General features: G+C 55.2%; 57 protein-coding genes (1 of these 57 running past the window's edge). 27 read left to right on the top strand and 30 right to left on the bottom strand.

The window, feature by feature from the left end; genetic code table 11:
• The 20 genes from AB4Y96_RS21365 to AB4Y96_RS21270 all read right to left on the bottom strand — a co-directional run.
• Nucleotides 1–773, bottom strand: partial view of a flagellar hook-length control protein FliK gene (locus tag AB4Y96_RS21365; protein ID WP_441919725.1) — the 5' portion only. 469 nt of this gene lie to the left of the window's left edge; 773 of the gene's 1242 nt are visible here — the first part of the coding sequence; it begins with the start codon at nt 771–773; its stop codon lies off the left edge, out of view.
• Nucleotides 770–1981 carry a chemotaxis protein gene (locus AB4Y96_RS21360; protein ID WP_441919724.1) on the bottom strand — a complete coding sequence of 404 codons (1212 nt, stop codon included), beginning with the start codon at nt 1979–1981 and terminating at the stop codon, nt 770–772. The genes AB4Y96_RS21365 and AB4Y96_RS21360 overlap by 4 nt, the downstream gene beginning before the upstream one ends.
• The gene (locus tag AB4Y96_RS21355) at nt 1978–3237 is read right to left on the bottom strand and encodes a MotB family protein (RefSeq protein WP_441919722.1); all 1260 of its coding nucleotides are present in this window, start codon (nt 3235–3237) and stop codon (nt 1978–1980) included. Before AB4Y96_RS21355 ends, AB4Y96_RS21360 begins: the two co-directional genes overlap by 4 nt.
• Nucleotides 3234–3887 (bottom strand): hypothetical protein, encoded by a 654-nt coding sequence (locus tag AB4Y96_RS21350; protein WP_441919720.1) that lies wholly within the window; start codon nt 3885–3887, stop codon nt 3234–3236. The genes AB4Y96_RS21355 and AB4Y96_RS21350 overlap by 4 nt, the downstream gene beginning before the upstream one ends.
• A 1-nt stretch (nt 3888) precedes the next feature.
• Entirely contained in the window at nt 3889–5535 is a 1647-nt protein-coding gene (gene fliF / locus AB4Y96_RS21345; RefSeq protein ID WP_441919719.1) for a flagellar basal-body MS-ring/collar protein FliF, read from the bottom strand.
• A gap of 125 nt (nt 5536–5660) precedes the next feature.
• The gene (locus tag AB4Y96_RS21340) at nt 5661–6611 is read right to left on the bottom strand and encodes a flagellin N-terminal helical domain-containing protein (RefSeq protein ID WP_091885104.1); all 951 of its coding nucleotides are present in this window, start codon (nt 6609–6611) and stop codon (nt 5661–5663) included.
• A 167-nt stretch (nt 6612–6778) separates the two neighbouring features.
• The gene (fliP, locus tag AB4Y96_RS21335) at nt 6779–7516 is read right to left on the bottom strand and encodes a flagellar type III secretion system pore protein FliP (RefSeq protein WP_441919717.1); all 738 of its coding nucleotides are present in this window, start codon (nt 7514–7516) and stop codon (nt 6779–6781) included.
• Nucleotides 7513–8001: a flagellar basal body-associated FliL family protein gene (locus tag AB4Y96_RS21330; protein WP_441919715.1), complete on the bottom strand. Its 489-nt coding sequence runs from the start codon at nt 7999–8001 to the stop codon at nt 7513–7515. Before AB4Y96_RS21330 ends, fliP begins: the two co-directional genes overlap by 4 nt.
• Nucleotides 8002–8006: 5 nt before the next feature.
• On the bottom strand, nt 8007–8720 hold the full coding sequence (flgH, locus tag AB4Y96_RS21325; protein WP_441919713.1) for a flagellar basal body L-ring protein FlgH: 714 nt from the start codon (nt 8718–8720) through the stop codon (nt 8007–8009).
• Complete coding sequence (locus tag AB4Y96_RS21320) at nt 8717–9220, bottom strand: MotE family protein (RefSeq protein ID WP_441919711.1); 504 nt, start codon at nt 9218–9220, stop codon at nt 8717–8719. The genes flgH and AB4Y96_RS21320 overlap by 4 nt, the downstream gene beginning before the upstream one ends.
• Entirely contained in the window at nt 9217–10437 is a 1221-nt protein-coding gene (locus AB4Y96_RS21315) for a flagellar basal body P-ring protein FlgI (protein ID WP_441919710.1), read from the bottom strand. Before AB4Y96_RS21315 ends, AB4Y96_RS21320 begins: the two co-directional genes overlap by 4 nt.
• The gene (gene flgA / locus AB4Y96_RS21310; RefSeq protein ID WP_091885119.1) at nt 10434–10916 is read right to left on the bottom strand and encodes a flagellar basal body P-ring formation chaperone FlgA; all 483 of its coding nucleotides are present in this window, start codon (nt 10914–10916) and stop codon (nt 10434–10436) included. Before flgA ends, AB4Y96_RS21315 begins: the two co-directional genes overlap by 4 nt.
• An 8-nt stretch (nt 10917–10924) precedes the next feature.
• On the bottom strand, nt 10925–11713 hold the full coding sequence (flgG, locus tag AB4Y96_RS21305; protein ID WP_441919708.1) for a flagellar basal-body rod protein FlgG: 789 nt from the start codon (nt 11711–11713) through the stop codon (nt 10925–10927).
• Between the two features lie 9 nt (nt 11714–11722).
• Complete coding sequence (locus AB4Y96_RS21300; protein WP_091885123.1) at nt 11723–12040, bottom strand: flagellar hook-basal body complex protein FliE; 318 nt, start codon at nt 12038–12040, stop codon at nt 11723–11725.
• Entirely contained in the window at nt 12040–12459 is a 420-nt protein-coding gene (gene flgC, locus AB4Y96_RS21295; RefSeq protein ID WP_441919706.1) for a flagellar basal body rod protein FlgC, read from the bottom strand. Before flgC ends, AB4Y96_RS21300 begins: the two co-directional genes overlap by 1 nt.
• Nucleotides 12460–12464: 5 nt before the next feature.
• Nucleotides 12465–12845, bottom strand: a complete 381-nt coding sequence (flgB, locus tag AB4Y96_RS21290) for a flagellar basal body rod protein FlgB (protein ID WP_441919704.1) — start codon at nt 12843–12845, stop codon at nt 12465–12467.
• 114 nt (nt 12846–12959) lie between these two features.
• Complete coding sequence (locus AB4Y96_RS21285) at nt 12960–13529, bottom strand: hypothetical protein (protein ID WP_091885130.1); 570 nt, start codon at nt 13527–13529, stop codon at nt 12960–12962.
• Nucleotides 13526–14902 carry a flagellar protein export ATPase FliI gene (fliI, locus tag AB4Y96_RS21280; RefSeq protein WP_441919702.1) on the bottom strand — a complete coding sequence of 459 codons (1377 nt, stop codon included), beginning with the start codon at nt 14900–14902 and terminating at the stop codon, nt 13526–13528. The genes AB4Y96_RS21285 and fliI overlap by 4 nt, the downstream gene beginning before the upstream one ends.
• A 22-nt stretch (nt 14903–14924) precedes the next feature.
• Complete coding sequence (gene flgF, locus AB4Y96_RS21275) at nt 14925–15650, bottom strand: flagellar basal-body rod protein FlgF (RefSeq protein WP_091885133.1); 726 nt, start codon at nt 15648–15650, stop codon at nt 14925–14927.
• Nucleotides 15647–16426 carry a DUF1217 domain-containing protein gene (locus AB4Y96_RS21270; RefSeq protein ID WP_091885136.1) on the bottom strand — a complete coding sequence of 260 codons (780 nt, stop codon included), beginning with the start codon at nt 16424–16426 and terminating at the stop codon, nt 15647–15649. Before AB4Y96_RS21270 ends, flgF begins: the two co-directional genes overlap by 4 nt.
• 162 nt (nt 16427–16588) lie before the next feature.
• Here AB4Y96_RS21270 and motA point away from each other — a divergent pair, with 162 nt between their 5' ends.
• The 7 genes from motA to AB4Y96_RS21235 are packed head-to-tail and all read left to right on the top strand — an operon-like array spanning nt 16589 to nt 21875.
• A complete protein-coding gene (motA, locus tag AB4Y96_RS21265; protein WP_091885139.1) occupies nt 16589–17461 on the top strand; it encodes a flagellar motor stator protein MotA in 873 nt (290 codons plus the stop codon).
• Nucleotides 17462–17466: 5 nt separating this feature from the next.
• On the top strand, nt 17467–18405 hold the full coding sequence (locus AB4Y96_RS21260) for a FliM/FliN family flagellar motor switch protein (protein ID WP_441919700.1): 939 nt from the start codon (nt 17467–17469) through the stop codon (nt 18403–18405).
• Complete coding sequence (locus tag AB4Y96_RS21255) at nt 18386–18868, top strand: BAB2_0123 family type IV secretion system effector (protein ID WP_441919699.1); 483 nt, start codon at nt 18386–18388, stop codon at nt 18866–18868. Before AB4Y96_RS21260 ends, AB4Y96_RS21255 begins: the two co-directional genes overlap by 20 nt.
• Before the next feature lie 23 nt (nt 18869–18891).
• Nucleotides 18892–19245: a flagellar motor switch protein FliN gene (gene fliN / locus AB4Y96_RS21250; protein ID WP_091885144.1), complete on the top strand. Its 354-nt coding sequence runs from the start codon at nt 18892–18894 to the stop codon at nt 19243–19245.
• Nucleotides 19246–19293: 48 nt separating this feature from the next.
• Nucleotides 19294–20322 carry a flagellar motor switch protein FliG gene (locus AB4Y96_RS21245; RefSeq protein WP_441919696.1) on the top strand — a complete coding sequence of 343 codons (1029 nt, stop codon included), beginning with the start codon at nt 19294–19296 and terminating at the stop codon, nt 20320–20322.
• A 20-nt stretch (nt 20323–20342) separates the two neighbouring features.
• Complete coding sequence (locus AB4Y96_RS21240; RefSeq protein WP_441919695.1) at nt 20343–21407, top strand: EscU/YscU/HrcU family type III secretion system export apparatus switch protein; 1065 nt, start codon at nt 20343–20345, stop codon at nt 21405–21407.
• 30 nt (nt 21408–21437) lie between these two features.
• Complete coding sequence (locus AB4Y96_RS21235) at nt 21438–21875, top strand: hypothetical protein (protein WP_441919693.1); 438 nt, start codon at nt 21438–21440, stop codon at nt 21873–21875.
• 7 nt (nt 21876–21882) lie between these two features.
• On the opposite strand, the gene AB4Y96_RS21230 is transcribed toward AB4Y96_RS21235, so the two are convergent.
• Nucleotides 21883–22677 (bottom strand): helix-turn-helix transcriptional regulator, encoded by a 795-nt coding sequence (locus AB4Y96_RS21230; RefSeq protein ID WP_441919691.1) that lies wholly within the window; start codon nt 22675–22677, stop codon nt 21883–21885.
• A gap of 456 nt (nt 22678–23133) precedes the next feature.
• Here AB4Y96_RS21230 and AB4Y96_RS21225 point away from each other — a divergent pair, with 456 nt between their 5' ends.
• Complete coding sequence (locus AB4Y96_RS21225) at nt 23134–24288, top strand: DUF3095 domain-containing protein (RefSeq protein WP_441919690.1); 1155 nt, start codon at nt 23134–23136, stop codon at nt 24286–24288.
• A 21-nt stretch (nt 24289–24309) separates the two neighbouring features.
• Here the strand turns inward: AB4Y96_RS21225 and AB4Y96_RS21220 are convergent, their stop codons facing one another.
• A complete protein-coding gene (locus AB4Y96_RS21220) occupies nt 24310–25653 on the bottom strand; it encodes a nucleotide sugar dehydrogenase (RefSeq protein ID WP_441919689.1) in 1344 nt (447 codons plus the stop codon).
• Between the two features lie 469 nt (nt 25654–26122).
• Here AB4Y96_RS21220 and AB4Y96_RS21215 point away from each other — a divergent pair, with 469 nt between their 5' ends.
• The 10 genes from AB4Y96_RS21215 (at nt 26123) to ku (AB4Y96_RS21170) (ending at nt 39089) form a co-directional block, all read left to right on the top strand.
• The gene (locus AB4Y96_RS21215; protein ID WP_441919688.1) at nt 26123–27460 is read left to right on the top strand and encodes an adenylate/guanylate cyclase domain-containing protein; all 1338 of its coding nucleotides are present in this window, start codon (nt 26123–26125) and stop codon (nt 27458–27460) included.
• Nucleotides 27457–28419 (top strand): polysaccharide lyase, encoded by a 963-nt coding sequence (locus tag AB4Y96_RS21210; protein WP_441919687.1) that lies wholly within the window; start codon nt 27457–27459, stop codon nt 28417–28419. Before AB4Y96_RS21215 ends, AB4Y96_RS21210 begins: the two co-directional genes overlap by 4 nt.
• 139 nt (nt 28420–28558) lie before the next feature.
• Nucleotides 28559–30448, top strand: coding sequence for an ABC transporter ATP-binding protein (locus AB4Y96_RS21205; RefSeq protein WP_091885185.1), 1890 nt, complete (start codon nt 28559–28561; stop codon nt 30446–30448).
• The gene (locus tag AB4Y96_RS21200; protein ID WP_441919685.1) at nt 30442–32349 is read left to right on the top strand and encodes an ABC transporter substrate-binding protein; all 1908 of its coding nucleotides are present in this window, start codon (nt 30442–30444) and stop codon (nt 32347–32349) included. The genes AB4Y96_RS21205 and AB4Y96_RS21200 overlap by 7 nt, the downstream gene beginning before the upstream one ends.
• Nucleotides 32350–32351: 2 nt before the next feature.
• Complete coding sequence (locus AB4Y96_RS21195; protein ID WP_441919684.1) at nt 32352–33350, top strand: ABC transporter permease; 999 nt, start codon at nt 32352–32354, stop codon at nt 33348–33350.
• On the top strand, nt 33347–34522 hold the full coding sequence (locus tag AB4Y96_RS21190) for an ABC transporter permease (protein WP_441919682.1): 1176 nt from the start codon (nt 33347–33349) through the stop codon (nt 34520–34522). Before AB4Y96_RS21195 ends, AB4Y96_RS21190 begins: the two co-directional genes overlap by 4 nt.
• 101 nt (nt 34523–34623) lie before the next feature.
• Nucleotides 34624–35832 carry a glycosyltransferase family protein gene (locus tag AB4Y96_RS21185; protein WP_441919681.1) on the top strand — a complete coding sequence of 403 codons (1209 nt, stop codon included), beginning with the start codon at nt 34624–34626 and terminating at the stop codon, nt 35830–35832.
• 10 nt (nt 35833–35842) lie between these two features.
• A complete protein-coding gene (locus AB4Y96_RS21180; RefSeq protein ID WP_441919679.1) occupies nt 35843–37090 on the top strand; it encodes a glycosyltransferase family 4 protein in 1248 nt (415 codons plus the stop codon).
• Nucleotides 37072–38217 carry a glycosyltransferase family protein gene (locus AB4Y96_RS21175; protein ID WP_441919677.1) on the top strand — a complete coding sequence of 382 codons (1146 nt, stop codon included), beginning with the start codon at nt 37072–37074 and terminating at the stop codon, nt 38215–38217. Before AB4Y96_RS21180 ends, AB4Y96_RS21175 begins: the two co-directional genes overlap by 19 nt.
• A 65-nt stretch (nt 38218–38282) precedes the next feature.
• The gene (ku, locus tag AB4Y96_RS21170; protein WP_441919675.1) at nt 38283–39089 is read left to right on the top strand and encodes a non-homologous end joining protein Ku; all 807 of its coding nucleotides are present in this window, start codon (nt 38283–38285) and stop codon (nt 39087–39089) included.
• An 8-nt stretch (nt 39090–39097) separates the two neighbouring features.
• Here ku (AB4Y96_RS21170) and ligD read toward each other — a convergent pair whose 3' ends face one another.
• On the bottom strand, nt 39098–41638 hold the full coding sequence (gene ligD, locus AB4Y96_RS21165; protein ID WP_441919673.1) for a DNA ligase D: 2541 nt from the start codon (nt 41636–41638) through the stop codon (nt 39098–39100).
• Nucleotides 41639–41641: 3 nt separating this feature from the next.
• Nucleotides 41642–42496: a non-homologous end joining protein Ku gene (gene ku / locus AB4Y96_RS21160; protein ID WP_441919735.1), complete on the bottom strand. Its 855-nt coding sequence runs from the start codon at nt 42494–42496 to the stop codon at nt 41642–41644.
• A 230-nt stretch (nt 42497–42726) separates the two neighbouring features.
• On the opposite strand from ku (AB4Y96_RS21160), the gene AB4Y96_RS21155 reads away from it, so the two are divergent.
• Nucleotides 42727–44289 carry an EAL domain-containing protein gene (locus AB4Y96_RS21155; protein ID WP_441919671.1) on the top strand — a complete coding sequence of 521 codons (1563 nt, stop codon included), beginning with the start codon at nt 42727–42729 and terminating at the stop codon, nt 44287–44289.
• Here the strand turns inward: AB4Y96_RS21155 and AB4Y96_RS21150 are convergent.
• Nucleotides 44282–45886: a CYTH and CHAD domain-containing protein gene (locus AB4Y96_RS21150; protein ID WP_441919669.1), complete on the bottom strand. Its 1605-nt coding sequence runs from the start codon at nt 45884–45886 to the stop codon at nt 44282–44284. The two genes, AB4Y96_RS21155 and AB4Y96_RS21150, sit on opposite strands and share 8 nt — an antisense overlap.
• 261 nt (nt 45887–46147) lie before the next feature.
• Here AB4Y96_RS21150 and AB4Y96_RS21145 point away from each other — a divergent pair, with 261 nt between their 5' ends.
• From AB4Y96_RS21145 to AB4Y96_RS21110, 8 genes are all read left to right on the top strand, one after another.
• The gene (locus AB4Y96_RS21145) at nt 46148–47638 is read left to right on the top strand and encodes an esterase-like activity of phytase family protein (RefSeq protein ID WP_441919668.1); all 1491 of its coding nucleotides are present in this window, start codon (nt 46148–46150) and stop codon (nt 47636–47638) included.
• A gap of 108 nt (nt 47639–47746) precedes the next feature.
• Nucleotides 47747–48265: a SixA phosphatase family protein gene (locus tag AB4Y96_RS21140; protein ID WP_441919666.1), complete on the top strand. Its 519-nt coding sequence runs from the start codon at nt 47747–47749 to the stop codon at nt 48263–48265.
• A 153-nt stretch (nt 48266–48418) separates the two neighbouring features.
• On the top strand, nt 48419–48613 hold the full coding sequence (locus tag AB4Y96_RS21135; RefSeq protein ID WP_091885214.1) for a hypothetical protein: 195 nt from the start codon (nt 48419–48421) through the stop codon (nt 48611–48613).
• A gap of 199 nt (nt 48614–48812) precedes the next feature.
• Nucleotides 48813–50333 (top strand): glucose-6-phosphate dehydrogenase, encoded by a 1521-nt coding sequence (gene zwf, locus AB4Y96_RS21130; protein WP_441919665.1) that lies wholly within the window; start codon nt 48813–48815, stop codon nt 50331–50333.
• A gap of 33 nt (nt 50334–50366) precedes the next feature.
• Nucleotides 50367–51530 carry a diphosphate--fructose-6-phosphate 1-phosphotransferase gene (locus AB4Y96_RS21125; protein WP_441919663.1) on the top strand — a complete coding sequence of 388 codons (1164 nt, stop codon included), beginning with the start codon at nt 50367–50369 and terminating at the stop codon, nt 51528–51530.
• Between the two features lie 157 nt (nt 51531–51687).
• Nucleotides 51688–52260: a TetR/AcrR family transcriptional regulator gene (locus tag AB4Y96_RS21120; protein ID WP_441919662.1), complete on the top strand. Its 573-nt coding sequence runs from the start codon at nt 51688–51690 to the stop codon at nt 52258–52260.
• A gap of 63 nt (nt 52261–52323) precedes the next feature.
• Entirely contained in the window at nt 52324–53190 is an 867-nt protein-coding gene (locus AB4Y96_RS21115; protein WP_441919660.1) for an oxidoreductase, read from the top strand.
• 66 nt (nt 53191–53256) lie between these two features.
• Nucleotides 53257–53835 (top strand): class I SAM-dependent methyltransferase, encoded by a 579-nt coding sequence (locus tag AB4Y96_RS21110; RefSeq protein ID WP_441919658.1) that lies wholly within the window; start codon nt 53257–53259, stop codon nt 53833–53835.
• Here AB4Y96_RS21110 and AB4Y96_RS21105 read toward each other — a convergent pair.
• The 5 genes from AB4Y96_RS21105 to AB4Y96_RS21085 all read right to left on the bottom strand — a co-directional run bounded on the left by AB4Y96_RS21105 (nt 53822) and on the right by AB4Y96_RS21085 (nt 57423).
• Nucleotides 53822–54421 (bottom strand): DUF922 domain-containing Zn-dependent protease, encoded by a 600-nt coding sequence (locus AB4Y96_RS21105; protein WP_441919657.1) that lies wholly within the window; start codon nt 54419–54421, stop codon nt 53822–53824. The genes AB4Y96_RS21110 and AB4Y96_RS21105 overlap by 14 nt on opposite strands.
• Nucleotides 54422–54532: 111 nt before the next feature.
• Nucleotides 54533–55048, bottom strand: a complete 516-nt coding sequence (gene msrA / locus AB4Y96_RS21100; RefSeq protein WP_441919655.1) for a peptide-methionine (S)-S-oxide reductase MsrA — start codon at nt 55046–55048, stop codon at nt 54533–54535.
• On the bottom strand, nt 55049–55495 hold the full coding sequence (gene msrB / locus AB4Y96_RS21095) for a peptide-methionine (R)-S-oxide reductase MsrB (protein WP_441919654.1): 447 nt from the start codon (nt 55493–55495) through the stop codon (nt 55049–55051).
• Between the two features lie 209 nt (nt 55496–55704).
• Nucleotides 55705–56649 carry an adenylate/guanylate cyclase domain-containing protein gene (locus AB4Y96_RS21090; RefSeq protein WP_441919652.1) on the bottom strand — a complete coding sequence of 315 codons (945 nt, stop codon included), beginning with the start codon at nt 56647–56649 and terminating at the stop codon, nt 55705–55707.
• 243 nt (nt 56650–56892) lie between these two features.
• Nucleotides 56893–57423 (bottom strand): OmpA family protein, encoded by a 531-nt coding sequence (locus tag AB4Y96_RS21085; protein ID WP_091885238.1) that lies wholly within the window; start codon nt 57421–57423, stop codon nt 56893–56895.
• Between the last annotated feature and the right edge of the window lie 248 nt (nt 57424–57671).

Below are 57671 nucleotides of genomic sequence, written 5' to 3'. Positions count from 1 at the left end.
TGGACATCGGCAATGGGCTGGCGGTTCTGTGATGCTGGTGCAGCAGCGACGGGGGTGGCAGCGCTGGTGCGTGGCTCGGCAGATGGCATAGGTGACGCTGGCGACGGAGTATTATTGGTCACTGTTGGCGCGGCCTGTTCGGGCACCTGCTTCGCACTGGTGCGCGCTTTGGGTGTGATGGCATCAACGGATTGAGTTTCGGTCTCCTGAGGCGGAGGGGCGTCAGACCTGACAGGTTCGGCTTTGGCTTCAGCGCTTACGGCGCCTTTTGCATCAGGTTTTTCGCCGGATTGGATTGAAACTTTCCTGTCGGCCTTTGGCAGAGCCGGGACTATCTCGTCACCAGCAGCCGCGGCCGGTTCCGCAGAGCTGTCTTCAATCAGCTTCGGATCAAAATCCAACACCCGAACAGATTTTGCCTGATGCGGCGCCTGCTCACCGTCTGCCGGTTTCTGTCTGTCCAAAAGCTGTTCAAGGGCGAGAATGGACTGGCCGAACAGTGCCTGTACCGATGGCCCGGCATTTGCCCGTTCCTTGTCCTTATCCTTTTTCGTCTCTGGCTCATCCCTGATTTCAGAAACATCATCATCGGTGATCGCGGCACCAGCCTCCGTTGGCAAGCGCAGCGGTTTTGCCTCCAGCATGGATTTGAAATCAGGCGCATCGTCCTTGCCCTTGGCATTCTTTTTGTCGGGAAGGCGATGCCCTTTGCCGGTATCCCCGATAATGGCGTCCTGCAGCGATCTGAGAGGCATATCAGGTCCAATGGTCATTTCTTGGCCTTCCCTAGAAGCGCGTCTATGGCATCGAGTTTCTTGCGTGTCTCATCGATCATCGGATCAATCGTTGCCTCAGATTTCGGCGTATCGACCTTCACCTTCGTATCCGTCGTCGCAGCGCCCGCTTTCACCACGCTCTTCTGCGGTGTTTCCACCGGTACGACGGAAGGCTGCTCCAAAATTTTGCCACCCATGGCCGTCGCCGCTTCCAGGAGCTTCACATCACGTTCATGCAGCCGGTCTTTCGGCAATTCGGACAGCATCCTCACTGCATCGGTGGTCTTGTCCGTACCGACATTGCTGATGCCGAGATAAAGCCGCGCCTGCGTATCGTCAGCCTTGAGTGACTGTGCGAGGGCCTCGGCTTTTTGCGACATGAAGCGGGCGCGCGGCATATCACCAACAACAATGGCACCGCGGGCGATACGCAGATAAAATGGCAGGCGGGCACCGGTCCATGCCAGCGACGCTATTTCTTCTATTTCGTCGTTACTGATCTTGCCTTTGAGCACCATGACCGCATCGACCAGTTGCCGGAAGAAATCCTCCGAATAGGGCGACAGGGCAAAACGCTGCAGATAATTGCGCGCCAGCAGCTTCACCTTATCCTTGTCGCCAAGATTGGCCGCCATCATCAAGCCGCGCCGGAGCGCCGCTTCCTCAAGCAAAGTGCCCGGCGCGGTGAGCCGGATATAGTCAAGGCGCTTCAGGGCTGTCGGCGCATCAATGGCCGCAAGCTGCGCCGCCGTAACCAGCGAGATCGACGCGACAAGTTCGCTCGGTATATCCGGCGGTAACTCGCCACTGAAGTTATCAACAATGCCAAGAGGATTGCCATCCGCATAAGCAAGTGAACCAGCGACAAGCTTGGGGCTGATACTCTCAAGTTTCGTGGTTGTGAGGATATTGCGAACAACCTGCGGATTACCGCCATTGAGGAGATAGATCAGGATGGCATAAGCATTGGCAGGCTTCTGCCACACATCAGGACTGGCCGCTTCAAGCTGCCCGGCAATATGGCCCAGAACCCGGTTGAGCATGGGAAGGGCTTCGGGCTTTCCCGAGGCAACCTGATCCTGCAGCATGCGCATCGAGCGCACCAGCAGATAGGGTTCCGGCGATGGCATATCGGCATGGGCAATGCCAAGCGGCAAGCCCATAAATCCGATCAGCAGCCATCGCAAACGGAAGCCCTTCATCATCTCTTGGCCGTTTTCAGAAAGATATCGATACGCCGGTTCTGCGCCGCATAGGGATCAGCAGGAACTTTGGGATCGCGGTCCGCATAACCTTCCACACGCAGGATGCGCTTTGCGTCAAGTCCGCCTCGCGTCAGCATGTAATAAGCCATATGCGCGCGCGCCGATGACAGACGCCAATTGTCATAGCTATCGCTCTTGAAAGGACGCGCGTCTGTGTGGCCGCTGATGATGACTTCACCCTTGCGGGTGGCGATGATCTTGCCAATCTGATCAAGCACCTGCACGACGCGCTTGTCAGGCTTTGCCGATCCAATAGCAAACATGCCGTAGTCAACCTTGTCAGTCAGCTGGATCATCACGCCGTCGTCGGTGGGGACCACCGTAATGTCAGGCGTCTTTTCATCAGCCGCAGCACCCGTCTTCTGGGAAATCTCTGCCGCAAGTTCGCGCGCTGATGCAAGCTGCGCCGCATCCGGCTGTTGATCGCCTTTTGCCGGAGTAACGGCGACGGCAGTTTCAACAGGTTTGGTTGACGCGTTTTCAGCCTTCTGCTGTTCCGCCTGCTGCTTGGCATTTGCCGGATCGATTGTCTTTGTATCAGCGGGTCCCGCTTGTGCTTCGGTCTTGGCTTCAATGCCCGCCACACGCTTTTCCAACTGTTCCTGCGAAGGCGGCGGGACAGCGGGACTGTCGGTCAGCGGGAAGAGATCGTCTTCCACATGGGTCGACCAATAGTTTGGATTGAAAGGATCGCGATAGGCATCTCCGCCCTCGGCGCCCGTCGATGGACCCGCAGCATTCGAACCACCCTCGCCCTTCGCCGAGCGGTTCTGCAAGACACCGGAATCCGTGGCTATTTCCGCAAGGACGGCATAGGGGTCTTTGAAAATCTGCCGCTCTTCCGTCTCCGGTTTGGATTGCTGATCCTTTTCGTTGCGGGCGCTCTTCGTTTCCGCATCGGTGGAATTGGGGCGCTCGAAACGTACCTTGCCTTCCTGATTGTCGGTGGCTTCGATGCCCTTGGGCCTTGCCTGCCTGTCCATCAGTTTGACCGGATTGAAATAGCTCGCCACCGCCGCTTTTGTTTCTTCGTTGGCCGCGTTGATGAGCCACATGACCAGAAAGAACGCCATCATCGCGGTCATGAAATCCGCATAGGCAATCTTCCAGACGCCGCCATGGTGGCTGTCTTCACCATCATTGCGGCCACGCCGAACGATAATGATTTCACGACGGGTTTCCGGATCAATATTCATCGGGTTGTGTCCTTCACCGCCTCAATCAGGCGGCCCAGCCGCGTTTCGACAACCACATCATCGAGCTTCATCGATAGTTCCGATTGGTCAGATTGCGTGAAGGTGAACCGCATCAAATCGATATCAGACCGATTGCGCAGGGGATCGATCAGATGTGCCGGGCCTGATATGTCAATCATCACCCCTTCAAGCCCTTTGGTCAGGCGCTCTACTTCGCTTGTGAAACCGGTGATGGCACGTTCTCGCAAATTCTTTTCAACCAATGGTGCAAGTACAGTTGCAAGATTACTGGAAAGTTGTGCCGACACAGCCGCGAGCCCCTCTGCCAGCTGTTCAAACATGCGGTCGCCGATGCGCTGCATGAACCCGGCTTCCGCCGCCGCCAATTGCTCCAGAAAATCGCGTTCCAGCCGCAGCTTCTCAGCCTCAAAGAGCACGGAGGCTTCGGACTGACCCTCGGCGCGGCCAAGTTCAAAGGTTTCCTTGATCTTCAGCTCGATATCGATGAGTTCGACAACATCCTCAGGCGCAGCATCGCTGTCGAACGGTTCGGCGCGTTCGCGCGTGGCGGCCGCAAAGACCGTGATCCGGTCATCCGGTACGTGTTTTGGCGTGAAATCTGTAAGCACGCTGGCGATAGATCGTGCCATATCAAGCTGCCTCGTGAACCCACTGTTTCAGGATCGCCGCTACGCGCTCTTCGTCCATCTCGATCATCTGTTCCAGCCGGTTTTGCGCCGGAACGCGCATGCGCCGCCGAAGCTCGCTCAGATCGTCATAGGGCAAGCTCTGGTCCGAATTGGTTGCCAAGGTCGGCTGCGGACGCGACGTTGCGGTGAAGTCGGGCACGGCGACATCTGTGCCCGCCACCAATTGCAACGCATCCTGGGGCTTGGCCATTTCGCGCATCAGCGGGCGCACACCAAACCACAGGATCAGACCGACAGCGACGATCAGCGCCGCTGCGTTGACGAAGCTGCCCGCCTGCCGGAAAATGGTCTCTGATAGCGGCGTGGCGGTTGGTTGCAACTGCTCGTCGGTTGCTTCCATGAAGTTCAGCGCGGTCACGGTGATGACATCCCCCCGCTTCTGGTCAAGACCGGCGGCGGTTGCCACCAGCTCGGTGATCTTGGCGATCTGCTGTTCGACGAACTTGTCAGGCACGGGTGTGACGCCTGCTGTTGCAAGCAGCCGGGCCTGATCGATAACAACGGCAATCGACAGGCGCTTGATCTGGTAACTGTCGCTGACGGTCGAAATCGTCTTGGAGTTGACCTCGTAATTGGTCAGTTCTTCGCGCTTGTCGGTCTTCTCGGTGGAGTTGTCACCATTCTTGCTCTGGATTTCTTCCTGCGGAATATTCTGTTCGACGCCAGTCGCGTTGTCGCTCTTTGAGTTCTTCGAATCGCCGCTTTCACGCACAACACGCACAGAACGTTCTACGCGTGATTCCGGATCGAAGACGGTCTCATTTGTCTGGCGCTTATCCGTATCAAGCGCCACCTGAACGCTGGTTTGAAAATGACCAATGCCCAGATAGGGCGCAAGCGCTTTGCGGATATTGTCATCGACGGAGGACGATACATTCTGTTCCAGCGTTGCCGACATGACGGCACCGGCATTGGAACCGTCGTCCTTTGATGCAAGCAGGCGACCGTTCGTATCAAGCACAGTAACTTCGGATGGTGTGAGCTGCGGAACGGCAGCGGCGACAAGCTGGCGGATCGACTGTGCCGATTCCATCGAGAACCCGCCTTCTGTACGGATCACCACGGAAGCGGACGGCGCCTGATCGCCACGGCGGAAACTGCCCTTCTCTGGCAAAACGATATGAACACGCGCCGCCTTGATGCCACGGATTGCCTGAATGGTCCGGGAAATCTCGCCTTCCAAGGCACGCACCCGGGTGATTTCCTGCATAAACGAGGTCAAACCGAGCGAGCCCATATTATCGAAAAGCTCGTAGCCGGCATTGTTGCTGGTCGGCAGGCCTTTTTCAGCCAGATACATACGGGCCTGATCCGCCTTGCCAAACGGCACAAGCACTGACGTTCCGTCAGACTTCACATCAAAGGGTATACCTGCTTCGCCCAGCGCCATGCCCATGCGGTTGACGTCATCGCGGCTAAGACCCACATAGAGCGTCTCATATTGTGGGCGATTGAGGTAAATACTGGAAATAAGAATCGCGCTGAACAGCGTAATGCCAATAACGGCGAGCCCGATGAGCCGCCTTGCACCCAGCTTCTTCATGGCGTCCAGAAACTGCCCGAAAGACTGTCTGATATTCTTTTCCATTAATGCCCACCACGCTTGCGTCATCCGACCATAGAGGTCGAAGCTTGCGCGAAGTTAGCCCCAATGAAAAAGGCCACGCACGAGGCGTGGCCCAAGTCAGAACTGATCCCGAAGGATCGTCACCCTTAGCCGCGGAACAGCTGCTGGATGCTCTGGTTGCTTGCATTGGCAATCGACAGCGCCTGAACGCCGAGCTGCTGCTGAACCTGCAGAGCCGACAGACGAGCCGATTCCTTGTTCATGTCAGCATCAACGAGCGAGCCAATACCGCGATCAACGGCGTCGGACAGGGCACTGATGAAGGACTTCTGTGTGTCGATACGGCTCTTGGCGGCACCGAGCTGCGAAGCACCGGAAGCAAGGCCTTTAACAGCAGCTTCAACACCAGTCAGGATATCGTCGAGCGCCTTGTTGTCGATGGTCGCACCGGAAACGTCGATCGTCAGGATCGAAGTCTGAGTGGTGGTTGCACCGGTCGCAGCTGGCGTTACGGCGAATTCCTTATCGAGAATGCCGGTCTTGCCTGTTGCAAGCGTATCGATCAGGCGGGTGTTCTTCAGAGCAACGTCGATCGATCCGGTTGTAACTGCACCGGTAGTTGCATTGCGGTTGTACGAAGCAACAACGCTGAAGTTTGCAGTTGCAGGAACAGCATCATTGGTTGAGTCAGTGCTGAGAAGGTTGGAGCCGGCGTAAGAAGCGCCTGCATTTTCCTTCAGGGCGCTGATCGCAGCATTGATCGCTTCCTGGTTCTTCTTGCGGTCGTCAACGCTGGCGTTCTTGGAAGACAGGACCAGGTTCTTGATCGTGTTGACCGAGTCGATGGCCTTGTTCAAGGCAGCATAGGCGGTATCAACCTTGCCGCTGCCGAGACCGAGAGCGTCCTGAATAACGGAGTTTGCACCATTGTCTGAGCGCATGGTTGTAGCAATCGACCAATAAGCGGCGTTGTCAGAAGCTTCGGAAATCTTCAGGCCCGTAGCAATACGGTTCTGTGTAGTAGCAAGATTCTTGTTGGTAACAGACAGAGTCTGGAGTGCAGTCATTGCTGACGCATTGGTAAGAATGCTGGACATGGAAAGCCCCTATAAAAGATACATGTGATGGGGACATGTCGGATTAAAACCGACTTAACAGAGCGGCATGATGCCTGTAACCGAAGCGGTCACCTGTTATGGACGTTAGGACTACGACGTAAGTGTTACAGTTTCAATAACGTTCAGGATTAATTTTTTCTGCATGGTTACGAAAACGAACGTATCAGGCTGCCAACCAGAATATTCCAGCCATCGATCAGCACAAAAAACAGAATTTTGAACGGCAGGGACAGCACTGTCGGCGGCAACATCATCATACCCATGGACATGGTGAGCGTGGCAACGATCAGATCAATCACCAGAAATGGCAGAAGGATCAGAAAGCCGATTTCGAAGCCGCGGCGCAATTCGGAAATCATGAACGCCGGAACGAGAATACGCATGTCGACGGCCTCATTGGCCTTGGTGCGGAAAGATTCGTCCGCCAGATCCTCGAACAGCCGCAAATCCTTGTCGCGCACCTGCCGCAGCATGAATTCGCGGAACGGCGTGGTGATTTCGCGGATCGCCACATCCTGCGTGATCTGGTTATTGACCAGCGGCTGCACACCATTCTGCCATGCCCGGTCAAACACCGGAGCCATGACATAGAACGTCATGAACAGCGCAAGGCTGATCATGACAAGATTGGCAGGCGTTGTTTGCAGGCCGAGGCCAGCACGCAACATGGAAAAGGCAATGGCAAAGCGGGTGAAGCTAGTCGCCATGATGAGAATGCCGGGCGCAATGGAAAGCACCGTGAGCACCGCCAGCATCTGGATGATCTGACCACTGGTGGAGGCGCTGCCCTGCGGGATCAAGCCATCAAGGAGCGAGGGCGTTTGCGCCATGGCGGTTCCGCCAAGAATAAGCAGCAGCAGCGGTGTGAGAAGACGTCGTTTCATTCCATCACCAATGCCCAGATATAGACTTTCTCGACCTTGCCTTCGGAGCGCATGCGCGCCCTCTCCTGCAGATCCATACGCAGATATTCAAGCCCAGCCGCCCCGCGCAATTGCATGAGGTTTACGGTTCGCAGGAACGCCATGAAATCACCGGCAATCGTTGCTGCAAGTTCGTCGGATATTTTTTCGCCGGGTTTGGCAACAACGCCCGCTTCCAGCCTGATCCAGACATCCTGCGGGATTTTCACATTGGTGAGGATCGGCTTCAGCGCAACGACAGTGCCTGATGGCATATCTGATGACACTGGACGGGACTTGTCACCGGGTACCGCGCTCTGTCCCGCAGGGACATTCAGCCCAAGCTGAGAGCCAAGAAACCAGCCGCCAGCCGCCGCGATCAGGGTCAGCACCACCACCGCAGCAATCAGCGCCACACTGGAAGGTGCTTTTGATTGAGGTGTTGTGTCTTCGGCGAGCGTGCTCATATCATTCAGATCGGCGACACGGTGTCGAGGACCTGCTGGCCCCAGGCGGGTTGTTGTGTTTCACTCTGACGGCCACGACCGCCATAGGAGATGCGCGCTTCGGCGATCTTCTCATAGGAAATAATGTTGTCGCCCGAAATGTCACGCGGGCGCACAACACCAGCGACATTCAGCACACGCAACTCGTAGTTGACGCGGACTTCCTGTGAACCCCGGATGACCAGATTGCCATTCGGCAGAATATTGGTGACAATGGCCGCAACCTTCAGCACGATCTTTTCCGACCGTTCGATCTTGCCTTCGCCCTTGGTGCGGCTGTCTGAATTCAGGTCGAGATTTCCACCGATATTGCCTGCGGTAAACCCACTGCCGCTGACATCGCCCTTACCGCCATAGACCGAAGAGGCAACACGGGAACGGCTGTTCTTATTGTCAAATTTCGCTTCTTCGTTGATCGCGATACTGACCGTCAGCACATCACCCGGATTGGTCGCGCGCGGATCACGGAAGAAGCCAGCTGCACGGTCCTGCCACAGAGAATAGCGCTTTGGCTGCGGCTGAGTCGGATAGTAGGACGGATCGGAGACACTGAACGTCTGACCGACGCCAGCACCCACCGGCGACATTTGCGGTGCGCGGTTCAAATCGCGAAAATTGTCGGCACATCCGGAAAGGATGACGGCACTGGCGATGGCAAGCATGGATGCCGCTTTTTTCATTGCGCGGTTCTTTCTTTATTTGTGACCACGCGCGATCCAACGATCACACGAGCAAGCCGGGAGGATTTCTCCGGCGGCATTTCATTCAGGATAACGCTGGAGACACGAGGATTGAGCTTCAACAACAACGCCGCGGCGGCTTCATCGCCCATCAGCGCCATCTGCGCAGCGGCAGCGTCTGGACGCATCTTCGAAATGATGCCAACAAGCGAATCCTCGGCCTTGTCGATAAATTCATCACGGCGTTTCAGCCAGACCTCATATTCCTTGCGCTTGGCTTCCAGTTCCTGAATGCGACTGTCGATATCCGCCCGAAGCTGCTCAAGCTCCCGCGTCTGCATGGCATAGCGCGCATCCGTGGCCTTGTCGGTGATATTGGTGCAATAGCGGTCAATTTCCTGCCTGGTCTCATCCTTGGGCGCCGCGTCCTGCGCCCAACCGAAGGACGGCGTGGCAAGCATTGCGACGACAAGGAAGCCGATTTTCCTACCTATACTCATTGGACCACCAGTTCCGCGTGCAATGCGCCCGCTGTCTTGATGCCCTGGAGGATGGCAATGATACCCTGCGGCTTCACGCCGATCTGGTTGAGGCCCTTGACGAGACTTTCGAGATCCGTACCGCCAAGAACACCAAGTTTGGAAGTCTGCTGAACCTGAATATTCGTGTTCGGTTCAACGGCAGTCACGCCGTCGCTGAAAGGCTCTGGTTGAATGACTGTCGGTGTCTCGGTTACGCGAACAGACAGGCTGCCATGACTGATGGCGACACGCGATATCCGGACTTTCTCGCCAATGACAACCGTTCCGGTGCGCTCGTCAACAACGACGCGGGCAACTTCATCGGTTGGTACAGGCAGACCTTCAATTTCAGCCAGAAAGCGGGCCGCTGTCATGTTCTTCGGCTTGCGCAGACGGATGGACTTTGCGTCGCGCTCCTTTGCTACCGGCTGATTGTAGCGCCGTTTGGCAAAGGCGTTGATTGTATCGGTGATGCGAACAACGGTTGTAAAGTCGGGTTGACGCAACTCGACGACAAGCTCGCCCTCCTGACCAAAATTACCGGCAACTTCTTTTTCAACCAGAGCACCATTGGGAATACGGCCACTGGTGGGAACGCCCTGCGTGACTTTTGCCGCATCGCCCGAAGCGGTAAAGCCTGAAACAATCATATTGCCCTGCGCCGCCGCATAGACCTGCCCATCAGCACCTGCCAATGGCGTCATGACGAGTGTGCCACCCGACAGCGATGTCGCATCGCCAAGCGAGGAAACCGTCACGTCGATACGCGATCCGCGCCCGGCAAAGGGCGGCAGATTGGCGGTGACGATAACGGCTGCAATATTCTTGGCGCGCGAAGTACCAGCGGGTGGGCTGATGCCGAGATTATCCAGCATGGCGCGCATTGATTGTTCCGTGAACGGGGCATTGCGCAGACTGTCGCCTGAGCCATTCAGCCCGATAACGAGACCGTAACCGACAAGCTGGTTTTCGCGTACACCCTGAATGGCGGCGATATCCTTGAGCCGGGCGATAGCGCCACCATCACCGAGAGGCGAGGCCGGGCCACCCCAGCGTCCCTCATCCACCTCTTTCTGCCAGGCGGCCTGTGCCTGCCCAACGGTCTTGTAACCCTTGTCTTTGGGCGAGGATTCGCCCGCGTGGAGCGCGGACGTTACCAAGAAGGCAAGCAAGGCTATTGCGAAACGCCTGATCATTGCATGCCCACCTGAATGCGCCCGTCCGCAAGGATGGTGCCCGATACGGTGATGCCACTATCGAGATTGCGTACCTTGATGAAATCGCCAACACGGCCTGCTTCCAGCGGTGTCCCCCGCGCCGTGATCACCAGCGCACCCGTATCGAAGACAAGCACCGCCGGAACCCCGCGCTGGACCATATCAGGCTCATTGACTGCGGTTAGAAGGATCGGCTGGCCCGGCAGCAATGTGCGGCGTGATATCTTGCCGACGAGCTGGTCTGATGAAAGGACATATTGAGCGGCGGCACTGGCACGGATGGTAAAATACTTCTCGGTCAAACCGGCATTGCCGATGGTCTGCCCGGGATAGATGATCTGCGAAGGCACCAGAAACGCAATGCGTTCGGCGCGGGCGGCAACGGAAAAGACCAGCGCGCACAGGCAAAGTGCCAGCACGCGAATGGTCCAGTTTCCAATGATCTTTGCCGCCGTCATCATTATCCTCAGCGCAGGTTCTTCGATACAACAGACGCCATTTCATCGGCTGCCTGAATGACTTTCGAATTCATTTCATAGGCACGCTGGGCCGTGATCAGATCGGTGATTTCCTTGACCGGATCGACGTTGGAGTTTTCCAGATAGGCTTGCTTCAGCGTGGCAAAACCCGGATCACCGGGGACACCAACAACCGGATCGCCCGATGCATCGGTCTGCTTATAGAGATTGTCGCCGAGCGGTTCGAGACCGGCCTCATTGGCAAAATTGGCAATGGTCAGCTCGCCCAGATTAACAGGTGGTGTCTGGTTAGACAGTTTTGCAAAAACCTGACCGGACTCGCTGATCGTGACCTCCAGAGCATCCGTCGGCACGACAATATTGGGCTCGACCAGATTGCCGTTCAATGTCACCAGCTGCCCCGTTGCATTGGTATTGAACGCACCGGCGCGGGTATAGAGTATTTCACCGGCGGTGTTCTGAATCTGGAACCAGCCGCGCCCCTTCAGCGCCACATCAAACGGATTTCCCGTCTGGTTGAGGCCGCCCTGAAGATGCAGGTTGCGAACAGCCGATGTCTGCACGCCAAGCCCGACCATCGCGCCTTCAGGGATGATGTTCTGGTTGGCCATATTGGGCACACCGGCACTGCGCTCGGTCTGATACAGCAAATCCGAGAATTCAGCCTTTGCGCGCTTGAACCCGGTCGTGTTGATATTGGCGATGTTGTTGGCAATCACTTCCAGATTGAGCTGCTGGGCATTCATGCCTGTCGCCGCGATGGTGAGCGCTTTCATTGTGATTCCTTAAATCGGCATACGGCTGATTTCGAGATAGGCCTGGACGATCTTGTCGCGGATGGCGATGGCCGTCTGGAGTGATTTTTCGGCATCCATGACCGCGTTGACCACATCGCGCGTCGGCACGTCGCCGGTCATGCTCTTGAGCGAAACCGCCTCGGCATTTTGAAGCTTGCCGCTAAGCTGCGACAGGACATTGTCGAAGGAAGGCTGGCCGGTTGCTGCCGCAGGCGAAGATGCGCCCGGCATGGATGTCTGGTTGACAGTTTCCGACAACTTGGAAAGAGCGTTGCGGGTGGAAACACTGAGAAGCTGGTCTATCATCAGGAATTCCTTAGGAGATCGACGGTCATGGCAATCAGCTCGCGTGCTTGCTTGACGACCTGGAGATTGGCTTCATAGGAGCGGTTGGCTTCACGCATATCAGCCATTTCAACAACCATGTTGACGTTGGGATATTTGACCATGCCCTTGGCATCGGCAGCCGGATGGCTTGGATCATATTCTTCGGTGAAGGCTGATACGTCGTGGCCGACCTCGGCGATGCGCACGGTTTCAACGCCGCTGTTGCGATCAAGTTCGGTGGCAAAGGATACGGTTTTGCGGCGAAAGGGATCACTGCCGGCCGTCTTGCCTGTTGATTGGGCGTTGGCCAAATTCTCGGACACAATGCGCAAACGCGTCGATTGAGCGTTGAGGCCGGATGCGGCAACTTTGAGAGCGGCCTGTAGCGGATCGGACATCTGGTTCAGCCCTTCACTGCCGATAGCATCATGCGGTGAAAAGCTTTCACGATGCTGGTGTTGAGGGCAAATTCACGGTTGATCTCGCCTGATTTGACCATCTCGCCTTCAAGGCTGACAGTATTCTTCGAATGGTTCTGCTCGGTCACATCATCCTTGCGCAGGGCAGTCGCAGCGATACCGGATGCGTTGATTTCAAGGTGTTTGGAGTTGGTCGCCGCCATGGTCAGCTGGGTCTGCTCCAGCACATCCTTGAAAGGCTCGACATCGCGCGCCTTGAAGCCCGGCGTATTGGCATTGGCGACATTGCCAGCAACCGCGGCCTGCCGCACGGACAGCCACTCAGCCTGACGTGATGCCAATTCGAACAGATGAATCCCCTGCATGTGCCTGCCTCGCGCCCCAACCAATCAACTGATGCCAATCTAGGTGGTCAATCTTGCGTGAGACTTGCGGCGCGGTCGGGTTGGGAACTTCTGACCGCGCAATGAGTCATTTGCTCAGTTCGTGCGGCTGATCACTTCACCGTCGGATGTCTTGATCTGCCACGAACCTGATGACGTGCCCCGTTCAATGGCTACAAGCGTGCTTCCATCCGGCAGAGGCGATCCTTTTTCAACAAACCAGTACCCGGTATTGTCTTCGATCATCACCAGACCGCCCACCACTTCGCGCACCAGAAACACCGGTTTATCGGGAAAAGGTTGTTTGCTGGCAGCGTTGATCCCGGCAAGCCGGTCGCCTGTCAAAGCGGATGTGGTTGCGGTAATCATCGGATCAAGCGCACCATCTCTTGTCTTGGACAGCGAAGCCTCGGTGCCATTGTTCTTGCGCACGACCTTCTGGTTGGTCCGGTCGAGCGGATCGCGCACGGTTTTGCCGGTTGGTTCAGGCTTCGGACGTGCTTCCAGAATATCGTAATACATGACAAACGGCAGGATGGCGCAGATGGTGGCAAGGACAAAGCCCGCACCCTTGATATAGCCATCAAAGCGCTTGTCGCGCTGGCGTGGCTGCACTTCTGCCGCGTCATTTGCCGGCGATGCGTCTATGGGTTTTTGTTTTGTCATGCCCCCTCCTTTGGCCGAAGCGCTGCGGCGAGATCGCTATAGGGATCCATCGAAAGCGGCGTGGCCGGTGTCTGCTGCATAGCGTCGTAAATGCGTGGAACCAGATTGACGGCCTGATCGAGCAAAGGATCGCTTCCCGCCTGATAGGCACCGATCATGCGCAAATCGCGGGTTTCCTCGAAACGGGCGATCAGTCCGCGCATACTGGCGACAAGCTTCCCCTGTTCGGGCGACCAATTGTGCTGGGCCAAACGCGATATGGAGCCGAGAATGTCCATGGCCGGGAACCGTCCCTGCGCAGCAATGGAGCGGTCAAGCACAATATGCCCGTCCAGCGTGCCGCGAATGGCATCGGACACCGGATCATTGTGATCATCGCCATCGACCAGAACCGCATAAATACCGGTGATTGTCCCGCCATTCGACGATCCGGGACCCGCACGCTCCAGCAGGCGCGGCAACTGGCTGAATACACTGGGTGGATAGCCACGCGAAACAGGCGGCTCGCCCGCTGCAATGGCGATTTCGCGCGCCGCATGGGCAAAGCGGGTGATGGAATCAACGATGAGAAGAACATTGTCACCGCGATCGCGGAAATATTCGGCAATCGCTGTTGCTGTGTTGGGTGCAAGCCGCCGCATCATCGGGCTTTCATCGCCTGTCGATACAACAGTAATGGTCTTGCCAAGCTTGCCAGCCATCGTGTCTTCAAGCATGTCACGCACTTCGCGGCCGCGCTCTCCGGTCAAAGCCAGCACAACGGTGTCAAAATCCGTCGCCTTGGTCATCATGGCAAGCAGCGTGGATTTACCAACGCCCGATCCCGCAAAGACGCCCATGCGCTGGCCAAAACACATGGGCGCAAACACATCAACGACGTTCACGCCAGTGCGCAGACCTGTTTCAACGCGGCTGCGGTTCATCGCAAGCGGCGCCGCGCAATCGACGGGCTTGGGATCATCGCCTGATGTCAGCAATCCCTTATCGTCAAGTGGAAGGCCAAGCGCGTTGATGACCCTGCCCTTCCAATCGGGCGCGGGGGCAATACGGAATGGTCCCTCGGGAAAAACCGGTGTTCCAAGCGACGGCATGATCCGGTCATCGAAAGGTTTGACGAGGACCTGTGCCTGTCCGATCCGCACCACCTCTGCGGGGTACAATTGATTATCGCTGCGGATAGTGACCATGTCCCCGAGCTGGGCGCGTTCGGAAATACCGCGCACACCGATGGCCGAACGTGAGACCTCGTTGACATAGCCGCCAATGGCAACGGGAGCCGGAGATGTGGTGACCTGCGAAACAAGCCGGGCCAGCGCCTCGAGACTTCCCGTCCCGCTGCTCATTGTTGGTAAGGCTGTTTCAAGGTCCTGCATGCTTATCCGGCCCGCTCAGGCATCAGCTTTTCGATCCGAGCGTCTTGATGGCCTCGGAGAATGTGCCCTCATTGCCACGCAGCAACGCATCCACCCGCTCGAAGGCGCGGGTGACGCTCATCAGCCGGGTCATTTCGCCAATTGCATCGACGTTCGACCCCTCAATGGCGCCCTGAATGACACCCGCATGTGGATTGTCGAGCACCGGCTGTGCCGCAACACTTGGAATAACTGCGGAATTGTCAAAATAGGTCAGTTTGGCATTGGGGTTGATGGTGAACAGGCCGATCGAACCGAGTTGGCGCTTGTTCTGATAGACTGCGCCGTCGGCGGAAATCTCCGGCGGACCGCCATTCGGATCGATCACCAAAGGCTGCCCACCCGCATCAAGAATGGGATAGCCCTTGACGGACAGAAGCTCGCCTGTCGTCGACATCTGCATACGCCCGTCACGGGTATAGACCTGTCCGGCCGGTGTTTGCATGGAGAACCAGACATCACCCTTTGCCGCCATATCAAGCGGATTGCCGGTCTGGGTTATCGGGCCAGCTTCAGTCTTGATGTAACTCTGGCCAGCAGAAACGAAGCTTGAATCCTCCGCGGCCTTTGAGACCATGGTTTCAAACTTCATGCCCGTGGCGCGAAAACCCGGCGTCGACATGTTGGCAACATTATGCGCCAGCGCATCAAGGCGGCGTTCCAGCGATATCTGCGACGACAGGCCGACATAGATCGAGTTTTCCATCAGCGACCGCCAAGCTTGAACGATTGCAGGGTTGTCAGAATGCTCTGCGAGATGCCGACCGTCATATCCCCTCCAATAAGCATGGACGGGATACTGGTTGCCGTCGAAGGATTGTTCATTTCGTACATGGCAGTAAAACGGGTGAGGAATTTTTCAAGTTTTGCCGGGTCTTTGAGCGATTTCAGATCAAGCTTGTCCTCAACCATCTTGGCCTGCCGGTCGATGTCCATATTGGACGTTTGCGCCGGGATGGAGAACGTTGTCTGGAAAACCTTCAGCAGCGCCTTATCGCCGAGGATTTCATAAGCATTGGTAATCGTTGGAGCTTTCCGCGCAAAATACAGTGCAAGCCGCACGCCTTCATTGTCCTGACCCGCTTCCTTCTCCAAAGTCTGACGGGCATATTTGTCCGTAACAGGCTTGAGCACAGCGGGTTGGCTCGTTGCCTTGTCGCCAAGCTTGGCGAAATCAAAGGTCGTCGCAAACTCGAGATAGCGTTTGTCGGTCAGCTTGCTGGCAAAGCTGTCCTTGCCTGTACCCTCAGTCAGAACTTTGCGAATAAAAGCCTTGGCGAAATTCATGTCCTCAAGGCCCATGGCTTTCATGGCATATTTATACAGACGATCATCCTTCATGAAATCGTCGATGGTTTTCACCTTGCCGATGTTCTTCAGATAATAATCCGTATCACGCTGAACCGCTGGCTCCTTGGCCACGCGCGTCAGCGAACGCGTCAAATCTGACGAGATCAATTTGTAGCTGGTCATGGTATTGATCATTGCACCGGCACTCCCAAAGCTTCTCCCTATCTGTGCCAAATCAAGCTTGCCTGAAGCTGTCCGCCTGTTTCTGATCAATCGTGAACCTGTCACCGCCTGCAAGGTTCACGCAAGCCGGACTTGATAGTGCTCCATTGCTGGCAATATTTGCAGGAGAGTGCTTTGGGTATCCTTGTTGGACTTGTAGTAACGATGGGGTGTCTCCTTGGCGGCTTCATTGCCATGGGCGGGCACGTCAGCGTCCTCATGCAGCCATGGGAATTCGTCATTATCGGCGGTTCCGCACTCGGTACTTTCCTCGTTGCCAATCCGTTTTCAGCGGTCAAGGACACGGGCCGCGCCTGTATGGAAGCCTTCACCAACAAGGTGCCGAAACAACGCGATTATCTCGATGTACTTGGCGTTCTCTATGCATTGATGCGCGAGTTACGCGCGAAATCGCGCAATGAGGTGGAAGTCCACATCGACAATCCCAATGAATCGCTGATCTTTCAGGCCTTTCCAAGCGTCCTCAAAAACCACGACCTTACCCAGTTCATTTGCGATTACTGCCGCCTGATCATCATCGGCAATGCGCGCTCGCATGAGATCGAAGCGCTGATGGACGAGGAAATCCACACGATTTCCCGTGACAAGCTCAAGCCCTATCACGCGATGGTCAGTATTTCCGAAGCGCTCCCTGCCCTTGGCATCGTTGCGGCTGTGCTCGGTGTGATCAAGGCCATGGGCGCGCTGAATGAATCCCCGGAGGTGCTGGGCCATCTGATTGGCGCTGCATTGGTTGGCACCTTTGCCGGTATCTTTCTTTCCTATGGCGTGGTCGGGCCGATTGCCACCAAAATCAAGACAACGCGCGAAAAGCAGAACCGCCTCTATATGATCGTCAAACAGACGCTGCTCGCCTATATGAATGGCGCATTGCCGCAGATCGCACTTGAATATGGCCGTAAGACAATTTCGGCCTATGACCGCCCATCCATCGATGTGGTCGAGCAGGAAACGATCTCCACCGTCCCGCTACAGCAAGCGGCATAGGCTGAATGATGGACGTCGAGGCAGAACAGAAAAGACCTGATGTGCTGGCAGAAAGCATCCTGCGCGCTGCGGGCATGTCGGTTGACGATCTTAAATCGCTCGAAACTGTCTTTCGCGATCTCGCGACGACTTTTGCCGGCAAAATAGCCAGCCAGACCGATGTGGCCATTTCGGCTGAGTTCGTGCGTATGGAGTCCATTGAGAAAGATGCCATATCAGGCACATTGCTGCGCTCCGGCCTGATTGGAACCGTGCAGGTTGTCAAATGGGGATCAAGATTGCTGCTGGCAGCAGATCGCGCTTTTGTCGATTGTGGCATCGATGCACTGTTCGGCTCCGGTGCGAGCCAGGATAACCCGCCGCACCGGCCAATGACATCAGTCGATCTCGGTGTAGCCCGGCAGATTTTCTCCGATGTAACCTCATCGCTGGATCATATGTTTTCCAGCGGCGGTGAAGCGCTGTTCCAGATCGCTGAGTTGACGGAAGCTGCGCATTTTTCCACGGCAACCGTCAACGATACGCGCATGATCTGCTGCACCATGCTGCTCAAGGTGGGCGGTCATAGCGGCCAGATCATCATCATGATGCCGCGTTCAAGCTTCCGCCCCATGCAGGATGCGATTGCGCGGATGCTACAACAACCGGCACATCATTCCGACCCCACATGGGCGAAGAAGCTGCGCCTCGAAGTCAGCCGGGCGCATATCGACATCGAAGCTTTCATCCAGCAGGGCTCAATGACGCTTGAACAGATTGCCCTGTTGAAACCCGGCCAGATTCTGCAATTGCCGAAAGACGCGATCAATCAGGTGCGTCTGCGCAGTGGCAAACAGGCGCTGTACAAATGCCGTCTGGGCAAAACCGGCACTGCGTTCACCGTGCGTATTACCGATCCGATCAATGAAGAAGAGGACCTGCTCGATGAGCTTGCTGCTGGCTAATCTCATTTCTGCTGCCCTGATAGCAACGGGGCTCGCGGTTTTCTTCGTGGCTTTGCGCAAGGCCAACCGTTTGACGGCGATGAGCCACGCCATGGCGCAGCAGGTGGCGGGCTCGGCCAGGAGCCTTGAGCAGGCGCTGCTCTTCCTGCAGAATGAGCGCGAAACATGCCGCGACGAAAGCGTTCGTCTTGAAGCCAAGCTCAAGGATTCCGATCGTGCCCGTTCGGAGATGACCCGCGCCATTCATCTGGTCGAGCGGGTCAAGAACGACTTCAAGAACAATGTGCATCCTTTTCCAACCGTTGATGCCATCCAGCGGACAGCTACGCCTGCATTTGTTGCGCAGCCAGCACCAACGGCTCCCGTCGAAGCGCGCAGCGCACCGGCCGCACCAGCTAAAACTCTGCCTGTCTTCGTCAATCGCATTGTTCGCAGTGCTGATGTGGCAAATGCCGTCCTTTAACCCCGTTTGAACCGGATTCACCCATGACCATTTCCGACAAGAATTCCATTGAAGACGAGCTTAACGAGGCAATTGAAGATCTCAAGCGCGATGAACCGCAGCCGAACCGCAAGCCTGCGGGATCAAAGCCCAATATTGATCTCATCATGGGCATCCCCGTCGATGTGCAGGTTGTACTCGGCAGCACGTCCATGCCTGTGGCCAATCTGATGAAGCTTGGTCGCGGCGCTGTCGTGACGCTCGACAAGCAGATCGGTGATCCAGTTGATATCGTCGTCAATGGCCGGGTGATTGCCCGCGGTGAAGTGATCGTGCTTGAAGATGACTCGTCACGCTTCGGTGTCAGCCTGACCGAAGTGATCGGCAGCGGCAGCTAAAACCCCAAACTTTCGCCTTCCCTTTTAAAGCATGAGAAGCCAGACCGCATGAGCGATCAAGATACACCACAGAGCGAAAGCGCCATTCAGGACCTCTCCGGCCCGGAAAAGGTTGCAGCATTGCTTGTGGCAATCGGGCGGCCTTCCGCATCGCGGCTTCTCAAACATTTCAATGCTGATGACCTGCGCTCGCTTGCCGGTCATGCACGCAAGCTCGAGCCGATTACACCGGGTGATTTTGAAGAACTGGTCAAGGAATTCGAAAACGCCTTTGCCGATGGTGCTCCGGTCTCCGAAGCCGGAATGCGCTTCGAAGGATTGTTGCGCGAGACGCTTTCAGCCGAAGAGGCCAGCGCGGTCATCGAAAACCGCCGTCCCGAATTGCTGACACAGGAATCCGTTTGGGACATTCTACCCCGCGTTTCACTCGATGTCCTGCAGACTTACCTGTCGACGCAGCACCCGCAGGTCACTGCCTATGTGATTTCACGGCTTCCCTCTGACATTGCCGCACGGCTGCTGATCAGTTTTGGCCCGCAGGAGCGCGGGGCGATCATCCAGCGTACCCTGCATATCCGCAAGGTTGGCCCGTCGACAATCGCCATGCTCGAAGCTGTCCTGCAGCGCGAAATCACCGGCAAAGACAATGCGGGTTCGGAAAAGAGCCATCACGGCACCATTGCCAATATCATCAACCAGCTCGAAAAGTCAGAGATCGACGAATTGCTGGCGGGCCTCACCGAACTTGGTGCCGAAGACCTTGCCAAGATCAAGGCCAAGCTCTTTACGTTCGAAGATATCGTCCGCATCTCGCAGCGCGCGCGGCTCATCCTGTTTGATGAAATCCAGACGGATGTCGTCACCTCCGCATTGCATGGCTGTGAGCCGCGTCTGCAGGAACTCATACTCCAATCGCTGTCGACGCGTGGTCGCCGCATGGTTGAGACTGAATTGTCCAGCCAGACGAATATCAATGCCAATACCGTCACCGAAGCGCGCCGCTCCATTGCCCGCACGGCAATCGCCCTTGCCGAACGCGGCGATATCAAGCTTGAACCACAAGAATCCGAAACATGATCCAAGGGTTCTGCTAAACCATGTCAGACGATACTGACAAAGAGAGCAAAACCGAGGAAGCAACTGAGAAGAAAATCAGTGATGCGGTCGAGAAGGGTAATCTTCCCGTTTCGCGCGAGGCGCCGATCCTTGCTTCCATCGTCGCCTTCCTTGTCATCATGGTCTTTGTTGCTGTTCCAAGCGGCTCCAAATTGGTTTCATTCCTCTCGGCGCTTCTCGACAAACCGGAAGAATGGCGCCTGAACAGCGCGCAGGATGCCCGGCAATTGTTCAGCATTGTCGGCATGGCTGTTGGCGCTGCCCTGCTCCCTGTGTTCATCATCATTCCCACAGCCGGCATTCTCGCATCGGTTTTGCAGAATGCACCGCGACTGGTCTTTGATCGTATCCAGCCGCAGTTCTCCCGCGTTTCCATTGTGAAAGGCTGGTCACGTATTTTCGGCGCTGCCGGGCGGGTGGAGTTCCTGAAATCAGTGTTTAAATTCGCGGCGGCCAGCATCATCGTTTTCATGATGTTCTTTCGCAGCAGCCATTTCTTTGTCGATACCATCATCACCGAACCAAGCCAGCTGCCGGAACTTATCCGCTCCAATATCACCCACCTTCTGGCTTCGGTGACTATTGCCGTCACCGCGCTTGCAGCCTTCGATCTTGCCTGGTCGCGCATTCACTGGCGCAATGAACTGCGCATGACCAAGCAGGAAATCAAGGACGAGCACAAACAGGCCGAAGGTGATCCGCTGCTCAAAGCGCGGCTGCGGTCACTCGGTCGCGACAGGGCACGCCAGCGTATGATTGCATCGGTTCCAACAGCCACGCTGATCGTCGCAAATCCGACACACTTCTCCATTGCTCTGCGCTACAGTCCGGCGAAAGATCCAGCCCCTATTGTTGTCGCCAAGGGGCAGGATCTGATTGCTTTGAAGATCAGGGAGATTGCGGAAGCCAATGACATACCGGTTTTCGAGAATGTGCAACTAGCGCGTGCATTGTACAAGCAAGTACAAGTTAACAATGCAATTGCGCCAGAATTTTACAAAGCAGTGGCAGAATTGATCCAATTTGTTAATGTACGACGTAAATAAAAAATTCGTTTCCAATCGGATAAGCAGCAGATGAAGAGAACGCAATATTCGGTTGCCCGGGTCGATATCATTTCAAGACATCTGGCTGAGGTTATTGATGACCTTCGTCTTGTCGATGTTGCTGACTATATTGCCTTTATACGATGTGAGCTGTTCGGCAACATTGCTGATATTGTCAACTCGGCGACGGAGCTGACATTCTATCCGGATACGCTGACATTTGGTCTTGGCGGAGAATATGCGCTGGACTGGGATGCACCACCGCGCGTGATGCTCGACCTTGAATTCAGCAATATGGGGGTCAATGCCTACTTCCGGCTGACGCTGTCTTCCGAAAGCGCCGATATCGACCTGCACCATGTGCGATTTGCCGAAACGGGCCATACCCCTGCACAGAATACGGCATTGCTGGCCCAAGCATTTGAAAACGCACGCCTGCCGCAGCTATCAGCCTCGGCACAGGCATAGCAGTCGCTTAAAGATAGGCTTTGGCAACTGTCGGTATATCGATGACACCAAGGGCAAGCGCCGTTGCCACGGTCGACGTCCTGTTGGAGCAACCAAGCTTGTTCTTGGCGTTCTGCAGATAGGTTACCACCGTCCAACGCGCGATATTGAGAATCTCACCGATCTCGCCATCGGTCTTGCCGTTTGCCGCCCAGAACAGACAGTCAATCTCGCGCCTGGTCAAAAGATTGGCAATGATCGCCGCCAGCGACGGATTACGCGTGCCATGCAGCGCATTGTGAATGCGCGCCGACGCCGCAGCCAATTGCTTGCGCTTTCGATCGATGAATGAGGCTTGCTCTGCCTCTTCCACGTCAAAGGTCAGGAGCGTGATGCCGCGAAACCCGAAAGCATTCGTCGCACAGATGGCCAGATGGAGATTGCCCAGCCCGCGCCGTTCGGCATCCTTGAAATAGCGCCTTACGGGCAGCGGCAAGGTCGCGTCGGCGGTCAGATTGCGGATTGTGCCCGGTGCATCGGCGCGCGGCTGAAACAGGCTCATACCCTGCATGATAGGATCGATCTTGAGAAAGTCCTTGGCAAAATAGCGCAGCAACCAGCTGATCGGATAGGTCATGAGAAGCGGTACATTCTCATCAACCACATCACTGCCCGGTCGTGGCTCGGAATGACCGACATGGGTAATATAGCGGCAGCCAATCTGCTGCTTGACCTCAAGAAGCATCGCAAGCGTGTCCGTAGCGACTGCGTCCTTGAACAAACCTTTTTGGAAATCGGGAAAATGAGCCAGTTCGAGCGACATCGGATACAAGTCATTCCTCTTTGCCTGCAGATTGCTGGCTTGCGCAACGGTATTCTTCTGGATTTCAGATAGCTTTTAATTACAGCGAATTAAACAGCGTGTTCATGCTCGCACGAGACTGGCGGTCAGACAAGATCATGAACAATTGTATTTGCACTTTTTCACATATTTGCTGAAAAAAACAATTTTTAGTTGTCCCATCGAGGCTCAATCCTGCCCGCAATCTGTGATTACCCCCATCAACAGCAACAAATTGCGCGCTAAACACCGCTGCTCAAAGTAAATTAATTCAAATTTCGGTCATTTTACCTCAGAAACCAGTCACACCTGTGAGTCGCGGAGATGGCGCCGCGTGCGAACACAACCTGCGCGCGTATGACCTCTCATGCACACGTTCCTGTGAGGCTTATTCACTCTCCCGTCGCCTCAATCGGGGCAATGTGCTAATTCCTTTGCATGGGTGCCAATTCAAACGACGGCTTCTTTGATACACTTCCGGTCTTCGTTGAGTTCGAAGGCGTAGCGGATGCGCATAATTATAAGCCGCTTCCCGATGACTGGCTGCTGGCTGTGGCGGATATTGTCGGCTCGACCAAGGCTATCGAAGAAGGGCGCTACAAGGCGGTGAACATGGCTGGCGCCAGTGTCATCTCTGCCCTGCTCAATGCACTGGGCAAAAGGGATTACCCCTTTGTTTTCGGCGGCGATGGCGCGCTGGTGGCAATTCCCGCTTCCGCCGCTGGGCAGGCACGCGAAGCCCTCGCCTCTGTTCAAACCTGGGTGAAGGATGATCTGCAACTGACTTTGCGCACAGCGCTTGTGCCCATGACCGATATCAAAGCCCAGGGGCTTGAGGTGCGCGTTGCGCGCTTCAGCGCCAGTACAGATGTCTTCTACGCCATGTTTACAGGCGGTGGCAGCAGCTGGGCCGAAGCGCAAATGAAAGCCGGCAAATATGCTGTTGAAGCGGCCCCATCAGGCGCCCGTCCTGATCTGACTGGCCTCTCCTGCCGCTGGAACCCAATTCAGGCGCGTAACGGCGAAATCCTGTCGATCATTGCCATTCCGGGCGATGCGGGCGCAACCGCGCCGTTCCAGCGCCTTGTGGCAGAAATTATTGCCATTGCTGCGGAACAAAGCCGCGGTTCCCACCCGCTGCCGGAAGAAGGACCGCCCATCGCGTTCAATACAAGCGGTCTTGAAACCGAAGCACGCGCCACCGCCCCCAAGGGAAAGCGTTTCCTGCGCAAGATTGCGATCCTCGCCCAGATCGCCCTCACCGTAAGCCTTGACCGGCTTGGCCTGACATTCGGCAACTTTGATCCCAGACAATATAAGCGCGACGTGGCGCAGAATTCGGATTTCCGCAAGTTTGACGATGGCCTGAAAATGACCATCGATATTGATGCTGCAAGATTGCAGCGCATTGAAATGCTTCTGGAGAAAGCCGCGCAATCGGGCATTGCGCGTTTTGGCCTGCACAAGCAGGATTCCGCATTGATGACCTGCTTTGTGCCGACGCCCATGTCACGCAACCATGTGCATTTCATCGACGGCGCATCGGGCGGCTATGCCATGGCCGCAAGCAATCTCAAGGCAAAGCTGTCCTAACGTTCCACGACGTTATTTGGCTCAGGACTTCACAACATGCTCGGCGCTCAGGCCCAGCTTGGCAAAAATATTGCGCGTGTCGACAATCAGCGGTGACCATTTGGCCAGTGCCGCATAGTCGACGCCATCATGATCCGTCGAGACCAGAATGGCATCGTAGGATTTCACCGTCTTCTCATCCAGCGGCACGGAGGCAAGGCCCTTCAGCGCCATATATTCGCGGGTTGAGGGTATCTCGGCGACGAATGGATCATGATAATCCGCATGGCCGCCGCGTTCCTTGATGATCTCGATCAGCCGCAGTGACGGGCTTTCGCGGATATCAGGCACGTTCTTCTTGTAGGCGAGGCCAAGCACCAGCACGCGCGAGCGGCTGAGTGCCTTGCCGAGCCTGACATCCAGCGCTTCGGCAAGCTTGCCGACGACATAGCGCGGCATAGCCGAATTGATCTCGCCCGCCAGCTCGATAAAGCGGGTCGGCAGCTCATATTCCCGTGATTTCCATGTGAGATAAAACGGGTCAATCGGGATACAATGGCCGCCAAGGCCGGGACCCGGATAAAACGGCATATAGCCAAACGGTTTTGTCTTTGCCGCTTCGATGACTTCCCAGATATCGATGCCCATCGCCGCGTAAACGGTCTTCAACTCGTTCACCAGCGCGATATTGACGGCGCGGAAAATGTTCTCCGTCAGCTTCACCGCTTCCGCAGTTGCATTGGAGGAAACAGGCACGACTGTTTTAACCGCAGCGCCATAGAAAGCCTGCATCAACAGGCTGGCTTCCTCACCATCACCGGCGACGATTTTCGGGATGGTTGAGGTCTGGAAATCGCGATTGCCGGGGTCTTCCCGCTCAGGCGAAAAGCCAAGGAAGAAATCCACACCTGATTTGAGACCAGTCTTTTCCAGAATGGTTTTGACCACATCATCGGTCGTGCCGGGATAGGTTGTCGATTCAAGCGCGATCAACTGCCCCGGACGCAATGTCCTGGCGATGGCGTGCGAGGTTGCCTCAACGAAAGACAAATCAGGGTCACGATGCTTGGTCAGCGGCGTCGGCACGCAGATGATGATCACATCACACCCGGCAAGCCCGGCAAAATCAGTTGTCGAGCGAAATCTGTTCTTCGATGTTTCCGCGCCAAGAGCCGCATCCGAAACCGCTTCAATATAGGAACGACCCGCATCCAGAGCGGTGATTTTGTTCGGATCAATGTCAAAACCCGTCACGGAAAACCCGCTATGGGCAAGGGTGATTGCCAAAGGCAGCCCGACATAGCCAAGCCCGATCACACCCGCATGGGCACCACGCGCATCGATCTTGCTGGAAAGGTCGGTGAAGGGAGAGGAGGAAACGGCCAAGGCGATCTCTTCTTTGCGGGAGTTGTGGGCACATAAGAGGCCCGGAATTCTTGCCGTTTAGATGGCGGCTATGCACGCGGCTGTCAAGCAAGGGGCGGCGCGCCGTAGCTGTCACAAACAGTTGATGACGCCGAAACCCTCCATCGCACCAATGCTGACAGGAGGTTGTCAGGAGACCAGCCTTTATCCATGGGATATCCCGTGCTTCTCTATTGTTTCAGATACGTGACATGCCCATTTCAATGAGAGAACGAGAATCAAAATTGATAGAGGACCACCCGCCAGCATCCGTTTGAGCCGCACCGGACAGGCAATTGAGGCTGGAGCCTCTGCTGTCGGCGTTGACACCAATGCCCGGTTCGCTCATCCTGTTCCCGTATCTGCTTGTTTTGGGTATGATTTTCATTCCCGGTCGATCGGGGAACAGTGTCTGGAAGCTGGGCGTGGTCCGCAAGGACAGGGACGAGTGATGAGCACGCAAACTGACGTATCCGCCATACTTCTCGAAAAAGTCGCTGACTGGCTCACACGTTCTTCTCTTGCCGGCGAGAATCTTGAGACAATTGTACGAGGGTTTTGTGAACGTATCGCCGCAGCTGGCCTACCGATCGCACGCGTCCACCTGACATTCTCCATGCTGCATCCGCTCTATGACGCGCTCGGTTTTACCTGGCAGCGTTCAAGCGGTCTTGTGGTGGAAGGTTACAGGCACACGCCGGGCGAAAAGCCTGAACGGTTTTTGCTGAGCCCCTATTACTATCTTCTGTGCAACAATCTTGAGCATGTGCGCCGCCGCCTCGTTGCCGATAGCCCCAATGAGTTTCCGATATTCGAAGAGCTGAAAAAGGAAGGCATAACTGACTATCTCGCCTTCGTGCAGCCGTTCAGCGGCGAGTCGGCACAGGGCATGATGGGCTCGTGGTCGACGGATAGCGGTGCCGGTTTCAGCGAAAGCATGATTGGCGCCCTACTGAAATTGCAGAATCATTTGGCTGTTGCCGCCAAAATGGCGGTTCTCGGCAAGCTCGCCGATAATATGCTGTCCACCTATCTTGGCGGCAATGCGGGCAAGCGCGTTCTCAACGGCCAGATTCGCCGCGGTGATGGCGAAACAATCCGCGCTGCACTGGTGATGGGTGATATGCGCCAGTCGACCATGCTGGCCGAAAAAGAAGGTCGTCAGGCCTATATCGATACGCTCAACCATTTCTTCGATGCAATTGCTGCCCCATTCAACCGTGGCGGCGGTGAAATCCTTAGTTTCATGGGCGATGGTTTCCTCGCCGTTTATCCCTGCGGGCGGCACAAGGACCCATCCAAGGTTGCCTGTCAGGCCGCGCTGTCAGCCGTCTTCAAGGCACAGACCCGTGTGGCAGAGCTTAACCGCGAACGCCGCAAGGATGGCCTCAGTGATATCCGCTATGGCATTGGCCTGCATGTTGGCAATGTCATGTTCGGCAATGTTGGCCTGAAAGATCGCCTGACCTTTTCCGCCTTCGGGTCTGCGGTCAACGAAGTGCAGCGGCTGCAGGGCCTGACGAAGAAATATTCGCGCGAAGTTGTCGCCAGCCAGGCATTTGCCACCTATTGTGGCGGCGAATGGACGACATTGGGTGAAGAAAAACTGCGCGGCGTCGGGCAAAAAGTCACTGTTCTTCTACCGAAACAATCGGCTACAGTTGCCCCTGAAGATGCATTCGACGAAGTAGCCTATGATGGGCTGTCAGAGGCAGAACAGGTCATGCTGTTGCATCGCGATGCGAAAATTCAGGATCAGAGGCCCCTTCTGGAGAAGTTCATGCAATGAAGCGAAAGACCGTCCTGATGGCTGCCCTGGTTGCGAGTGTGAACCTATCATCCCATGCCAGCGCAGAGCCAAAGAGCGATGTGCTCGTGGACGGCTTTGACGGCAAGGATTTTTCGCCGACAGGCGGGCTCTATTACCGCAAGAATTTTGAGCAGAGTGCAGGGACCGTCGAATTTCAATCGGAAGTGACGCGAAATGGTGGCGGCGCACTGAAGCTCAGCGTCAAACCCTTATGTCCGGGTACAAAGCACAATTGCAGCGAGCGCGCGGAGATCTGGGAAAAGACCGACAAGCGCGTGCCTTATAATCAGGGCGTCTGGTACGGTTTTGCGGTCAAGTTTGCCGATCCCATTCCGACAGATGATCACCGCTATCTCATTGCTCAATGGAAACGTGAAATCGGCCCGAAGGCCGTCGGTGATTTCAGTCCTTTTCTGGCTTTGCGCCTCAACAAGGGCAAATTGTTTGCCACTATAGAGACCAATTATATTGCACCGGCAAAGGCACAGGGCACGACGACTGTCAGCGCCTGCGGCGACGGACAGACGCCGGTCTGGTTGCGCCCTGATACCAATCAGATGCGCGCATTGGTGGCCGCAGATTCAAGCTGGACACCGCAGGATGGCAAGCAGTTCAACACCTGCACCAATGCAATTACACTGACGGATCGCGGCAATAAACTGCCGACACCCGATTCAGGCTGGATCGATTTTGCCATCTATACCAAGCCGGGACCTGATGGGTCCGGCCATGTCGAGATATTTGCCAACAACAAATGGATCGTAACGATCAAGGGCCATATCGGCCATGCCGACAAGGGGCTCGGCAAGAATCAGTATTTCAAGTTCGGTCCCTATCGCGCCGCAGACGACAAGGAATGGGCACTCTATTACGATGATTTCCGCCGGTCGCCCCGGTGTGAAGATGTGATGGATGCGCAGTTCTGCCCGGTTTTGTAAGCTTCAAGTGACACAAAATATCCCTGAAACGCCAGCACGATGTCATCGTGATGTGACCCAACTAGACTCACTGTTTGTCGTGCGATAGTCTGGCCTGAATGGGCGACAATAAAAACGCTTTGGGGAATAAAAAACTGGCATGACGTCGGGGTCTGATCTTTTACGAATCGAGAATCTCGGCATATCGTTTTCGATGCTGGGCGGGCGTATGCATGTCGTGAAGGGCGCAAATCTACGCATCCTTCCGGGCAAGGTGACCGCGCTGGTGGGTGAATCCGGTTCGGGAAAATCCGTTATCAGCCAATCGGTTATGGGTATCCTGCCCAATACAGCCGCTGTGACGGGTAAAATCCTGTTCACTGATCCGGTTGACGGCAAAACCACAGACATTTTACAGCTGGAGCGCGATGGCCCTGAGATAAGAGCCCTGCGCGGCAGTCGTATGGCCAAGATATTTCAGGAGCCTATGACCTCTTTGTCGCCGCTGCACACGGTTGGCAATCAGATCAGCGAAGTTCTGGCCATTCACACGCAGGCGACCAAATCGGAGCGCCGTACCCAGACCGAGGAAATGCTTGGGCTGGTCGGGTTTTCCAATCCGAAGCGCACCTATGACATGTACCCGTTTGAGTTGTCAGGCGGTATGCGGCAGCGCGCAATGATTGCGATGGCCCTGATCTGCCGCCCCGCCTTGCTCATCGCTGACGAGCCGACAACAGCCCTTGATGTGACCATTCAGGCGCAAATTCTCGAATTGCTGCGCAATCTCCAGCACAAGCTCAATATGGCCATGCTGCTGATCACCCACGATCTGGGCGTGGTTGCCAATATGGCTGACGAGGTCGTTGTCATCTATCACGGCGAGATTATGGAAGCTGGGCCTGTCGATGCGATTTTCCGCAACCCGCAGCACACCTATCTCAAGGGTCTGATGGCGGCCATACCGCATTTTGACATGAAACCGGGCGAGCGTCTGAAGGCGCTGCGCGAAGTTCCTGTCAATTCCGGCGTCCTGTGGGGCAAGAAAAAGCAAGAGGAAGCCGCCCCCGAGGTGCTACTCTCGGTGCGAAATCTCGTAAAAACCTACGGAATTCGAAAATCCGGGCTTTTCGGCAAACAGGATCAAACCCGTATCCGCGCTGTCGATGGTGTCAGTTTCGATATCCGGCGCGGCGAATGCCTCGGCCTTGTCGGCGAAAGTGGTTCAGGCAAGACCACGGTCAGCAAGATATTGATGCGGGCCATCACCCCCGACAGTGGCTCCATCACCTTTGACGATGGCAAGGGCAAGCTGGATGTTCTCGCAGCACAGGGGCCAAAGCTTCTGGAATTGCGCACCAAAATCCAGATGGTTTTTCAAGATCCTGTTTCATCGCTATCGCCGCGCATGACAGTGCAGAACATTCTGAGCGAGCCGCTGGAAATTCACGGACGCGGTGACAGGGCGTCGCGCCTTGAGAAAGTGCGCGCGCTGATGCAGGCCATCGGTCTCGACCAGCGATACCTTAACCGTTATCCGCACAGTTTCTCAGGCGGGCAACGCCAGCGCATCGGCATTGCGCGGGCTCTGGCGCTCGGGCCGCAACTGCTGATCTGCGACGAGCCGGTCTCGGCGCTCGATGTTTCGGTTCAGGCGCAGATTCTCAATCTTCTGAAAGATTTGCAGAAAGAGCTCGGCCTGACATATCTGTTCATTTCACACAACCTTGCGGTTGTTGACTACATGGCAGACCGCATCGCCGTGATGTGTGCCGGACGGATCGTCGAAATAGCGCCGCGCGAAATCATCCTGCGTGATCCTGTTCATCCCTATACAAAGGCGCTTCTGGCGGCGATACCCTTTCCGGATCTCGACCGCCCGCTTGATTTCAAGACGCTCAGGGCCAGCGGTGCGTCCGACCAGCGGCTTTGGGGACCGCAATTCTCCAGCGGAGAGGAAGAAGACCCGCTTTCACCAGCCGATCTTGGCAATGGTCATCTGGTGCTGGCACGGCGCAATGTCGATGTTAAGGAACTACGCTCTTGGTAACGCGGCGGACTGTATTGGGTGCACTTGCCTCTGCGATGGTTCCGGTCACGGCCAAAGCAGCCGATCGCGAGCGCGAGCCGGAATTTCTGGAAGACCGGCTGCGTGCCACAAGCCTGCCTCCGCTTGCCCAGCGCATACCAAAGCGGCCACGGATCATCAATCTGAAAGCAATGGGGCGTGTACCCGGACAATATGGCGGCACGCTGCGTACCATTATCGGTAGCCAGAAAGACATCCGGTTCATGACCATCTATGGCTATGCCCGGCTGGTCGGATATGACGAACATCTCGTCCTGCAACCGGATGTGCTGGAGTCTTTCCAGTCGGAAAATGATACAGTTTTCACTTTCACGATCCGCGATGGTCACAAATGGTCGGATGGGTCGCTGCTGACAGCTGACGATTTCAGCTATTGGTGGAACGACGTTCTTCTGAATGCCGACCTGACGCCCGGCGGGGGTGCTCTGGAACTGCGCATCGATGGCAAGCTGCCGCGCTTCGAGGTTCTCGATCCATTGACGGTCCGCTATTCGTGGGAGTCTCCTAATCCGTTTTTTCTGCCAAGCCTTGCAGCCCCGCAAGCGCTGGCGATTGTCGGCCCTTCGGTCTACCTGAAGAAATTCCACAAGGATTATCAGGACAAATTCCGGCTAGCCGCACTGATGAAGGAAAACCGGGTCAAGAAGTGGGCTGATCTTCACATCAAGATGGCGCGGCAATATCGCCCTGAGAATCCGGAATTGCCGGTGCTTGATCCCTGGCGGAACATGACAGCGCCACCCGCCGAACAGTTCGTTTTCGAGCGCAATCCCTTCTTCCATCGGGTTGACGAGAATGGCAGGCAGTTGCCTTATGTCGACCGTTTCATCCTGAATGTCAGTTCGCCAACAATTATTCCCGCAAAAACCGGTGCGGGCGAAAGCGATTTGCAGGCCACCGGCGTTGATTTTGCAGATTATACCTTCCTTAAGGAGGCAGAAAAACGTTATCCGATCAAAGTCGACCTATGGAAGACGATCCGTGGCTCGCGCATTGCCATACTTCCCAATCTGAACTGCCTGGATGATAGTTGGCGGGCGCTGTTTCGCGAGGTGCGATTCCGTCGTGCACTTTCTCTGGCAATCGACAGGCATGAGATCAATATGGCCGTATTCTATGGCCTTGGGACACCAAGCGCGGACACGGTGCTGCCGGAAAGTCCGCTTTACAAGCCGGAATATGCGAAAGCCTGGATTGATTTTGACCCCGCCAAAGCCAATGCGCTGCTCGACGAAGTGGGCATGCAAAACCGTAACGATGATGGCATCCGTCTTTTACCCGATGGTCGCCCCGCGGAAATCACAGTCGAGACGCCGGGCGAGAGCACGCTGGATGTCGATGTGCTCGAACTTGTAACCGACCACTGGCGCAAGGTTGGGCTTGCGCTTTATACCCGAACCTCGCAGCGCGATATTTTCCGCAGCCGTGCTCAGGGAGGCCGTATCATGATGTCGATCGGGCTTGGCATTCCCAATGGGGTGGCGACCGCTGACATGAATCCGGGGCAATTGGCCCCGACAGCCGATGATCAGTACCAATGGCCCGTATGGGGCAGGCATTACCTCTCCGTCGGACAGAATGGACAGGCGCCCGATCTGCCCGAAGCACAGGAGCTTCTTGACCTACAGAACAGCTGGCGTAAATCCGCCCATATGCCTGAAAGAACTGAGATATGGCACAAGATGCTGTCTCTCTACACGGATCAGGTGTTTTCCATAGGGCTGGTCAACGGCACATTGCAGCCAATCTTGCGCTCTTCGCGCTTGCAAAATGTACCTGATAAAGGGCTCTACGGTTTCGATCCCACCTGCTACCTCGGAATATACATGCCTGACACCTTCTGGCTCAGCGGGGAGAAATAGCCATGTTGCGATATATTCTTTGGCGTATCGCGGCAATGATCCCCACCTTGCTGATCATTTCAGCGCTGGTGTTCGTTATCATTGAACTACCGCCGGGCAATTTTCTTGAAAGCCAGATCGCCGAAATGCAGGCGCAAGGCGAAACCGTCAATCTTCAGGATATGGAAGAGTTGCGTCACCAATACGGTTTCGACCAACCTCCGGTTTTGCGGTATTTCCATTGGCTCGGGGGCATGCTGCAGGGAGATTTCGGTTACTCGTTCGAATATCAACTCCCCGTCAGTGATGTGGTAGGTGATCGGCTGTGGCTGACAGTGCTGGTGTCGTTCGTTACCATTCTCTTCACGTGGCTGCTTGCCTTTCCCATCGGCATGTACTCGGCGACCCACCAATATAGCTGGAGCGACTACGGTCTGACGCTGTTCGGCCTGTTGGGAATAGCCATTCCTAACTTCATGCTGGCACTGATCCTGATGTATTTTGCCAATATCTGGTTTGGCACATCTATCGGCCATCTCATGGACCAGAAATATCTGAGCGAACCTATGAGCTGGGAGAAAACACGATCAATCCTCTCCCATCTGTGGATTCCGGTCATCATCGTCGGCACGGCGGGCACGGCGGGGATGATCCGACGCTTGCGCGCCAATCTGCTCGATGAATTGCAGAAGCAATATGTCATGACCGCGAGGGCCAAGGGGCTGCACCCCTTCCGGACATTGGTCAAATACCCATTGCGTATGGCACTGAACTTCTTCGTCGCTGATATCGGCTCGATCCTGCCAGCCATTATATCGGGCGCTGAAATCACTGCAATTGTACTTTCGTTGGAGACAACCGGGCCAATGCTGATCAAAGCATTGCAAAGTCAGGATATGTATCTGGCCGGATCGTTCCTGATGTTTCTGGCGTTTCTGACGGTTATTGGCGTTCTCATATCCGATATTGCACTGGCCTTCCTTGATCCGCGTATCCGCTTGCAGGGCAGGAGCACAAAGTGACATCTCAGCTCCCCCTACCCGGCGCACCCTTGCAGCACTACGTCTCGACGGCGCCGTTCGATCCCATGTCGGTCGAGGTTATGACTGATGCTCAGGCCAAGGTTCATCTTGCCTCGCAAACGCGGCTCATGTGGTGGAAGTTCAAACGCCACCGGCTTGCGCTCGCCTCGGGGATTTTTCTGCTCGCGCTCTACAGCATGATCATCATTGCTGAGTTTCTGGCGCCCTATAACCTGCACACACGAAATGTTGATTTCATTCACTCCCCGCCACAGCGGGTCCGGCTGTTTCATGACGGAAAGTTAATTGGACCATACGTGTATGGTCGTGAAATGAAATTGGATATGGAATCGCTGAAACGCGTATACACCGACAACAGAAACGATGTGCAGCCCCTGCGCTTTTTCTGCCGTGGCGATGATTACCGTTTCTGGGGCGTCGTGGCGACGAATGTTCATCTGGTCTGTCCTGCCAAGGGTGGACAGATGTTCCTGTTGGGAACCGACCGGCTGGGACGCGATGTGCTCTCACGTATTATCTATGGTGCGCGTATTTCGCTGACCATTGGCCTTATCGGCATAACCATCAGTTTCGTTCTCGGTATCATTATCGGCGGACTTGCAGGTTATCATGGTGGCTGGTTCGACCTGCTGGTTCAACGCGTCATCGAAGTGTTGCAATCGCTGCCTAGTCTGCCGTTGTGGATGGCACTGGCCGCCATCATGCCCGTGACGTGGAGTCCCATCCTCATCTACTTTGGTATAACCATCATTCTCGGCATGCTGGATTGGACCGGTCTTGCCCGCGCTGTGCGTTCGAAGATTCTAGCGCTGCGCGAAGAGGATTATGTTCTCGCTGCCCAGTTGATGGGAGCAAAAAGCGGACGTAKTATTGGCCGGCACCTGGTTCCTGGCTTCATGTCACATCTGATTGCCACGGCGACCATATCCATTCCGGGCATGATTCTGGGTGAGACAGCACTGAGCTTTCTTGGCCTTGGTCTTCGCCCGCCGATCACCAGTTGGGGAATTCTTTTGACTGAAGCCCGCAGTGTCAGTGTGATCGCATTCTATCCATGGCTTTTATTTCCAATGATTCCAGTCATTCTGGTTATTTTGGCGTTCAATTTTCTGGGAGATGGGTTGCGCGATGCCGCCGACCCCTACAGATAGAGGAAAGTTGACAGACCAATGAATGTGCATTCTCCCAGCCGTCCCGAATGTGCTGTGCAGGTGAAACTGCCCCAGCAATTCGTCTCCAAGAGGTTTTGACCATGATGCGGCGTTTCGAAGATGCTCGGATCTTGATGTATAGCCATGACACGTTTGGCCTCGGCCATCTCAGGCGTTGCAGAACCATCGCCCACTCGCTTGTTGAGGATTATCGCGGGCTCAACATTCTCATCATCTCCGGTGCAACCATCGCCGGGGCGTTTGACTATCGCGCACGGGTTGATTTCGTAAAAGTGCCAAGCGTGATCAAGCTGCGCAACGGCGAATATACCTCGCTCGCCCGCCACATTGATCTGCATGAAACGTTAAAAATGCGCCAGTCGATCATCAGGCATACCGCTGAAACATTTCAACCGGATATTTTCATCGTCGACAAGGAACCGATGGGTCTGAAAGGCGAGGTCGAAGAGACCCTGGCCTATCTCAAGTCACGCGGCACTACGCTTGTGCTTGGCCTGCGCGAGGTCATGGATGCGCCACATCTGCTCGAAGCGGAGTGGAAAAAGGCCAATGTGATGCAGAAGATCGATCAGTATTACGACAATGTGTGGGTCTATGGCCCGCCGGATTTCTATGACCCTCTGGTCGATCTCGATGTGCCTGCCGGTGTGCGCAACAAGATGGAATTTGTCGGCTTTCTTCAGCGCAGCCTGTCCCATGACAAGGCCTCTGTGCATGTACCTGAAGGCGATTACATTCTGGTGACCACGGGCGGTGGCGGCGATGGTGCAGACCTCGTCCACAACGTCATCCATGCCTATCAGCAGGACCCGACGCTGACGCACAGGGCCTTTATTGTGCTTGGACCCTATATGCCTGCCAAACAGCGGGCCAAGCTGGTGAAAAAAGGCAGTAAAATCCCTTATATCGAAGTCATCGAATTCGATAACCGCATGGAAGAACTGATTGCCGGAGCAAAGGCTGTGGTGGCCATGGGCGGCTACAACACCTATTGCGAGATATTGTCGTTCGACAAGCCTGCGCTGATTGTTCCGCGCATCCAACCGCGTGAAGAGCAGCTGATCCGCGCGCAACGTGCTTCAGAGCTTGGGCTTGTCGACATGCTCCTGCCTGAAGAAGCCGAAGACCCCTTGCGGCTTGCCGAAGCACTCAAGCGTCTGCCGGATCGTGCACCACCATCCAAGAGCGGCGAAGACATGCGTCTGGAAGGCCTCGTTCATATTTCGAAGATCGTTGGCGACTGGCTGGATGAGCGCCAGCAGCAGCAACCGCTGGCCGTTGCCGAATAAAGAGATCACTTTGCCCATACGCCGTAAAACACTGGTCGTGCTGAAGGGTTATCCACGCCTGTCGGAAACCTTTATTGCGCAGGAGCTGCTTGGACTGGAGCGTGCAGGGTTCGACCTGACGCTCATCTCCATGCGCAAACCGACCGACAAGAAGCGGCATCCGATCCACGATGAGATCAAGGCGCGGGTGGTCTATCTGCCTGAGTATCTGCACGACGAGCCGCTACGGGTGCTTCGCGCGCTCTTTGCAGGCTGGTCAAAGCCGGGCTTCAAACCGCTCCTGCGCCGGTTCTGGGCTGATTTGCGCCGTGACCTCACCCGCAACAGGTTCCGCCGCCTCGGGCAGGCGCTTGTGCTTGCCCATGAATGGCCCGATGCCGGTGAATGGCTGCATGCGCATTTCATCCACACCCCTGCCTCGGTGACCGCCTATACAAGCATCATGACCGGCGTGCCGTGGACCTGTTCTGCCCATGCCAAGGACATCTGGACCTCGCCGGACTGGGAACTGACGGAGAAACTGGCCGAGGCCCGCTGGAGCGTCACCTGCACGCGTAGCGGCTTTGACCATATGCGCGAGCTGACGGACCGCAAGGATGAAGTGCATCTGAGCTATCATGGCCTTGATCTGGCGCGGTTCGGACATTTCAACGAAGCGCGATCCAACCGGAATGGTTCCGGTATCGCCGATCCCGTGCAGATTCTGAGTGTTGGCCGCGCCGTGGAAAAGAAGGGCTACGATGTCCTGCTGCGCGCGTTCGCCTTGCTGCCTGCTGACCTCAACTGGAGGTTCGTGCATATTGGCGGTGGCGACCAGCTGGCGAAATTGAAGCCTTTGGCGCAAGAACTTGGCATTGCCGATCGCATCATCTGGAAAGGCGCACTTGCGCAGGAAGAAGTGCTGCAACACTATCGCAACGCCGATATATTTGCGCTGGCGTGCCGGATTGCGGCGGATGGTGACCGCGATGGTCTGCCGAACGTTCTCGTCGAAGCCTCAAGTCAAAACCTCGTCTGTATCTCGACCAACATATCAGGTGTTCCAGAACTGCTGACGGACGGACAGAATGGCCTTGTTGTGCCGCCGGAGGACCCGCAATCCCTTGCCAATGCGCTGGAGGAGGCAATTCGCCGGCCGGAACTGCGCCATCGTCTGGGTAAAGCCGCCGAACAAAGAGTGCGGGAACACTTTGATCACAATTCCAGCATCCGGCAATTGACCCACCTCTTCGAAACCGAATGGCAGAAGGCCAGATGAGCGCACCCCGCGTCTTCTTTTATGTTCAACATCTTCTCGGTATCGGTCATCTCGCCCGCGCCAGCCGCATTGCTTCGGCTCTGGCCAAGGACGGGTTTGAAGTGACTGTTGTTACGGGTGGACTGCCCGTCCCGGGCTTTCCCGGTCCTGATATTAAATCAGTCGCTCTCCCCGCCGTGGTGGCAAGCAATGCGGGCTTCTCCGGACTGGCAGACGAGCATGGCAAGCCTGTTGACGAGGATTTTCTGCACCAGCGCCGTGATCTGTTGCTGCAGGCATTCCATACGGCCCGGCCTGATATTGTCATCGTCGAAGCCTTTCCATTCGGTCGCCGCCAAATGCGCTTTGAACTGCTGCCCTTGCTCGATGCCATAGCAACCGCGTCGCCCCGGCCCAAACTGCTCACATCCGTGCGGGATATCCTGCAGGAACGCACCAAACCCGGTCGCGACGAGGAAACCGTAGGGCTGATCAAGACGCATTTCGATCATGTGCTTGTGCATGGCGACCCGGATTTCGTCACCTTGCCGAAAACATTTCCGCTGGCTGCCGAAATTGCCGACAAGATCATTTACACCGGCTTGGTCGCAGCACCTGTTCCTGCGTCACCAACGGACGTTTTCGATATTGTTGTTTCGGCTGGCGGGGGTGCCGTCGGCCTCGATCTCGTGCGCTCGGCGCTTGAAGCAGCCAGAGCCTCAAGCGACCGGGGTCGTTGGTGCCTGATCACCGGGCCAAATCTGCCGGAAGAGGACTTTGTCGGTCTCTCGAACCAGACAGCTGAGAATGTCACTCTCGTGCGGTTTCGCAAGGATTTTCCGTCTCTGCTTCGCGGTGCAGAGCTTTCCATATCGCAAGCGGGATATAATACCGTCTGCGACGTACTCCAAGCGCAATGCCGCTCCATTCTGGTGCCCTTCACCGCAGGAGGGGAAACCGAGCAGACTGTGCGTGCAACACGCCTTGAAGAACTTGGACTGGCTGTAGCCCTGCCGGAAAGCGGTTTGAATGCCGCCGTTCTGGGTGACGCCATAGAGCTTTCACTTTCCCGGCCCAAACCCGGCGGTCACAAGCTTGACCTTAATGGCGCGAAACGGACAGCTGAAATATTGCGGTCTCTGCTTTAAAGACGACTTGCCATTGGAACAGAAACCGCACTCCATCGTTTCAGACGATTGTGGGATTATTCGCCATGGCGCCGCATACTTTTTGGAAGGGCTATCTGAAGTTGTCACTGGTTACATGTCCTGTGATCATGACACCGGCTACCACGGACAATGAGAAAGTGCGCTTCCACACCCTGAACCGGGCAACCGGCAATCGCGTCGTCAGCGAATACATCGATTCAGTCAGCGGAAAACCCGTTGACGATGACGATCAGGTCAAGGGGTACGAACGCGGCGAAGACGAATATATCATGCTCGAAGATGACGAGTTGCAGGCCGTTGCTCTGGAAAGCACGCGTACCATCGACATCAATGTATTCGTTCCACACGATAGCATTGAATGGATCTGGTACGACAAACCCCATTATCTCCTGCCGGATGATCCTGTCGGTGAAGAAGCTTTCTCCGTCATAAGGGATGCCATGGCGGCTACGAAGACTGTCGGGATTGCGCGTCTTGTGCTCTATCGCCGGGAACGCGCTGTCATGCTGGAAGCGCGGGACAAGGGCATTATTGTGTGGACCCTTCGCTATGGCGACGAGGTACGCAACGAAAATGAGTATTTCGGCGACATCAAAACCGCAAAACCCGAAGCAAAATCACTTGATCTCATGACTGACCTGATCAAGGAGCGCACCAAGCCTTGGGATACATCCATGCTGGGTGATCCGGTGCAGGAGCGCCTGCTGGATATTATCAGCGCGCGGAAGAAGGGCCGAAAGAAGCCCCCGAAAGCCGAAGCACAGCCCGAACGTCCAAGCAATGTCGTCAACATTATGGATGCGCTGAAGAAAAGTCTTGCCGCCGAAGGCAAGGGCTCGAAGAAGCGCTGAAGAATCCATCACCCCTTCTTGCTTGCTGACTTCGTCGACGGCAGTGGCTTCGCCGCTTTGCGGAAATCCTGCCAGGGATCGCTTGCCAATGCGTCTATGCGTGTCATCGCATTGCTGACAGTGAAGTAGGCTGGGCCGATGGAAAGATCGAGTTCATCCCAGGCGAGCGGCATGGAAACAGGTGCACCCGAACGGGCGCGGCTCGAATAAGGCGCAACGGCTGTCGAGCCCCTTTGATTACGCAGATAATCGATCAGGATTTTTCCCTGCCGCTTCGACTTCGTCACCGTCGCGACATAGCGGTCGGGATGATCGGCAGCCATGGCATCGGCAATCGCTTTGGTGAATGCTTTGACGGTTGGCCATGTGGCCTTCGGCTGCAGCGGCGCGACCACATGCAGTCCCTTTCCGCCCGATGTTTTGACGAAAGACTCCAAGCCGAACTGTTTCAGCCTGTCCCGGGTTTCCAGTGCCGCATCAATAACGGCCTGCCACCCCACATCAGGGCCCGGATCAAGATCCATGATGATCATATCAGGGCGTTCCCAATCCTTGAGTGTCGAGCCCCATGGATGGATTTCCAGCACAGCCGATTGAACGAGCGCCATGAGCCCATCAAGATCATTGATGCTGATCAGCGGTTCGCCCGCCTTGTCTTGCGGGTCTCTGACAAGATCGATATTCGCGTTCAAGCCTTTCCATGTGTGCTTCTGGAAAAACAGCTGGCCATCAATGCCGGAAGGGCCGCGTAACAATGCCAGTGGCCTGCCTACGATAAATGGTTCGATATAGTGCCATATCTCTGTGTAGTAATCGGCAAGGCCCTCCTTCGTGACACCTGCATCCGGCCAGTAGATTCGATCGGGATGCGTGAGTTGAACCGTCCGTTTCGGTTGTTTGGGTGTGGCAGACATTTTGCGCGTTTCCCTGACGACTTCCGTTGCTACCTTGTCTTCCCGTAATCCGCGAAATGAGGCATGGCGCAGGCTTCCGTCAGCCGTCCATCCGCGAAACTCAACTTCGGCCACAAGCTCTGGCCTGATATACCGAATGTTCCTGCTCTCGACGGCATTCAGCTTTTCAGCAAATGGACTTTCCTGAATGCGCAGCCCACTGAGTTTATGAAACAGCTCTTCCGCCGAACTTGCGGTAAAACCGGTTCCAACGCGTCCCACATGTTGGAGCTTACCCTTTGCATAGACGCCAAGAACCAGCGAGCCGATTGCCTTGCGCGATGTGGATGACGGCATGTAAGCGGCAATGACGAATTCCTGCCGCAACGAGCACTTTGATTTGATCCACGTCTTGCCCCGGCCCGATCGATAGGGCGCATCGCGTTGTTTGGATACGATACCTTCCAGCCCAAGACGGCAGGAATGGGACAGGACAAGATTACCGTCCTCTTCAAAGTGATCGCTATACCTGATCAAGCCTCCGTCTGATCCGATAACCCGCTGCAAAAGCGATTTTCGTTCAATCAACGGTGCGGCTCTCAGATCATAGCCATCAAGATAAAGCAGATCGAACGCATAGAAATGAAAACGGCTGGTGTCATTCGCACTCAGCGCTTCCTGCAAGGCAGAAAAATCCGAGGCGCCGGATGCGGTTTCGACAATGAGTTCACCATCGACAAGCCCATTTCCAATCGGCAGCGCCTGAAATGCTGAAGCCAGTTCCTTGCCGAACTTTGCCGTCCAATCCAGACCGGTTCGGGTAAAAAGCTTGATCTTTCCCGCCTGTATATGCGCCTGCAGCCTGTAACCATCAAATTTGATCTCGTGGATCCACTGTTCGCCCGCAGGCGGCTTGGGTGACAGGGTTGCCAAGGTTGGCTCAATGAAGCGCGGCAGTGGCCCTTTTGTCACCCCTTTCAGCTTCGAAGGCTCCAGATCAATATCGGTCTTTGCAGCTGACGCTTTCGGCGATGCAGTGTTTCGCTTTTTCTTGGTAATCTTGCCCGTTTTTGACGACCAACCCGGCTCTTCCCCGGCAACGTCATCAATCACCCGTCCGGTTTTGACGGATTCCGGGCGCTCCTCCAGAATGTCAGGCGCGCCCGCATCGCGCGCCGCATCATCTTCGGACTTGATGAGCAGCCAATTCTCGCGCTTTTCCCGCGGTTTGCGCTGCATACGCACAAGGTGCCAGAGGCCGTGGAGCTTTTCGCCGTGCAGTTCGAACTCAAGATGACCTTTTTGATATCCCTTCGCCGCATCGCCGACAGGCATCCAGTATCCCCGGTCCCAGATTATAACCGTTCCGCCGCCATATTCGCCTTTAGGAATGGTCCCCTCAAAAGCGTTGTACTCGATCGGGTGGTCTTCCACATGAACGGCCAGACGCTTCTCAGTCGGGACAAGACTTGGACCCCGCGTAACAGCCCAGCTTTTCATCACGCCGTCCATCTCGAGCCGCAAGTCGTAGTGCAGTCGGGTGGCATCATGCTTCTGGATGACAAAACTGTTTCCGGACTTTTTTCCCTTGGACCCCTTCGGTTCACGCGTCTTCGCAAAATCGCGCTTCTGGCGGTATGTTTCCAACACCGCCATGGATCAGCCAGCCTTCTTTTGTGTGGAGGCTGCGGGTTTCTTCACCGGTTTCTTTTTATCCCCGGCGCCGGTTTTCTTGTCCTTGATCCCTGCGCTCTCGCGAAGCGCCTGCATCAGATCCACAACTTTTTCGTCACTTGCACGTTTCGGCGCCTTGATCGTCTTGCCCTCTATTTTTGCTTTGACCAGATCCGCAAGCGCCGCCTCATAGCGATCATCGTATCGCTCAGGATCGAAAGTGCCCTGCTTTGTACCGATGATGTGCTTGGCCAAATCCAGCATTTCACCGCTGATTTTCATGTCGGGGATGCTGTTGAACGCGTCTTTTGCGGGACGCACTTCATAGTCGAAATTGAGCGTGGTCGCGATCAGTCCATTCGCATGCGCCTGAATGAGCACTGTGCGCATGCGCCGGAACAAAACTGTACGCGCCAAGGCCGCAGACTGCGTGGATTTCATCCCTTCGCGCAGAAGATCATACACTTCATTGCGCGACGATTCCGATGGGGACAGGTAGTAGGGCTTATCCATATAAACGTCGTCTATGGCATCGGTTTTGACAAAGGCTTCAATCGACAATGTCTTGTCACTCGTTGGAACGGCCGAAGCCACTTCATCGGGCTCCAGCACAACATAGTCGTCACTGCCTACTTCATAGCCTTTGACTTGATCGTCGGACTCGACAGGTTTTCCGGTTTCACTATCGACATATTGCCTGCGGACACGGTGCCCCGTTGCCCGGTTCAACGTGTGAAAGGCGATACGATCCGAGGTGGAGGCGGCAGTATAAAGGGCAACCGGGCAGCTAAGCTCGGCAATCTTCAGGAACCCCTTCCAATTGGCACGCGGCACAGGAATACTCCTTCACTCATACTGCAGAATGCCTTTGCAGCGATTTTGTTCCCATATGCGTTTCTGATGTATTCGCCTAACCCGGCGCAGAATTCATAGCGGTACAAGCACTGTGAGACAGAACACCAAGCTTTTCCGTCCGCTACCACGATTATTGCTGCATTTCCGGATCATTACCACTTGTTATCCGGCCTGCGATACAGTTGCCAAACTATATTGAAGGCGGGGTCACGCGAATGTCAGTATTACGGCCGTCTAAATGGAAAATTGCGCCGCAAATTACTCTGGTCGTGATTCTTGTCTTCTTGGGCTGCTGGGCTGGATCGTGGATTGGAAGGCTCGTCATTATCCGCAGTGACCGCGGACACATGCTGGCTTTATCAAATCAGCTATTGAAACGGGCAGAGAAGGTTTTCAATGAAGCGGACCTTGTCTTGTCCAGAACCAACGGGTCTGAACACCCCTTTTGTTCAGAGGAGGAGGTCGACTACCTCCGCAATATGCTGTTCGAGACAAAATATCTTAAGGATATTGGACGTGTCAAAGACGGGGCATTCCATTGCTCCGCGGTATACGGGCCAGCAAAAGCGCCCAGTCCGCTCGCCAAGCCAGATCTCGAAACGGATGATGGGATACTCGTCTATGCGAATACGCCACTGGCAATATCAAGCGCAACAGCGCCGATCATCGGCAAGAAAAACGCCAATGTCGTACTGGACCCAACAGCTTTCGATGCCCTTAATGATCCAATCTATTCCTTTGGAATCATGTTCAATCCTTCTGGCAATCAAAACCCGCTTGGAATATTCGGCACGCTGAATCTCGGATTACAACTGGAGAAACTATCGGAAGGCGCCGGACGAGACGGTGATATCGTCTTTCGCAATGTCTGCAACGCCAGGTCCTGCGTTACCTTGCATGCCAAGGTGAGAGATCTTGAAGAATCTGCCTTTCCAATTGAAGCCAGTATTATCGGGCTTGGCGGTGCTCTCGGGGGTGCTGTTGGGGTGATTATGCTGCTGTTGCAGCGAAAGCGCCTATCCATCGGAGCCCGATTGACTGAAGCTTTGGATCGGCAATCGCTGACTGTCGAATACCAGCCCATCATCGACATCCAATCCAACGAGCCACGCAGCGCAGAGGCGCTTGTGCGCTGGATCGACAATGGCGAGGCCATCTCTCCGGACATTTTCATCCCGGTCGCTGAAGAAGAGGGCCTCATCGGGCGCGTGACACTGTATGTCATAGATCGGGTTTTTGCCGATATGGGTCCATTTCTCCAAAAGGATCGGCGTTTCCGTATCAACGTCAACATATCCGCCAGCGATCTTATCGATCCGGAATTTGTCCCGATGCTTGAGAAGCGCCTGAAACGGGCGAATATCCAGACCGAACAATTGGGGCTTGAGATCACAGAGCGATCAACGGCAAATGCGGCTGCGGCAGTGGATGCCATTCACCTGCTTCGCAGTCGCGGTCACAGGATTTACATTGATGATTTTGGTACCGGCTATTCAAGTCTGGCCTATCTGGGTGAGCTGAATGTCGATGGTATCAAGATGGATAAATCCTTCACACAGACAGTCGGTACGGGCTCGGTGACGGTCTCTATTGTGCCTCAGATCATTGAAATGGCGCGCGTCCTTGGACTGAGTATCATTGTCGAGGGGATCGAGACGGCGATGCAGCGGGACTATTTTGCCGGCTTAAAAACTGAAATCGGTGGCCAGGGATGGTTCTACGGAAGACCGGTTAATGCCATGGCCATGCAGAAGTTGATCCAAGCAAGCTCTATCTAGGCGACCAGAACGGCAGCGTACGCTTGTATGCCAGCCATCGGCTGTTCAAGCGTTTTAGTGCAACCGTCTGAAGGTGTCCCTGCCAGCCGATCACTGCGCCCATGGCCCGATTTGCCTGCGGAGAAAGCGTATCGTGTTCAAGCGCTGCCAGAAGTTCATGGGTGGTCTTGATGTCATTGGCCTCCCCCAGAAGCTCCTGCAACTGCGACAATCGCTTCAGATATTTCGTCGTCGATGCCCGGCGGGAATATAGTGGCAGAAAAAACTCGGTGGCATATCGCAGCTTCTTCAAGCCCAGCCGCACTTTGTGACGCTCATCCGGGTGAAGATGGCGGAAGCCCCGGCCACGTTTGCGCACCTGATGTTCGATTCTGTCCAGAACACGCGTTGCAAATAGCCCCAATGGCTCGGTGAGTATTTTCAGCTCTTCGCTGGAAATGTCGTTTCGCCAGCTTTTCTGTTCAATGATGAGCCCGAACGACAGGAGGAAGCGATTGGTCCGGGGTGCTGCCAGAACGTTTCGGGCATTGTGATAAGCCTGATCGTGCGAGAACTTACATGCCGCCCGCAATGCAGACATATCGATATGCGGAATATTGGCTTCTTCAATCCCGGAAAGCGTTGACCCGATGAAAACATCCCAATTGCGGGCTGGACCAAGCGCCTGTCCGAAAAGCTTGGCTTCGGCATCAAGGCCCTCCAGAACAGGAGACTTCAAATGGTGGCAAAGGAAATGCAATGCCACACGCAGCCGGCGCAGCGCCACACGCAATTGGTGAATACCTTCCGGTTCACGACCATCCTGAGCGGCCGATAAATTCGCAATGATCTGTTCATGGCAATTGGACAAAAGCTTGGTGATACCCTCATCAACGGTATCGCTCCGGTCAAGATTGGATGAGGCTGCTTTGACGGCCCGGGGGATGTTACCCTGCGCCAAGGCATAACCACGCGCGGATTTGGTCTGTGTCTCCAGACATAGGGGAACAACATCCATCAGAGCGAGGCCGAACTGATACAATGAAGCTACTTTCCCCTGCTTCAACTCAAGCTCGACTTCGCATAGCGGCAGGCTGTGAGGCCCAAACACAATATCACCCTCGTCAAGCGCCACCTCGATCTGCGTGTCCTGTTGATCAAGCATCAGGATGTGGCGTCTGACCCGGGTGATAAAGACCGGTATGAGCCCGGCTTCAACCATCCCGTCCAGTGGTCCGCCAATTTCAGCAATCGGCAATGCGGCGAGGTCAAGAGCCATGCCCGCGACCGGCACTTCCCATTCGTTGCGACGCAACGAACCTGATGATGATGCTACCCGTTTGACAGTTTGTATATAATGGCGGCCCTCGCGACGGACACGCAGGGACAATCCGGCCTTAAACAGCTGATGATCCGGCGTGTCGTAATAGGTCGCCTCAAGACGCCTGATGACACCCTTGTTGCGGGCAAACTGCCTGATGGCCGATGATTGCCGAATTTCATCCAGCTTCCCGGCGGGTGCGCGCAGCTTCAGTTCAATTTCAACGGGCGTAACCGGTAGCGCGGGAACAGCATCGGTGCCGGTCCCCTCTTCAGTCCCATGAACCAAAGCTACCATCAAAAAGCCCCTGCCTTTAGCCGTTACGCAGATCCATATTAGCGCCTGCGCGTCATCTTGGTAGAGCAGAATACCAGCAAAATGAGTTTACAAAAGAGTGGCTTGCACGGGTAACGCGTTGTGATGGCCTGTCATGTCAGTATTACATTGCGGTTCTAAACCTGAGTAGAAGGTCTCTTTGAACGATTCCAGGGCAGCACGCACCTTCCGAAAATCGAACCCGGGGCCGCCCTTCGCAACAATCTTTCAAAGGATATTTTCATGCGTCCCTCGCGTTCAATCCTGTCGAGACTGCTCGGCACCATTCTTTTAGCATCTGTGGCAGCGATACCGGCGACGGCCTTTGCCGATAATTCCATCACGGTTGGCACTGCAACCCTTGTCAACAAGGGTCTGGTTGGTGTGGGCAGAATTCCAGCCAGCCAGCGCGACAAGTTCGGTGAAACCTTTGGCTCCGGCTCCGGTATGGCAATGGACCCGGCAGCCTGGAGCCGCGATGGAGCCACATACAAGGGCACAATGCTGCTTCTGCCGGATCGCGGTTATAATTCGGTCGGCACCACCGATTACCGCCCGCGCCTCAATACGCTTTCCATCCAGTTCACACCGGTTGCTCCCGGAGCAACCCCATCCGCTGACAGGCAGCAATCCGCTGTAGAGGCCAAGCTCACGGATACGATGTTGCTGGTCGATGACAAGGGCGGCGATACGACGGGGCTTGATCCTGAGACCGATGTTCGCGCCGCAACGGGAGACTTTCCCATCCTGCCACAGGCCAAGAATGGCAAGATCGCGCTGGATAATGAAGCAATCATCCGGCTGGCGGATGGCTCCATGTTTATCAGTGACGAATACGGGCCAAACATCTATCGTTTTTCGGCGGATGGCCGCCTGCTTTCCGCGACCCAGCCTCCCGCAGCCCTTGTACCCATACGCCACGGCAAGCCAAATTTCGCCTCCAACAATCCCGGCCCCGGCGCGCAGGCTCCTGACCCCAAAGATCCCGATACCGGACGCCAGAACAATCAGGGCCTTGAGGGCATGGCTCTGACACCTGATGGCAAGTTTCTGATCGCCGTTCTTCAGTCTGCCACCAGACAGGATGGCGGTGATTCCAGCTCGACACGTCAGAACACGCGTGCCTTTGTCTATGACGCAGCTGATCCAGCTCATCTCAAACTGGTGCATGAATATGTCGTGCCGCTTCCGGTTTTCACCAATGCGAAGGGCAAGAAAGCCGTTGCTGCGCAAAGCGAGATCGTGGCGCTTTCAGACAAGACGTTTCTGATGCTGGCGCGTGATAGCGGCAATGGCTACGGCATGGAAGGCGACACGTCACTCTATCGCAATATCACTCTAGTCGACACATCGGCAGCCACTGACATTGCCGGTAGTGCTTTCGACGCCGACAAGGCTGTAGCGCCGAAGGGTGTTCTTGATCCGTCAGTGACAGCGGCAACCCTGACACCTTTTATCGATATCAATGACAGCACATCTTTGGCACGGTTTGGCCTGCACAACGGCGCACCAAATGATCGGAACAATCTGTCTGAGAAATGGGAAGCCATGGCGCTTGTGAGCGTCCTTGATCCCAAACTTCCGGATGATTATTTCCTGTTCGTCGCCAACGACAATGATTTCCTGACGCAGGACGGATTTCAAGTCGGGGCAAGTTATAAGGGTGACGGCGGCGCGGATGTCGACACGATGTTTCAGGTCTTTCAGGTAACTCTGCCAGGTCTGTCCAAGTAGAACTATCTGACAAACAGCGGGTGTGCGCGCTGCATCCGCTGTTATCAGTCTCTTCCGATGCTATTCGTGTTATATGATCCGCTGATATGACCGCAATGGAACACACCGATGCTCCGACTGATGCTTCTCCGTCATGCCAAATCAGACTGGCCAGATGGTATTGATGACCATGACCGTCCGCTTGCAGAGCGTGGAAGGCAAGCGAGCCCGTTGATGGCGGAATATATGGCGCAGGAAGGACTGCTGCCTGATCTTGCTATTGTTTCCACGGCCCGTCGAACAATGGAAACGTGGGAACTGGTACGTCCTGCCCTAGCGCATGAGATTGACTGGCGCGAGGAGGCCCGCATTTACGAGGCTCCTGCCCGCGTCATTGTGGATATTGTCAGATCAACAGAACCCGCAATCCAGTCCCTGCTGATAATCGGCCATAATCCGGGACTGCACGACGTCGCCCTTCAACTTATCGGCAATGGCAAAGAGGCCGATCTTGCCCGGCTCCGGCTGAAATATCCAACCGCAGGTCTTGTCGTAATCGACTTCAAAGCGAAAAGCTGGTCCGACCTGCCGGAACAATCAGGAAAGCTGGATCGATTTGTGACACCGAAGACCATTGCTGTTGTTTAGGGCAACCATATAAAACCCCAGATTGTATTGAGCTTTTATTCGCCGAATTCGGCACAATAGAGCCGTCACTTCAGCTTTCAGTAGTTGATTATGACAATAATTTTTCGAATATGTGACGGTACCATTCATTTCAAATCGCGATTGGACGTCCGTATGCGCCTTAGAGAGCTTCAGGAAATCAGGTACGAAGAAGAAACAGCCAATCTCAAGTTTTCAGGGCTCAATCCTTTCAACGAGCCAAAGAGCGTCAACATTTCCATCGACAATCCCGAGGCGTTCCTCAATGCCATCAAAACTGCAATAGCAGATCGCGAAGGCAAGCCGGTCAAATTTGGCAAGGGCAAATAGGCGACCGAACATCCTCGTGTGAAAAGAAGTTGGTGCAGGCAAGATAATGCTTGCCTCCTCATCACTTATTCCGTTCATTCTCCATGGATACTATCCAGAGGCAGCGCACGCATAGCATCGTGTCCCCCAAGTGTTGAACCAAAGGAGATCTTATGCACGAATCGATCTGGAACAGTTTTCACAATGGTCCGGTGCTCCTGTGACTGAACCCGCCATAGCCCCTGCCCCACCCGTCACTCTGGTCATCTTCGGCGCAACCGGTGACCTGACGCGGCGGCTGCTCGTTCCCACCATCCTCAACATGACGCAAAGCGGCCTGGTCAATGACAGCCTGCAAATCCTCGGCATCGGCCTTGATCCGGGTGATGATGAAATGTTGCGGGCCAAGCTTGAGGCATTTCTGGCGACATCGAACATCAAAGCAAACTATAGCGATGAGACATGGCAGCAGTTGCGGTCCCGCATTTTCTACCTGCAGGGCGACTTCACACAGGATGCCATCTACACTCAGATAGTCAGTCGGCTCGGAGAACAGACGGGGCGCAATGCAGCTTATTACCTCGCTGTGCCACCGCTTTTCTTCGGCGATATCGTCGACAAACTGGCTGATAATGGCCTTCTGAAAGAAGACGGCTCCTTCCGCCGCCTCGTTATTGAAAAGCCTTTTGGAACCGATCTCGCCTCCGCCAAGGCACTCAATGCCCGGATATTGAATCGGGTTCCCGAAAGTCAGGTCTATCGCGTCGACCATTTTCTCGGGAAAGAGACCGTCCAGAACATCATGACGGCCCGCTTTGCCAACATGATGATCGAATCCATCTGGAGCAATAATTTTATCGACCATGTTCAGATAACAGCAGCGGAACTCGTCGATGTTGGCACGCGCGGCAAGTTCTACGATGCCACAGGCGCACTCAGGGATATGGTTCCAAACCACCTGTTCCAGCTTCTGGCCATGGTTGCCATGGAGCCGCCCAATAGCTTTGACGCCGAAGCCATCCGCGACGAGAAGGGCAAGGTGCTGAAAGCTCTACGGATTTATTCACCCGAAGAAGCGGAACAGAACTCGGCGCGCGGAGCCTATACGGCAGGTGTCTCCAACGGAAACACCATACCCGCTTATACGGATATTGCCGATGTTGCCCGCGACAGTGCCACAGAAACTTTCGTTGCACTGAAGCTCTACATCGATACCTGGCGCTGGGCAGGTGTTCCGTTTTATCTAAGGACAGGAAAGGCTATGACCGCCCGCGACACGGAGATTATTGTTACTTTCCGTCAGGTCCCCTTTGCTCAATTCAAGGGAATGGCTCCTCAGCGCCTTACACCAAACCGCCTCATCATTCAGGTACAGCCGGACGAAGGTCTGCATATCGAGATATCGATCAAATCCCCCGGTCTTTCCGTGGAACCCATGCCGATATCGCTTGATTTCAACTATGCGGACTTCTTTGATATCGGCAAACTGACAGGCTATGAATCCCTGCTCTATGATCTGTTTGACGGTGACCAGACGCTGTTTCAACGCGCTGACAGCATTGAAGCGGGATGGGCGGCGGTGCAGCCATTTCTCGACCTTTGGTCGAAATCGAAAGAAAGACCGGATACATATCCGGCAGGGAGCATGGGACCTCAATCTGCCGAAGCGCTCATTGAGCGGGATGGGCGCAAATGGCATCAGCCGGATGTGGCGCACAGGGTGAAAGCCAAGGTCTCGTAGCGGGACCAAACGATGATATCGAGAGGGACGGATATGACCGAGACATTCGTAATTGCACAGGGCGGTGGTCCGACAGCAGTTATTAACCAGACACTGGCTGGTGCTGTGCTTGAAGTGCGCAAGCGTTATCCGGGTGCCCGTGTGCTTGGCGCGCGCCATGGCGTGCGGGGCATTCGTGATGGCAATTTCGTTGAACTCTCGGCGCTATCGGACCAGCAATTGCACCTCATCGCCGGAACACCCAGCGCCGCCCTGGGCAGTACGCGTGACAAGCCGGACGCCGCTTATTGTGAAACAATCCTGAAAAGCCTGCGACAGGTCGGGGCCACCGCATTCATCAATATCGGGGGCAATGATACAGCCGGTACGCAGCAAATCCTTGTTGAAGCCGCGAACAATGACATTGCCTTCGTCCATGCACCCAAGACGATCGACAATGATCTCGTCGAAAGCGACCACACGCCCGGCTTCATCTCCGCTGCCGAGTTCATTGCCGGTGCCTTTGTCAGCATTGATCTCGATTTTGGCGCCCTGCCCGGCATTTATGTGGGGATTGTCATGGGAAGGCATGCGGGTTTCCTGACCACCGCCGCAGCCGCATGGCAGCGGGATGATAGCAGTGCACCCCACCTCGTCTATGTGCCGGAGCGGGCCTTCTCGGCAAAGCGGTTCATTGAGGACGTGCGTGAAGCCCAAAGCCGTCACGGACGATGCATCGTGGCCATGTCCGAAGGTGTCACCAGTGAAGATGGCCGTGCTGTGGTGGAAAACCTTGTTCCCGCTGACCGGCTCGAACGCGACGCCCATGGCAATATCCGGCTTTCGGGTGGAGAGTTGGGTATGGCCATCGAACAACTCCTGCGGGAAGGCTTGCCGGGCGCACGCGCACGGGTTGACACATTCGGCTATCTGCCGCGTGGCAACATCAGCACCATCAATACGACAGACGCCAGAGAAGCCTTTGAAGCGGGCGCATTTGCGGTTGAGGCGGCAGCGCGCGGTGGTGGATCAGTCGCCTTGCAATACGCCAATGGAGCTACAAGTCCGCAACTGGTTCCTCTCCCCAATGTCGCCGGAAAAACGCAACATTTGCCGGATAATTTTCTCCTTGATGACGCCAACCAGATTTCGGCCGCATGCCATTCTTATTTCGAGCGATTGCTGCCCAAGCGTTTCACACTTGCCGAGCCGCTATAGCAGTCGCGGCTACAACCCATATTGCAGGGTTGTAGCCTTGAATATTGTGGTCTGTTTGAGCTTTGATGACTGTCTCTCCGGGCTCTGCAACAAATCGCTTGCGCTGGAACGGACACTTCTCTATAAGTGAGTATGTACTCACTCAAGGAATTATGCAGTGGCTCGTCCGCTCAGCGAAGACAAACGAAACGCCATTCTTGTAGCAGCGACTGAAAGCATCGCTGTTCTTGGCACAGGTGCATCCACGGCAAAGATCGCCAAGGATGCCGGCGTTGCGGAGGGTTCGCTGTTTACATATTTCCCCAGCAAGGACGAATTGCTGAACCAGCTCTACCTCGATATCAAATCGGATTTGCGCGCTGCAATTACGACTGGCTACCCTGCCAAGGCGAGCTTGAAGGAGCGCTGCGAACATTTGTGGAGCCGCTCGCTTGACTGGGCAGCGGCCAACCCCGCCAAACGCAAGACGATGCGGCAGCTCGGTATTTCAAACCGTATAACCGAGCAAAGCAAGAAGACAGGTTCGGAAGCCTTTCGCGATATCACCGCAATGCTGGAAGAAGGTTTCACGACGGGTGCCCTGAGACAACAGCCCACCGGGTTCATAGGCGGAATTATGGAATCGCTGTCGGAAATGACGCTCGATTTCATCGCCCGCGATCCCAAAAATGCAAGCACATACAAGAAATCCGGTTTCGACGCTTTCTGGGGCGCAATCTCCGCCAGTTAAGCGCGTTCAAATTTAACACTTAAATGAGTGCTTATTCACTCATTATCATTGAAAGGCAATGCAATGTCAAAAGTCTGGTTGATTACAGGAAGTGCCAATGGTCTTGGGCGATCAATCGCCGAGGCTGTCCTTAACTCTGGGGCAAGCCTTGTTGCTACCGCCCGCAACACGGCCACTCTCGCAGACCTCAAAGAGCGTTTTGGCGACAGGATACTGATTGTGCCGCTTGATGTGACGAATGCAGATGCAGCGCATGCTGCCGTCAAACAGGCGGTCGATACATTTGGCCGGTTGGATGTCCTCGTGAACAATGCCGGATACGGGCAGGTCAGCCCTTTCGAACAGACAGATGAAAGGGACTTCTACGCACAGATCGATACCAATTTCTTCGGCGTGGTGAACTTGATACGGGCCGCACTGCCGGTGATGCGCGGCCAGCGTTCCGGCCATATCATCAATATTTCCTCAGTAGGCGGACGCACCGGCACCCCGGGTCTCAGTGCCTATCAATCGGCAAAGTGGGCCGTCGGTGGCCTGACGGAAGTACTCGCGCAGGAAGTTGCCCCCTTTGGCGTCAAGGTCATTGCGGTTGAGCCTGGTGGTATGCGCACCAATTGGGGCTCGACGGCAAGGAACAACATCCCCACCTTATTGCCCGAATACGAGGCAAGTGTTGGTGCACTGACGAAGATCTTGCGGGCCTATGTCGGCAATGAGGTGGGTGATCCCGAGAAGATATCCCAGGTGATTATCGACCTCGCCGAACAGGAAACGCTGCCCGCCCACCTGTTGCTTGGCAACGACGCCCTCTACGTATTCAACGAAGCGGAAGCGCGGCGCACCAAGGCGGCAGCTGAATGGGAACACGTATCGCGCTCAACCGATTTCGACGACAGTAATCTGGACGCTCTGAAAGCCTTGAGATCTTAACCCGAAATCTTTGGCACTGTCCGTAAAGTCGATGGTTTTACGGACAGCTGACCATGTGGAGATGAAATGACAAATACAGGCACTTGGGCTGACTTCGCTTACTTCTTCCGGACATGGCTTTCTGATCCATTGCGGGTTGCAGCTGTTGCCCCGTCGGGCAAAGCGCTGGCCCGGATCATGACCCAGGAAATCCGGCCGAACAACGGTCCGGTGCTGGAGCTTGGCCCCGGCACGGGCGCATTCACCAGAGCCCTTCTGGAGAAGGGTATCCAAGAGAGCGATCTGACGCTCATCGAATTCGGCTCGGAATTCCGGGAAATCCTCGGAAAGCGGTTCCCTCAAGCCAGAGTGCTGTTGATGGATGCAGCAGAACTCGCACAGAACGGGATTTTTGAGGGCACGCCTGTATCAGCCGTTGTAAGCGGACTACCCCTGCTCTCGATGCCTGCGCAGAAAGTGACCGATATTCTCGCCGGTGCGTTTCATTATCTGCGCGAGGATGGAGCCTTTTATCAGTTCACCTACGGTCCGCGATGCCCTGTCCCGCAGCGTGTCCTCGATCGCCTTGATCTCAGAGCAACCCATATAGGCCGTGCCGTCTGCAATCTGCCGCCAGCAGCGGTTTACAGGATCACCCGCCGTTGACCAATTGCAGAACCATCTGCTGAATATTGCCGCCTTCACCCATTTCGACGCGATCAAAGTCCCGGCCTTTCTGACGCTGTGCGAGAGATAGCTCAGAAAGGCGTTTGGTCATTTCAACCCTGATTTTGCGGCAATCGGGATCGTCGGGAACAGACAGACCGATGGTAGCCGCTTCAATGGCCTTGACCATGTCTTTGATGGTAACACCATGCACGGCTTCATGGGTCTGAACACCGGCAATAAAGGTTTCCCAATTTGCCTGAACTGGCGCGGGAAGCCGCTCGGCAGGTTTTGGCAAGGTGTAAGTGATGATGAGTTTTGGCTTGGCGGAAACGAGCGTACAGGCATTGCCCTGCCTTTCGTATTTCCGCTGCCACGTCAGTTTGAAATTGGTATGGGCAATAACGCGGGTCGAGCCGCCAATCAACGGGCTCCGCTGGCCGATCGAAGCATAGAGTTCCGCACCGGATTTACCTGTGATGGCATAGGTCTCCACCTTCTCGACAGCCTGCCACTCAGCTTGAGCAGACAGCGGCGCAAGGACGACGCAAGCCGCAAAAAATCCAATTCGAATCGCTGTTTTCACCCCGAAATTCCCCTCGCGTTCTCCTGTTGATCCGGAGAACGCGTTATTTATCTCACGAAGGCAGGCGGCGCATAATGTAAAGCGCCGCACTTTTCTGCCTTGAGGATCAGATTAGGATGCAGTTGCCTTATCCCTTACAGGCAACGTCCAGTTCGGCCTGACAAAATGACAGGTGTAGCCATTGGGATAACGCTCCAGATAATCCTGATGTTCTGCTTCCGCTTCCCAGAAATCGCCAACCGGGGCAAGCTCGGTCACAACCTTGCCGGGCCACAGGCCGGACGCATCAACATCGGCAATCGTATCTTCGGCAACCTGCTTTTGCTCGTCGCTGGTGTAGAAAATGGCCGAGCGATAGCTCAATCCCAGATCGTTACCCTGACGATTGAGCGTTGAGGGATCATGAATCTGGAAGAAGAATTCCAGAATCTTCCGATAGCTGATGCGGTCAGGATCAAAAATGATCTCGATGGCTTCCGCATGGGTGCCATGATTGCGATAGGTGGCATTTGGTACATCACCACCGGAATACCCGACGCGAGTGGATATTACTCCCTCATAGCGCCGGATCAAATCCTGCATGCCCCAGAAGCAACCGCCAGCCAGAACTGCCCGTTCTTGTGCCATTCAGATATCCTCCACCTGATTCAGATAAGCGCCATAGCCCTCGGTTTCCATGTCATCACGATGAACGAACCGGAGCGAAGCCGAATTGATGCAATAGCGCAGACCGCCGCGATCCTGCGGACCATCGGGGAATACATGTCCCAGATGGCTGTCGCCGTGATTTGAGCGCACTTCAATGCGAACCATCCCATAGCTGTCGTCGCGCAACTCATTCACATAAGCAGGTTCGATCGGCTTGGTGAAACTTGGCCAGCCACATCCCGATTCAAACTTATCTGAAGACGCAAACAGCGGTTCGCCCGACACGATATCGACGTAGATGCCGGGCTCTTTATTGTCCAGATACTCACCCGTTCCCGGGCGTTCGGTGCCATTTTGCTGTGTGACGCGAAACTGTTCGGGAGACAGTTTGGAGATGGTGTCAGAATTCTTTTCGTATTTGTTCATTTTCTCTCTTCCATCAGGCGGTGCATCGATTTACCGGGTTTTGAGCGCCAAGACTTATCAATCAACAATGTCTCTTGCTGAAAGGGAAGCTTACTCCGGGTCTCATCCGGTCGACAAATAAAGGTGTTCCCTATATCTGTGTGTTGCGCCGCCTTTTATCAAGGCTGTTATCAAGATGTATTGCGTGTTGAGCTGGAGCAATCGAAGCATCAACCGCGCGCGCTACCCCGTTCATGGGTGAACCACCGGATACCGCCGACAACCGCCAGCGCAATCAGCGGCCATGGTGCCCAGAGCGTTCCTTCCCAGGAAAGAACATTGATGCTGGCAAGCACAAGGCCAATCAGGGTCAGCATTGCAATAAAGCGGTCAATCCGCGTGGTTGTTCGTATCCAGATAAGGGCCGCAAAAACAGCAATGCCAAGAATAGGCCATGCTGCCCAGAAATCGCCTTCCCAGGAGAGCACATTTATAGCGGCAATTCCTGCAGCTATTGCGCCCAGTATGCCGAACCTCTTCCTGTGCGACGGGTCCTTCATTGAGCTGATCTCGGTGTGGGCACTGCCAACACGATGATAGCCCTGCGGCTGTACCTGCTCTGGGGATGTCAGCCGTACAGGCATGACGGCGTCTTCGCCAATCCGGACGGAATAGCTCGAAATACCACCCTCGATATTCTTGAGTGAAAGCTGCCCAAGATACTCGAAGCCGACAGTCATCTTGTTGCGAACCTGCTCGTACACCGTGCTGGATATTACAATGCCGCCAGCGGACGCCGACGCCTGCAGCCGGGCGGCGACATTAACGCCATCGCCATAAATATCGTCTCCTTCCACAATGACATCACCAAGGTTGATGCCGATGCGAAAAAGCATACGCGACTCATTCGGACGCTTGGCATTGTGCCCTGCAAGGTCGTTCTGAACATCGACAGCCGCGCGCACCGCTTCGACGACACTGGAGAATTCAGCAATGAGCCCATCGCCCCAAGTATTGATGACCCGCCCGTCATGGGCTTCAATCAATAGCTTCATAGAGTCACGATATTGCTTGAGCGTGTCGAGCGTGGCCTCTTCATTTGCCTGCATCAAACGCGTGTAGTCCTGAACATCCGCCGAAAAGATCGTGGTCAGCTTGCGACGTGTTTCAGACATGGCGTTGTCTCCCTATCTCAACCGGTGCAACTTCGTATGACGAACGCAATCCCGGCACTTTAACGCCACACGCGGGAATCTGAAATAGCCCCATGTAAAATCGATCAGGTCCGGTGATCCAAGGGGGGACCCAATAAATTTGGCGGGAGCCCGCTACTGCAGACTCCCGCCATTAAAACCATACCGTCTTACCAATCGCAGAGGCGAAGCAGCCGCAAAGAGCTTTGCCTGTGTCCGCTGGATTTAACCCTGCGGAAGCACCAGACGGGTCTCTACGCGGCGATTTTCCGGAGAGAAAGGATCGCTCACGCTTGGATGACGCTTGCCAAAGCCTTCTGCCTTCAGACGCTCGGGAGAAACACCGAGCTGGCTGAGATACGCAGAAACAGACTCCGCCCGGCGCATCGACAATGTGTCATTGTATTTGTCCGTACCGGTTGCATCCGTGTGACCCTCAACCTGGAACGTCGCCACCTGAAGGCGCTGGTCGTTGAGTGCCTTGGCAAACTCGCCAAGAGTCTGCTTTGCTTCTTCCGTCAAACGATCGGAATTCAGCTCGAATGTAACCTTCATGTTCAACGGCGAAGCAGTGGGGTTCACAATCTTCTTCGCACATTCCTGATCCGTCCCGACGCAAATTGCGCGTGACTTACCAAGATCCGCCGTGTTGACGAAATGTTTGACAATATCTTCCGACTTATAAGCCGGACCAGCCATTGCGGGCGAAGCAACGCCAATCAAAATGGCCGCAGAAAGAGAAAAAAGCTGGCGCATGATGTAACCTCTTCGAGAACGGTAAGTTAAGTTTAGATTAAATTAACCAATGGCCAATTTCAAGCTCAGACCATTACGTAAAAAACATCACACACATGCTTGTATTCAATGCCGGGCTGACCGGCAGAGTGAAGGAAGAAGCGAAGCGGACATAGGTCCGCCCCGCTTTCTCGTGTCTGTCTTTACGCAGCTCGTGTTGTGGCGAGATCGTAAGAAGCAATCATTGGCGACTGCGGGCTCTGGTTTGC

Source organism: Phyllobacterium sp. TAF24 (assembly GCF_052113785.1).
In the GTDB taxonomy this organism is placed as follows: Bacteria; Pseudomonadota; Alphaproteobacteria; order Rhizobiales; family Rhizobiaceae; genus Phyllobacterium.
Note: the sequence above shows the minus strand (reverse complement) of the source record. Positions and strands in the feature narration are given on the sequence as shown.

Excerpts from the sequence above, each read along its gene's own strand:
- flgG (WP_441919708.1), bottom strand. The coding sequence starts at position 11,713 with ATGAAAGCGCTCACCATCGCGGCGACAGGCATGAATGCCCAGCAGCTC.
- msrB (WP_441919654.1), bottom strand. The coding sequence starts at position 55,495 with ATGAACAAATACGAAAAGAATTCTGACACCATCTCCAAACTGTCTCCC.
- AB4Y96_RS21215 (WP_441919688.1), top strand. The coding sequence starts at position 26,123 with ATGAGCACGCAAACTGACGTATCCGCCATACTTCTCGAAAAAGTCGCT.
- AB4Y96_RS21245 (WP_441919696.1), top strand. The coding sequence starts at position 19,294 with ATGAGCGATCAAGATACACCACAGAGCGAAAGCGCCATTCAGGACCTC.
- AB4Y96_RS21330 (WP_441919715.1), bottom strand. The coding sequence starts at position 8,001 with ATGAGCACGCTCGCCGAAGACACAACACCTCAATCAAAAGCACCTTCC.
- fliP (WP_441919717.1), bottom strand. The coding sequence starts at position 7,516 with ATGAAACGACGTCTTCTCACACCGCTGCTGCTGCTTATTCTTGGCGGA.
- fliI (WP_441919702.1), bottom strand. The coding sequence starts at position 14,902 with ATGCAGGACCTTGAAACAGCCTTACCAACAATGAGCAGCGGGACGGGA.
- AB4Y96_RS21235 (WP_441919693.1), top strand. The coding sequence starts at position 21,438 with ATGAAGAGAACGCAATATTCGGTTGCCCGGGTCGATATCATTTCAAGA.
- AB4Y96_RS21145 (WP_441919668.1), top strand. The coding sequence starts at position 46,148 with ATGCGTCCCTCGCGTTCAATCCTGTCGAGACTGCTCGGCACCATTCTT.
- AB4Y96_RS21300 (WP_091885123.1), bottom strand. The coding sequence starts at position 12,040 with ATGATAGACCAGCTTCTCAGTGTTTCCACCCGCAACGCTCTTTCCAAG.
- AB4Y96_RS21230 (WP_441919691.1), bottom strand. The coding sequence starts at position 22,677 with ATGTCGCTCGAACTGGCTCATTTTCCCGATTTCCAAAAAGGTTTGTTC.
- AB4Y96_RS21140 (WP_441919666.1), top strand. The coding sequence starts at position 47,747 with ATGCTCCGACTGATGCTTCTCCGTCATGCCAAATCAGACTGGCCAGAT.
- AB4Y96_RS21260 (WP_441919700.1), top strand. The coding sequence starts at position 17,467 with ATGATGGACGTCGAGGCAGAACAGAAAAGACCTGATGTGCTGGCAGAA.
- AB4Y96_RS21150 (WP_441919669.1), bottom strand. The coding sequence starts at position 45,886 with ATGGTAGCTTTGGTTCATGGGACTGAAGAGGGGACCGGCACCGATGCT.
- AB4Y96_RS21340 (WP_091885104.1), bottom strand. The coding sequence starts at position 6,611 with ATGTCCAGCATTCTTACCAATGCGTCAGCAATGACTGCACTCCAGACT.
- AB4Y96_RS21135 (WP_091885214.1), top strand. The coding sequence starts at position 48,419 with ATGCGCCTTAGAGAGCTTCAGGAAATCAGGTACGAAGAAGAAACAGCC.
- flgH (WP_441919713.1), bottom strand. The coding sequence starts at position 8,720 with ATGAAAAAAGCGGCATCCATGCTTGCCATCGCCAGTGCCGTCATCCTT.
- AB4Y96_RS21205 (WP_091885185.1), top strand. The coding sequence starts at position 28,559 with ATGACGTCGGGGTCTGATCTTTTACGAATCGAGAATCTCGGCATATCG.
- AB4Y96_RS21320 (WP_441919711.1), bottom strand. The coding sequence starts at position 9,220 with ATGAGTATAGGTAGGAAAATCGGCTTCCTTGTCGTCGCAATGCTTGCC.
- AB4Y96_RS21125 (WP_441919663.1), top strand. The coding sequence starts at position 50,367 with ATGACCGAGACATTCGTAATTGCACAGGGCGGTGGTCCGACAGCAGTT.
- fliF (WP_441919719.1), bottom strand. The coding sequence starts at position 5,535 with ATGGAAAAGAATATCAGACAGTCTTTCGGGCAGTTTCTGGACGCCATG.
- AB4Y96_RS21210 (WP_441919687.1), top strand. The coding sequence starts at position 27,457 with ATGAAGCGAAAGACCGTCCTGATGGCTGCCCTGGTTGCGAGTGTGAAC.
- fliN (WP_091885144.1), top strand. The coding sequence starts at position 18,892 with ATGACCATTTCCGACAAGAATTCCATTGAAGACGAGCTTAACGAGGCA.
- ku (WP_441919675.1), top strand. The coding sequence starts at position 38,283 with ATGGCGCCGCATACTTTTTGGAAGGGCTATCTGAAGTTGTCACTGGTT.
- AB4Y96_RS21270 (WP_091885136.1), bottom strand. The coding sequence starts at position 16,426 with ATGATCAATACCATGACCAGCTACAAATTGATCTCGTCAGATTTGACG.
- AB4Y96_RS21175 (WP_441919677.1), top strand. The coding sequence starts at position 37,072 with ATGGCAGAAGGCCAGATGAGCGCACCCCGCGTCTTCTTTTATGTTCAA.
- flgA (WP_091885119.1), bottom strand. The coding sequence starts at position 10,916 with ATGACGGCGGCAAAGATCATTGGAAACTGGACCATTCGCGTGCTGGCA.
- flgB (WP_441919704.1), bottom strand. The coding sequence starts at position 12,845 with ATGCAGGGGATTCATCTGTTCGAATTGGCATCACGTCAGGCTGAGTGG.
- ligD (WP_441919673.1), bottom strand. The coding sequence starts at position 41,638 with ATGGCGGTGTTGGAAACATACCGCCAGAAGCGCGATTTTGCGAAGACG.
- AB4Y96_RS21240 (WP_441919695.1), top strand. The coding sequence starts at position 20,343 with ATGTCAGACGATACTGACAAAGAGAGCAAAACCGAGGAAGCAACTGAG.
- AB4Y96_RS21110 (WP_441919658.1), top strand. The coding sequence starts at position 53,257 with ATGACAAATACAGGCACTTGGGCTGACTTCGCTTACTTCTTCCGGACA.
- AB4Y96_RS21350 (WP_441919720.1), bottom strand. The coding sequence starts at position 3,887 with ATGGCACGATCTATCGCCAGCGTGCTTACAGATTTCACGCCAAAACAC.
- flgC (WP_441919706.1), bottom strand. The coding sequence starts at position 12,459 with ATGTCCGATCCGCTACAGGCCGCTCTCAAAGTTGCCGCATCCGGCCTC.
- AB4Y96_RS21090 (WP_441919652.1), bottom strand. The coding sequence starts at position 56,649 with ATGTCTGAAACACGTCGCAAGCTGACCACGATCTTTTCGGCGGATGTT.
- AB4Y96_RS21315 (WP_441919710.1), bottom strand. The coding sequence starts at position 10,437 with ATGATCAGGCGTTTCGCAATAGCCTTGCTTGCCTTCTTGGTAACGTCC.
- AB4Y96_RS21115 (WP_441919660.1), top strand. The coding sequence starts at position 52,324 with ATGTCAAAAGTCTGGTTGATTACAGGAAGTGCCAATGGTCTTGGGCGA.
- AB4Y96_RS21225 (WP_441919690.1), top strand. The coding sequence starts at position 23,134 with ATGGGTGCCAATTCAAACGACGGCTTCTTTGATACACTTCCGGTCTTC.
- msrA (WP_441919655.1), bottom strand. The coding sequence starts at position 55,048 with ATGGCACAAGAACGGGCAGTTCTGGCTGGCGGTTGCTTCTGGGGCATG.
- AB4Y96_RS21155 (WP_441919671.1), top strand. The coding sequence starts at position 42,727 with ATGTCAGTATTACGGCCGTCTAAATGGAAAATTGCGCCGCAAATTACT.
- AB4Y96_RS21255 (WP_441919699.1), top strand. The coding sequence starts at position 18,386 with ATGAGCTTGCTGCTGGCTAATCTCATTTCTGCTGCCCTGATAGCAACG.
- AB4Y96_RS21195 (WP_441919684.1), top strand. The coding sequence starts at position 32,352 with ATGTTGCGATATATTCTTTGGCGTATCGCGGCAATGATCCCCACCTTG.
- AB4Y96_RS21360 (WP_441919724.1), bottom strand. The coding sequence starts at position 1,981 with ATGATGAAGGGCTTCCGTTTGCGATGGCTGCTGATCGGATTTATGGGC.
- AB4Y96_RS21185 (WP_441919681.1), top strand. The coding sequence starts at position 34,624 with ATGATGCGGCGTTTCGAAGATGCTCGGATCTTGATGTATAGCCATGAC.
- AB4Y96_RS21355 (WP_441919722.1), bottom strand. The coding sequence starts at position 3,237 with ATGAATATTGATCCGGAAACCCGTCGTGAAATCATTATCGTTCGGCGT.
- AB4Y96_RS21285 (WP_091885130.1), bottom strand. The coding sequence starts at position 13,529 with ATGACAAAACAAAAACCCATAGACGCATCGCCGGCAAATGACGCGGCA.
- AB4Y96_RS21085 (WP_091885238.1), bottom strand. The coding sequence starts at position 57,423 with ATGCGCCAGCTTTTTTCTCTTTCTGCGGCCATTTTGATTGGCGTTGCT.